Origin of the sequence: Azohydromonas australica DSM 1124, assembly GCF_000430725.1 — a bacterium.
Classification (GTDB): domain Bacteria; phylum Pseudomonadota; class Gammaproteobacteria; order Burkholderiales; family Burkholderiaceae_C; genus Azohydromonas; species Azohydromonas australica.
Window position 1 is genome coordinate 8,884 of sequence record NZ_KE387212.1, and the last position, 48,413, is coordinate 57,296.

Consider the following 48,413-nt stretch of genomic DNA (forward strand, 5'->3'; position numbering starts at 1 on the left):
TCTGGGCTACAGCACCGAATCAGGCCTTGCACGCATCCTGAAGCAGGTCCGTGGAACAGTGATGGAGCGGCTGCACACGCACACCGTGTTCACAGCTCACCTGGCATCCGTGCTCAGGACAATGGCGCTCAGCGGGCGAGGCGTGGCTTGGCTGCCGGCGACACTGATCCGAGAAGACCTGGCCAGTGGCCGATTGGTTGCGGCGGCACCTGACGACTGGCGCATCGCGCTGGACATCCGGCTGTACCGGGATCGCGCTGCCGTTGGCGCTGCGGGCGAGGACTTCTGGACCGCTGTCAAGCAGAAGGACGCAGCACCCTGAGCGCCTGCAGCCAGCTTCGTGTGAACGCCGCTGAAGCTGCGCAAGCCGTCGTGGAGTTCATCGCTGATCAAATAATTCTTCTTATCGGATCAGCAGCGTCACAGGCCTAAACTGACTGGCATGGAATTGCGCCCGTCCACTGCCGAGTCCGCCAGCGTGCAGTCGTTGCCCGATGCCGCGGCGCTCTCGGCTCTACGGGCCTGGCACGAAGGCCTGTCCTCACGAGAGGCCGTGGCGCGCTTCATTCCCGAACGGCGGCTGCTTGGCGGCTCGTCGCGCGCCATGATCGGCGACATCCGCCGGCAGCTCGCCGCCTTCGCGGCCAGCCGCCAGCGCGAGGACCTGGCGCGGCTCATCACGGGCACGGCGCGCAAGGGCGCTGCGGCCGCACGTGCCGTCGCGCAGGCGGTCGAGGCGCTACGCCATGCGCCCATCCCGCAGCCGCTCATCGGCGACGACGTGGGCCGCTGGCTGCCCCCGCGCGTGGCGGCCGTGCTGCACAAGGCTGGCATCAGGACCCTGGCCGAGCTCACGCTGCGCGTGCCGCGCCGGCGGCGCTGGTGGATTGGCATTGCCGGGCTCGGGCAGGCCATGGCAGCCCAGGTGGAGGACTTCTTCGCAGCACACCCCGACCTCACCGAGCGGGCACGGGCGCTAGTGACCGTGCCCTCGATCGGTGACGTGCGTCCGTGGGAGCACATCGTCGTGCCCAGCGAGGTCGACGGCACCCAGGGCACCTTTCGGGCGCCACGCGAGTCGTGCTCGCTGCGGGCCAACAACGACTTCGAGGCCGTGCAGATCTGGCTGTCGATGCACGAGGCTCCGGCCACCCAGCGTGCTTACCGCAAGGAGGCCGAGCGCTTGATGCTCTGGGCCATCTTCGAACGCGGCCTGGCGCTGTCCTCGCTCACTACCGAGGACGCGGCGGCGTACCGCGCGTTCCTGCGCCATCCGGCACCGCGCTCGCGCTGGGTCGGGCCTGCCACGGCGCGGTCCTCGCCGCTGTGGCGTCCCTTCACCGGCGGTCCCTCGCCGCGCTCCATTGCCTACGCGCTCTCGGTGCTGGGCGCGCTGTTCCGCTGGCTCATCGCCAAGCGATACGTGCTAGCCAACCCGTTTGCCGGCATCCGCGTGCGCGGCGCACGCTCGGCCGGCCTGGACACGACGCGGGGATTCTCTGGCGGCGAGTGGCAGCTTCTGCGCACGGTCGCCGACGCCTTGGAATGGTCGTACGGGTGGACGCCGGCCGCGGCGCGGCGCATGCGCTTCGTGCTTGACTTCGGGTTCGGCACGGGGCTGCGCGCCAGTGAACTGGTGAACGCCGTGCTGGGCAACGTCGAGATCGACGCTGGCGGCGAGGTCTGGCTGCGCGTGGTCGGCAAGGGCAGTAAGCCCCGCAAGGTCGTGCTGCCCCTCATTGCGCGCAGCGCGCTGGAAACCTACCTGGTGCAGCGGCAGTTGCCCGTGAGCCCAGCGAAGTGGGATCCGGGCACACCGCTGTTGGGCAGCCTAGACGATGGGACCGCCATCATCGCCAGGCGGCTGTGGGCGGCGCTCAAGCGCTTCTTCGCGACGGCGGCTACGGTGCTCACCGACGTCAACCCGGCGCTGGCCGAGAAGCTGGGCCGGGCTTCACCGCACTGGCTGCGCCACAGCCATGCCTCGTATGCGCTGGAGGCCGGCGTCGACCTCACCACGGTACGCGACAACCTGCGCCACGCGTCGGTGTCCACCACCTCGCTGTACCTGCACGCCGACGATGAGCGCCGCGCCAAGCAGATCGGGGCAGCGTTTTCTGGCCACGGAAAACGGTGATATTCCCACGGCAAAACGCACCGATTTACACGGCCAAACTGCGGTCGCCGTAATTCAAAATTCCGTAAGCCGTTGTCCCACAAAAGTTTTTAGACTCAAAGCGCACCTTTTTGCACGCAGAGTCCGTCCACCCCTGTTCGGGCTGTTTCGCGAGCATGTCACGCGCCAGTTCGCCGCCACGCTGACGGCCGAGCTCGACCAGGTCACGGCCCGCTTCGAGCCCGATGCCGCTGGGACTCCCCGGCTGGATCCGGCAAGCCTGAGCGACCCGCGCTGGGTCCGTCCCCATTCGGGGCTGTACTGGCAGGTGGACCGCAGCGACGGCGTGACGCTGCAGCGCGGCGTGCTGCGCTCGCGCTCGCTGTGGGATGCCGAGCTGCAGGCGCCGGCCGATCAGCCGGCCGACGGGCAAGTGCATGTACACGAGGTGGTTGGCCCGGGCGGCGCGGCGCTGCTGCTGGTCGAGCGCACGGTGCGCATCGCCGCAGCCGGCGGTCCCGGTGCATGGCGGCTGCTGGTCGCGGCGGACCGCCATGAAACCACGCAGGCCGTCGAACGCTTCAACGGCGTGCTGGCCTGGTCGCTGGCGGCGCTGCTGGGGCTGCTGCTGCTGGCCGCGGCCGCCCAGGTGTCCGTCGGGCTGGCGCCGCTCAAGGCGCTGCAGCAAGCGCTGATAGACGTGCGCGAAGGCCGCCGGCAGCGCCTGCAGGGCCGCTTCCCGCTGGAAGTGCAGCCGCTGGTGGACGACTTCAACGGCGTGCTGGAGCGCAATGCCGAGGTCGTGGCCCGCGCCCGCACGCAGGCAGGCAACCTGGCGCATGCCCTCAAGACGCCGCTGGCCGCGATGGCACAGGCCGCGGGATCCGTGCAGCGGCATCCGGCGGAACTCGCGGCGCTGCCCGGCCTGGTGGCGGAGCAGGTCGAAATCGCCCGGCGCCACGTCCACTGGCATCTCGCCCGGTCGCGCGCCGCCGCAGCGCAGGGCGTACCGGGCATGCGCGCCGAGGTGGCCCCTGTCGTGCACGGGTTGGTGCGCGTGATGTCGCGCGTGCATGGCGAGCGCGGGCTGCGCATGGAAGCCGATGCCGTACCGCCCGGGCTGGCCTTTGCCGACGAGGTCCAGGATTTGCAGGAGATGCTGGGCAATCTGCTGGACAACGCCTGCAAGTGGGCACACAGCTCGATTCGCCTGTCAGCTGCGCCGCTGACGGGAGCAGGAACGCCGCGGCTGCGACTGGTCGTCGAAGACGACGGACCCGGCATCGCCGCGAAGCGGCACGAGCTGGCTCTGGCGCGCGGCTGTCGCCTGGATGAGGCTACACCCGGTAGCGGCCTGGGGCTGGCCATCGTGCGCGAGCTGGCCGATCTCTACGGAGGCCAGATGTCGCTGGCCTGCGCGGAACTGGGCGGGCTCAAGGTGGAGTTGTTGCTGCCCAGGGCGTCAATATCGAGAGCACGTTGAGCGGCTGCGGCGGGCAGCAACCGGGGCATTGTTCAGTCCCTCTCATTTGCGATTCTGTATTCCGACCCGCGTCACGTTGTTCAGACCGAGGTGATCAGGAAAATATGAGAGCCCATTTTCAGGGCGGGCTGCGGCGCTCGGCACGCAGCCCGCGAATGCGCTCTCAAGCCTCAGTCCGGAGAACACGCCGGTGCAGGCGCCGGCTTCCGGCAGGCGTGCAAGAAACCGTTCACACGTAGCGGTACGGGCGCTCGTACTTCCAAAGCGTGCCGTTATAGCCCACGGCCCACACGTTGTCGTCCAGTCCGACGGCAATGCTCTCGAAGCCGCTGCCCGGGACCTTGACGAAACGGCGGCCAGTGTCCGAGTAATAGATAGAGCCGTCGTCCTTGCGCGTTACCCAGATCGTGCCGCACGGCGAGACCGCCACGTCCACGAGGCGGGACGGGGCACGCCAGATCCGGGTCCACGAGCCGTTGTAGTAGCGCCATAACGTGCCGTTGAAGCCAACGGCGAACACCGTACCGTCCAGGGCCACCGCGACCCGGGCAAAACCGCTGGCCGCGACCTGAGTGAAGTTGCCGTTGCGGTAGTACCAGATCGTGCCGTTGCGCCCGGCGAGCCAGACCGTGCCGTCAGGGCCGACCGCCACGTCGCCCATGCCGCTGGCACCGGTATCGGTCCACTTGCCGTTGCGGTACACCCACAAGGTGCCATTGAACCCGACAGCCCACAGCGCGCCATCGGGTCCGGCGGCCACCCGCTCGAAGCCGGAGGCGTCGACCTGCGTGAAGCTCACGCCGTTATCCGTGTACCAGATCGTGCCGTTGCGACCCGCCACCCAAACCCTGCCTTCATAGCCGACTGTGACATCGCCTATGCCCGAGGCGGGCGTCTGCACCCATTTCCTGAGTGAGGGCCGCTCGTGCTCAGGCACCTGCGCAGCAGCGATTTCGGGCAGCAAGCCAGCACCTGCTGCAGGCAGCGCTGCCGCCAGCGCCATGAAAGACCGCCTATGTTGTTGAGCCATTGCAATCTCCTCGCAAATGGAAAACTCCCTGGGTTGATACGGGAATCAAACATGCAACGGGCAGCCCAAGTTAGGCCGCAACCAGCACTCCTGTTTTCAGGAATCTGCAAAATGGCAATAAACCCCACTCGAGCAACCAATGGCCGAGCCAAGTATCTGGTCAGCCGCATGGTTGGATCGAGCGTTGACATGAAAAAGCATCGACCCCAACCGGGAATACATTCCGTTGGCTTACATGCTTTACATCGGTTTCTGGGGGACCGTTTACGCTGAACTGTGGGCGCTCTATTAAGGCAATTCAAGTCCCACCGATGAAGTTTTTTCTTTAGGCCAAAGAAAATGGATTGGCGTCTTCAATGACACCGTTCTCTCACATCAAGGGAATGCGACCCAATACAGTTGACGGCAAATTTTTGATGTTCATCAAAAGACGAACCTGCAATAGGTATACGCGGTCCCTACAACTTCGTTGCATAAGTCCGGCGCAGGAAGAGATTCCGCCATCTGGCCACAAAGTTATGCCGCGGCCACCGTTTCATGCCGGCCGAGATGGGTGGCACATCTGGTGCTGTCCATAAGCGACTGCGGTGCGGCGCCGGCGCAGTGCCCGATCTCCGGCAGAGCGTGCTGAACGTTGGTATCGGCTGCACCAGCCCGCCGCGCTGGCGGCGCTTCATCGGGCGGCTGCCCACCCCGCTGTTGCTGGTCCTGCTGGTCGCAGCCATCACGGGCGATGCACTGAGCTTCGGCATCGTGGCGGCCGTGATCACCGCCAGCGTGGACCCGGACCTGGTGCAGGCACAGCGCGCGGGCCGCACCACCGAGTTCCTGCAGCAGGCCGTGGCGCTTCGCGTGCGCGTGCGGCGCGACGGCCAAGCCGTGGAGCGCCCGGTGCGCGAGCTGGTACCCGGCGATGTCGTGGAGCTGGCCGCCGGCAGCTTGGTGCCTGCGGCGGCACGGTACTGCAGGCCACCGACTTTTTCGTCAACCAGGCGCTGCTCACCGGCGAGGCTGTCCCGGTAGAAAAACACGCCGCACACGTCAGCACCCAGGCTCAGCGTGATGGGGATGAAGCGGCGACGGCGCTGCAGTCGCCGCACGTGCTCTACGTGGACAGCTCGGTGGTGTCCGAGTCGGCGCCCATGCGCGTGGATGCCACCGGGGCGCGCACCGAGCTCGGCCGCATGGCCGGGAGCCTGCAGAGCCCCGCACCGCCGACCGAGTGCGAGCGCGGCACACGCCTCTTCGGGATGATGCTCATGGCGCTGGCGCTGCCCTAGCTGCCGCTGGGCCGAGCCTTCGGTTTCGTGCACTGCCCGCTGCGGTACTGGCCCTGGTAGGCGGGCTCACCGCCGCCTACCTGGTGCCGGACGAGGGCCTCAAGCGCTGTTTCTTCCAGCCCCACCGCGGCGCGGCAGCCCAGATCCTTGTTGCCGTGGTGATGCGGCGCGCGGGCCAGGTGTGTCAGCGTGCCGCTTGCCGCGCCCGCGTATCGAGATAGCGGTAGAGCTGCGCGATGCCCGAGCGCACGGCCGGGTTGTCTTGCCAGGCCGGCATGGCATGGCCATCGGCGCGCGGCTGCACGACGCTGTCCAGCAATGCCTGGCGCGCGGCTTGCGGGTCCGCGGCCTCGGTGGCCGCGATGGTCCACGCATAGCGGCGCAACACGGCTTCGGTGAACCTGGCCTCGCTCATGCCCCCCACCCGCTGCAGCAGGCTGGGCGCGCGCCCCGTCCCCTTCGCGTCCTCGCCGTGGCATCGCGCACAGTGCGTCTGGAACAGCTGCTGCCCCAGGCTGGCGTCCGCCGGCGTCGCCGAGGCCGGCTCGGCCGGCGCCGCTGGCGCGCTCAACACAGGCACGGCGGCACAGAGCGCGACGGCGGCCAGCAGCCGCGCATGTCTTGCAGGGATGGTGGCCATGGGAGCTTTCCCTTTGGTTGCGCGCCATGCCTCGTAGGCGGCGCGGCAGCGGCGTCAGTGCGCCATCAGCACGGGCAGCGTCATGGACGCGAGCACCGTTCGCGTGGCGCCGCCCAGCAGCAGCTCGCGTGCACGGGTATGGCCATAGCAGCCCATCACCAGCAGGTCCGCATTCAGGTCTGCCGTGCGCGAGAGCAAATCTTCACCCACCTGGCCTTCAGCCGCTGCTTCACGGGAACAGGTCACGTCAACGCCATGGCGCAGCAGGAGCGGGCGGATCTCCTCAGGATCACCGTCCCAGCTCGACACGTGGACGGCAGCGCCCGGCTGCAACAGGGGCAGCACCGCGGACAGCGCACGAGCCGCCTCGCGCGTGGGCTTCCAGGCGATCAGCACGCGGTGGCCCACGTCGCCAAAGTTGCCTGCCCAAGGCACGACCAGCACGGGCTTGCCGCTGTCCACGACGACCGAGGGCACGAAGTCCGGCGGCACACCGGCGCCTGCGGGATCGCTGCCGTCGTACTGGCCCAGCACCACCAGGTCGTGATGGAAGCTCTCGCGCACGAAGCCGGGATACAGGGCGCGCAGCGGGCTCAGCTCGGCCCAGCGCACGTGCACCTCATCGCTTTGCACGGCTTCGACCAGCGCGCGCGCCATGTCCCGGCGCTGGCAGTCGACCTCCAGCATGTCAGGCATGAAAGCGCCGGCGTCCGGAAACGGCAGTGTCACCTCCAGCACGGCCGGCGTGACGGCATACAGCGCTTGCACCGTTGCGTCCAGGCGCCGCGCCAGCGTTCGGGCCAGCTCCAGCCGCATGCGGCTGCGCGGCAGTGCATCGACGTGCACCAGGATGGAAGCCATGAGACTCATCCACTTCTCCTTGGCCCGCACTTCGCGTGACGGCGCATTGTCCGGCTCCTCAGGCCGCGCGGCGCGGCATGCCTCTGTCCACTCCGCTCACTCGATGGCGATGCGGCGGCGGCGTGCGCCTTCGCGCTTGGGCAGCGTGAGCTTGAGCACGCCGTCTTCCAGCTTGGCCGCGACACCCGCTTCATCGATCTCGCTGGGCAGCGTGAAGCTGCGCGAGACGCTGCCACGATAGGTCTCGCGCATGAGCACGCGGGCCTTGTCCTTCGGGTCCTTCTCCTCTGCATCCCTGCGGATCTCGGCATGGATGCCGACGCGGTTGCCGTCCACTTCGACCCGAATGTCCTCCTTCTTCACACCGGGCAGCTCGGCGCACACGGCATAGCTTTTGTCCTTCTCCTCGACGTCCAGGCGAATGTCGCCCATGCCCATGATCTCGGAGCCTTGGGCCAACGAGGGCAGCAGGCGGCGGAATTCGGAGAACAGGTCGTCGAAGCGCGACAGCGGAGTCAAGGCAGTCATCGATATCTCCTTTCCATAAGGCTCTTTCCAGGATGCATTTGCAACCATGTCCTGAAGATTGCCGGACGCCACCATGAGTGCTGCCGGTACAGGACAAATCCAATCTAGGCCGACCGGTGTGGCATGGCTTGCGGCAGATCAATTCCGAGCGCGAAGGCTTTTCACTGCAGCCATGGGCATGCATGGCGCGTGCATGCTCGACACCGCTGCTGCCGGGCGGCAATGCGCAGCGTGTCCTTGATGCAGCAGGTGAAACAGCACGAGCTTGGCGTTGGAAACCGCTGCCGCATGCGAGATCTGCCGTATTTGCGAAATCTCAATGACCACGCTGCCCGAAGCATGACCATGGCGCGACCGGCCGCCCACCGCGGCCGAGTTGGAGGAATGCGATGTACTCCAGAAGCCTCGTTCCCTTCGACGGCAGCGACCCTTCTGTCCAGGGCCTGCGCGAAGCCATCACCCTGGCGCGGGAATTGAAGTCCACTCTCGTGCTGCTGCACGTGGTCAACGAGTACCCGCTGCTGGTGGACATGGCCGCCGTGACCGGTACCGACGAGATCCGTCGCGATCTGCTCGATCTGGGGAAGGAACTGCTCGCACAGGGCTGCCGCGAAGCCGAGCAGGCCGGTGTGCAGGTACGGCCCGTGATGCACGAGATCACGTCCGGCCGTGTCGGCAACGTGATCTCCGAGCAGGCCAAGACCCAGGACTGCCAGCTCATCGTCATGGGCACGCATGGACGGCGCGGCATCAGCCGCCTGACGATGGGCAGCGATGCCGAGATCACGGCGCGCTGCGCGCCGGTGCCCGTCATGCTGGTGCGGCACCAGGGCTCGCAGCCCTGATACCACGAACGCGGTCACGTTCGTCGTGCGGGCGACACTGCGTCGGCGTTGCGTGCACATGGGTGACACCGCGGGGCCGGCCAGCAGCTCGTTTCATCGGAGGTCCAAGCATGGCTGCCAAGCAACTGCTCTTCCGCGAAGAGGCACGCGACAAGATCCGTCGTGGCGTCGAAATCCTGGCCGATGCGGTGAAGGTGACCCTCGGCCCGCGTGGGCGCACCGTCATCCTGGACCGCGAATTCGGGGCGCCGCAGATCGTCAATTCCGGCGTGGTGGTGGCCAGGGCCATCGAGCTGCAGGACCGTTTCGAGAACATGGGAGCGCAGCTGCTGCGCGAGGTGGCCGCGCGCACCAGCGAGATGGCCGGCGACGGCACCACGACGGCCACGGTGCTGGCGCACGGCATGATCCAGGAAGGCCTGAAGTACCTGGCTGCCGGCATGAACCCGATGGCCCTCAAGCGCGGCATCGACCAGGCTGTCGAGCGCGTGGTGCAGGAGCTGCAGCGCATCGCCCAGCCCTGCACCGGGTCGCAGGAGATCGCGCACGTGGCGAGCATCTCCGCCAACAACGACCGCTCCATCGGCGAGCTCGTGGCGCGCGCCATGGACAAGGTGGGCCGCGAGGGTGCGATCTCGATCGAGGACGGCTCCGGCATGGTCAGCGAGCTGGAGGTGGTCGAGGGCCTGCAGTTCGATCGCGGCTACCTCTCGCCCTACTTCATCAACAACGCCGAGCGCCAGGCCGCGGTGCTGGAGGACGCGGCCATCGTGCTTTGCGACCAGCGCCTGTCCTCGGTGAAGGATCTGGTGCCGGTGCTGGAGGCGGCTGCCAAGGCGAGTACGCCGCTGCTGGTCATCGCCGAGGATGTGGACGCCGAAGCGCTGGCCACGCTGGTGGTCAACACCATGCGCGGCGTGCTCAAGACCTGTGCCGTCAAGGCGCCAGGCTTCGGCGACCGGCGCAAGGCCACGCTGCAGGACATCGCCGTCGTCACCGGGGGACAGGTGATTTCCGAGGAACTGGGGCTCACGCTGGCGAAGGCCGGCATGGAGCATCTGGGGCATGCGCGGCGGGTCGAGGTGGACAAGGACCACACCACGCTCATCGGCGGCGCGGGAGACGCCACGGCCATTCGCGACCGGCTGGCCTCGCTGAGGAAGCAGCGCGATGCGATCACCAGCGACTACGAGCGCGGCCAGCTCGACGAGCGCATCGCCAAGCTCTCCGGCGGCGTGGCGCTGATCAAGGTGGGCGCCGCCACCGAAACCGAGCTCAAGGAGCGCAAGCTGCGCGTGGAGGATGCCCTGCACGCCACGCGCGCGGCGGTCGATGAAGGCATCGTGCCCGGTGGCGGCGTGGCCCTGCTGCGCGCACGCAAGGCCCTGGCCGACCTGAAACTGCCGACGTTGGACCAGGCATCGGGCCTGAACATCGTGGCGCGCGCCCTGGAGGAGCCGCTGCGGCGCATCGTCAGCAACGCAGCCGACGAACCCTCCATCGTGCTGCACCGGGTGGACCAATCCGATGCACGCGGCTTTGGCTACAACGCCGCCACGCGCGAGTACGGCGACCTGCTGGAGATGGGCGTGATCGACCCGGCCAAGGTCACGCGGCTGGCGCTGCAGAACGCCGCCTCCATTGCCAGCCTGGTGCTCACCACCGACTGCCTGGTCGCCGACGCCCCGGTCAAGCCGCAGGCCTCCGCTGGCGATGCGGGTGGACCGGGCGAGATCTATTGACGATCACACGGGGAATGCCGTGAGCGCGGTGCCGCTGCCGTGGCACACGGTGGCGCAACGGCAGCGGCCGGCGCAGAGGCGCCCGCACATTGCCACTCAAGGAGACCGACATGAAGACGGATGCCGAGCTGAAGAAGGACGTGGAGGACGAACTGGACTGGGATCCCGCGGTGAATGCCACGGCGCTGGGCGTGGCGGTCAAGGACGGCGTGGTCACGATCTCGGGGCACCTGCAGACCTATCCCGAGAAGTGGGCCATCCAGAAGGCGATGCGACGCGTGGCCGGGGTCAAGGCCGTGGCGCTGGAGCTCGACGTGCGCCTGTCGCCGGACCACAGGCGCAGCGACACCGACATCGCCCAGGCCGCCGAGGCCGCGCTGGAGCAGTTGTCCTCCATTCCCGGCAATGCCGTGCGGGTGATGGTGGACAAGGGCTGGGTGACGTTGCAGGGCGAGCTGGAATGGGACTACCAGCGCCGGCTGGTGGAGAAGTCCGTCAGCCACCTCAGGGGCGTGGTCGGCGTCTCCGACGACATCACGCTGAAGCATCGCCCCCAGCCGCCCGACCTGGCCGAGCGCATCCGCAAGGCACTGGTACGGCGGGCGGAACGCGAGGCGCGCCACATCGATATCCAGACCAGCGGCAACGGCAGCGTGACGCTCAGCGGCAGCGTGCACTCCTGGGCCGAGCGCAGCGCGGCCGAAGGCACCGTGCGCTCCGCGCCGGGCGTGCACTGGGTCACCAACCAGCTCAAGGTCGGATGACAGCGGGCTTGAGCTGTGCGAGGCCCGCACAGGCGGGAGCGCCGCAAGAGGTACGGCTTGGCATTGCAGGGGATGACAGGGCCGCACCGCGCATCGTGGCGTTCGTTCTGGCCGGGGGCGAAGGCACCCGGCTTCGCCCGTTCACGCGGGAGCTTCCCAAGCCGGCCCTGCCGATGGCCGGCGGTTGGCGAATCATCGACTTCGTGCTGAGCAACCTGTACAACTCGAGGATCCGCCAGATCTTCGTGCTGCTTCAGTACAAGCCGGACATCCTCGTCAACCACCTGAAGCGGCAATGGAACATCTCCATCCTGCACGCCGGCGACTTCGTCGAGCCGGTGGTTTCGGGAAGCAGCACGGCGGGTCGCGTGTTCAAGGGCACGGCACACGCGGTGTACGAATGCCTCGAACGGCTCGACGCGCTCGATCCGCAGCTGGTGGCCGTGTTTGCCGCGGACCATCTCTACCGCATGGACGTGCGGCAAATGGCGGCCTTCCACATGGCCATGCGAGCGGACGCCACTGTCGCCACCCTGCCCGTGGCGCTGGAGAGCGGCAGTGAGTTCGGCGTGGTCTGCACCGACCGCAACGCGCGAATCCTGGAGTTCCAGGAGAAGCCGGCCAGGCCCGTGCCGATGCCGCACGATCCCCGCCGCGCGTTGATTTCCATGGGCAACTACCTGTTCAAGCCTGAGATCCTGTACGCGGCGCTGCAAGCCGCGGTGGCCCGCGGCGAGTATGACTTCGGCCGGCATGTGCTGCCACAGATGATCAAGAGCCATCGCGTGTGCGCATACGATTTCACGCACAACGCGGTACCGGGCGTCCTGACCCAAGAGCAGCCGTGCTATTGGCGTGACGTCGGCACCGTCGAGGCCTACCTGGCGGCACAGCGAGACCTGTCAGGACCTTCACCCCGCTTCAGCATCGACAACCCGGCATGGCCCATAGACTGGCATCGCACGCAGCAAGAGCCTGCGGACTCAAGGCCGAAACACCTGGCCCGCCCGGTCGCATGACGCCGTTGTCGCGGCAGGACTCAGGGGCGTGCGACCGTCAATGCCAGGACACGGCTTGGACGATCGGCGTGGCGACGTCGCGCCCCACGACGGAACGCGCAAAGAAGTAGTTGTTGCGGGCGCGCTCGCTCAAGGCATCAAGATCCACGTGCCCCTCCTTGTCGCATGGGAAGGCGTAGGCACGGCCCTCGTCGAAAAGGAACTGGAAGCGCAGCTCGTAGCGGGCAAGACCGGCATTCGTGGCGCTCATGGCGAACCTCCATCGATGCACTCAAGTCTGAACTTAGCCTCCGCTCATCAACCTGCGATGAATGAACGCAAACGCATGGAAATGCGCGGTGAATGGCGTGTGACAAAACGCGCCGTTGCGGCAACGCAATTTTGCAGTGTGGGCGCACCTGATATTTCTCAAGCGCCGTGGGGAGCCGCGCGGCAGACTGGACGCGATTCGAGGAGGTCCACATGCATGGCCGCGTGATCGCCATTGGCTCGTCTGCGCATGGCATCGAAGCGCTTCAACATTGCGCAATGGGTGGACCAAACCACGCCACCAAGCTGACCCGACGCATGGCAGTTACAGAGGCGTCCCGATGAAAGCCACTGCCGAACCGGATCAACCGAGCGCCGTTCGTCCTTCCAACGCACGAAGGGTTCGCCGCGACGCCGGCAAGCTGCCGGCGGCCTGCCCATGACACCGGAGGACGACATCACGCCCGCTTCGCTCGATGCCGCAGGAGACCGGTCCCAGCCGACCTGCCTCATCACCGGCGGCTCAGGCTTCCTGGGCATCAATCTCGTGCGGTACCTGCTGCAGCACGGCATGAGCCTGCGCACGCTGGACATTGCACCCTTCGATTACCCGGAACAGGTTCGCATCGACGCGTGGCAGGGTGACATTCGGGACGGCGCCGCGGTGGACCAGGCCTTGGAAGGCGTGACGACCGTGGTGCACTGCGCGGCTGCGCTGCCGCTGGCGCCAGCTGCGGAGATCATGTCCACCGGCGTGGACGGCACGCGCACACTGCTGGAAGCTTCGCTGCGACACGGCGTGCGGCGCTTCATCTTCACGTCGTCGACAGCCGTGTACGGCATTCCCGAGCATCACCCGATCCGCGAGGACGACGCGCTGCGGGGCGTGGGGCCCTACGGGAATTCGAAGATCCAGGCCGAGCAGCTTTGTGCCGAGTTCCGCCGCCATGGAGTGTGCGTGCCGGTGCTGCGGCCCAAGACCTTCATCGGCCCGGAGCGGCTGGGTGTGTTCGAGATCCTGTACGAATGGGCGTTCGAGGGGCGGCGCTTTCCCGTCCTGGGCCGGGGAGACAACGCCTATCAACTGCTCGACGTCGCCGACCTGTGCGAAGTGATCCACCGCTGCATGGTGCTCGACGAAGCCGTGGTCAACGACGTCTTCAACGTCGGTGCGCTGGACATCGGCACGATGAAGGAGAACGTGCAGGCTGTGCTCGACCGTGCCGGCCACGGCAGCAAGGCCGTATGCCTGCCCGCGGCGCCGGCCGTCTTGGCTCTGCGTGTCCTGCATGCCCTGAAGCTGTCGCCGCTGTACGAATGGATCTACCGCACGGCCGATCGTGACAGCGTCGTGTCCATTGACCGGCTGCAGTCCCGCCTGGGATATACGCCGACCCGCTCCAACCGCAGCGCGCTGGAGGCCAATTACGACTGGTATGTGCAGCATCGCCACGAGTTCCAGGGCCACGTCGGAATCTCGCACCGAACGCCCTGGAGGAAAGGCGTTCTGGGATGGGCCAAGTGGTGCTTCTAGCCAACGCCCCCGTGCCGCTGGTGGTCGATCTGGACGACACGCTGGTGCGCAGCGGCCTGCAGGCGGAATGCCTGCTCGTGCAGGCCAAGACCCACCCCGCCATGGTGCCGACGTTGCTCCCCGCGCTCCTTGGCGGTCATGCACCGTGGCGCCAGGCGTTCGAGCCCGACACGATGCCGGACGTCAAGACGCTCCCCTACCATGGGCCGCTGCTGGAATACCTGCAGGTCCAGCAGCACCTTGGGCGCCGCATCGTGCTCGCCACGGCCGCGCCTGAAGAAGTGGCGCAGGCGGTGGCCAGGCACCTGCACCTGTGCGAGGTGGTCCTGGCGGCCAAAGGCACCGACGGGGGGCGGTCCGGCCATCACCTGAGGGCGCTTCTCGTGGCTCGCTTCGGCGAGCGGGGCTATGACTATGCCGGTCACCGCCGGACCGACTTGCCGGTCTGGTCCTCGGCCCGCCGGGCTGTGGTGGTGGGCGTCGATGCCGCACTGGCAGCCGACGTGCAACGGCTCACCACGATAGAGCAAGCCTTCACCACCAGCCGACCGTCCCTGCACACCTGGCTCGGCGCCGCGCGCTGGAAGCACTGGCTGAAGAACCTGCTGGTGTTCCTGCCTTGGCTGGCCGACGAACGGCTGCGTGGCACTCACGAACTGCTTGCCGCGTGCGCCGCCTTCGTGGGTTTTTGCCTGACGGCCTCGTCGGTCTACCTGATCAACGACCTCATCGATCTGCCCGGCGATCGCCGCCACCCGCACAAGCGCCAGCGTGCCCTGGCCTGTGGTCGCCTTTCCATCGCGCAAGCTGTCTGGCTGGTAGTAGCGTTGTGGACGGCGGCAGCCGTCGTCGCGTCACGCCTGCCCGGCGGCGTGGGGCTCACGCTCGCGGGCTACGTGGCACTCATGCTCGTCTACACGCTCAGGCTGAAGGACCACAGGGTCGTGGACGCCATGGCGCTCGGCGGGGGCTACGCCCTGCGCGTGGTGGCTGGCGCAGTCGCCTTGCCGCTCGACGCGCCCATGCTGCTGTATGGCTGGAGCGCTTTCACGTTCGGTGGGCTGGCCCTGCTCAAGCGCCGGGCGGAACTGGCCGTATCGATCGAACGCCTGGGCGACAAGGGACACGCACGCACGTACCGCCCCAGCGATGCCCGAATGCTGGAGGGGATGGGGCAAGCCTGCGCCGCCGTCGGAGCGCTGTGGCTGGCCCTGCAGCCGCTCGTCGACCCGCCGCGGGCCGGCGCCGCGCGCTGGGCACTCTGGAGCCTGTGCCTGCTGCTGTGGACCTGGACGCAGCACATGTGGCGCATGGCGCGACAGGCACGCATCCGAACCGATCCGGTCGACTTTGCCCTGCACGATGCAAGCAGCCGGATCGTCGTCGTCCTCATGCTGTTGCTGCTGTGGATCGTGGCGTGAACAACGGCTCCTGTCTTCGTCGCGGCAACGCGTTCCTGACCTTGCTCGGCCTGCTGGGTGCGGGCGCCGCAGCGGCACCACCGCCGACCATCGTCGATCTGCAGCGCTGGCGCGTGGAGAAGGCCGTGCCGCTGCAGGGCAACGCGCGGTATGCCGGCGCCAGGCTGGTGAACCTGAATCCTTCGGCCAACGCCTGGTTCGTGCTCACGCTCACGTCGGCGCCGGCGAAGACCGAGGTCAGCTTCCACCTGGAGAACGCCGATCCCGGGCGTCAGCAGGTCCGGCTCGACGCCGCGGACGGCGGCACCCTGGTGCTGTCGGCAGGCGGACAACACCTGCGCTGTGCGCCCTGGAACGGTGACGGCATCCCGGCGCTGCAACAGGCCCGCAATTCGGCCCTGCCCTTTGCACCGCTTTGCGAGGGACGGTTGTACCTGCGCAACCCGGTTTCCGGTCACCGGACCTCGTTGGAAGCCACCACCGAGTTCCTGCGCGACCATGTCTGGGGCGGAGAACGGATCGTGCAGTTCGCGCGCAGGGAGTTCTTCCCGGACGCGTTCATCGAGCATGGCCGGGCTGCTTCTGCGCCGGCTACGCCCGCCTCGAACGCCGCCATGCCGCAACCGTTGGCACCCGCGGCCACGCGGGCCGGGCTGGCGGACCCGGTGCTCGTGCCCCAGCGCATGGCCCTCGACATCGAAGGCCTGCGCCGCGGCCTGACGCTGGGCAGCTGGTATGCCGTGCGAGGGCTTGCCGGCGTGCATTTCAGCCTTTACCAGGCGGCAGCCCTGCCTGATGACGCTTCGGGCGGCGCCCAAGCCTGGCGTCCCGACGAGGTGGAAGCCGGCGCCATGGCGTATCTGGTGGCCTTCGACCTGTCGCAGTTCGATCTGGGCTTCTCCTTGGGCACCGAGCACCCCCGCCTGGGCTGGTCGCCGCGCGCCCTGCCCGCCGTGCGCGATGCCTCGCTGCCCGGGCCGGACGGCCTCGCCACCGCGGCGCCGCTGGTGCGCACCGGCATGCTCAGCCCCGGCCTCCAGCCGCGCGTGGCCGCCACGTTCACGGGCGGGTTCAAGCGCGAACATGGCGCCTTCCGCTATGGCGCCCTGGCACAGCGCCATCACGGCAGCCACTACGGCTTCATCGAGCAGGGCACGCTGTTCAGCAGCCTGGTGCCCGGCCTGGCCACGCTGTATGTGCTCGACAACGGCGAGGTCGGCATGAAGACCTGGAGCGACGCCGACGGCGTGCTTCTGCCCCGCATCCGGGACGCGCGCCAGAACGGCGTGCCGCTGGTGGAGGCGGAGGCGGCCGAGGAGCCGCCCCGCATCGGCGCCCTGGTGAACCAGTGGGGCCCTGGCAACTGGTCCGGCTCGGCCCAGGAGGAGCTGCGCTCGCTGCGCGCCGGTGCCTGCCTGCTGCAACACGGCGGCCGGCGCCACCTCGCCTATGGCTATTTTTCCGCCGCCACGCCGATGCTGATGGCCCGGGTGTTCCAGGCCTACGGGTGCCGCTACGCCATGCACCTGGACATGAACGCCCTGGAGCACACGTACCTTGCGCTGTACGTGCATGCCGCAGACCAGGTGCTGGTGCAGCACCTGATCGACGGCATGGGGCAGTTCGAGAAGCGTGCCGGCAACGGCTTGCTGACACGCTTCATGGGCTACTCCGACGACCGGGACTTCTTCTACCTGCTGCGCAAGGAGCCAAGCCGATGAGACGCCCCGCCATCTGCCTGCTGCTCGGCCTCCTGCCCGCTGCAGCCGTGGGCCCGTCGCAGGCCGCCTCTCCTCTGGCCGAACAGAACGAGCGCCTCTTCCAGCGCCTGCAGCAGGCGCATGGCCTGTCGGACGCCCAGTTGCAGGCGTTGCGCGGCATCTTTGCGCGCTCGGGCTTCGTCGGGCAGGGCAACCCGGCCGTGTCCGTCCACCCTCACTCGCCGGAGCAATGCCGCAGCCGCGTCGAGGCCGCCGTGCCCGGCGGCTACGACAACGAGCGCTACCGGCGCATCTGCGGCGGCCGCTACATGGCTCCCCTGTACGACCCGAGCCGCGAGCGCGCCGAGGACGCCCACGCATGCATCGACCAGTTCGAGTTCCCCGACATGCCCTGTGAATATCCGGTGGTCTGGGCCAAGGCCCGGGAAGCCGCGCAGATCTGTGCAGCCGTGGGCAAGCGGCTGTGCGATGCCCACGAATGGGAAGGCGCCTGCCAGGGTCGCCTGGAGCCCCCCGACTACCGCTTCGACCTGGCGCGCGGTGTGGCTGCGGACGCAGCCATCCGCAGCATGCGTGCCGCCCACAACCGCGCGCGCGAGGCCACGCGCCGCTGGAGCTACGGACCGGCCTACCGCAGCGGCATCTGCGCCACCGGCAGCCGCAAGACACCGGGCTGCCAGGGTGGTGGCTGGAGTGCCTGCGGATCCAACACCTACCCCAGCGGCGACTTTCCCCAATGCCACAGCCCGCTGGACGTTTACGACCTCAACGGCAATGCCGCGGAGCACATGAACCTGCCGCTCAACCCCTCGCAGATGGCCAGCCTGGGCAGCCGGGAACTGGGCCATACGGAGATGAAGGGCAGCTGGTTCGTGTTCGACAGCATCTACGCCCACGAGGACTGGTGCCGCTGGCGCGCACCCTACTGGCACGGCAGCCGGGTGATGGACGAGCACAGCCACGCCAACTACCACCTCGGCTTTCGCTGCTGCAAGACGCTGGACCGGCGCTGACCCGAGCGCCGGCTGCTCGCCCGTGCCGGGACCGGCGGCCATGCCCCTGCACACGGGCCATGCGTGTTGAAGACGCATCCGTGCCAAGGTCGCCGCCCTGGAGACTGTAAGTGACCGTCGAAGGGACCGGCCCACGGTTTGACGAACTTCAAGTTTTCGCGGTGCCATGGGAGGAACATCAGTCCGATTGCCTTGACACCAGGGCCGTGACGCAGGCCGTGCTTGGCCCTGAAGGCGGCCGTTTCCGCAATGGCGGATGCCGGCCATCGTGCCCCGCGTCCCTGGAGGAGCTGTCATGAAGCACCCGAACACCTGGTGGCCGGCCCTGTGCCTGGCGACGTGCGCAGGCCTGCCGGCGCATGCCGCGCCTGCGGCACCCTCGCACGCCAACCTGTACGCCGCGGCGCCCAGCGTGGACATCGAGCAGCCGGTACCCGGCGACTTGCTGGCCGCGGCCGGGCGCATCCGCGTGGCGCAGGCAGTGGCCGAGGACGCCGCGTTGGCCGCGGGCGACATCGCGGTGCAAGCCCCCGTGGGGCAGGACCTGCGTGCCGCAGCGGGACGGCTGTCGCTCGCTACGCGCGTTGGTGGGGATGCCCACCTGGCCGGCGGCAACGTGCGCCTGGAGCCGGGAAGCGAGATCGCGGGCGGAGCCTGGATCGCCGGGGGCGACGTGCAGCTGCACGGCCGCATCGGCCAGCGCGCCAAGCTCTACGCCGGCCACCTGGTGCTGGGCGGTGAGGTGGCCGGCGACCTGCAGGCCGCGGCCGACAGCATCGAACTGCTGCCCAGCGCCCGCATCCAGGGCCGCCTGCGCTACGCCAGCGCACACGAGGCCCGGATTGCAGACGGTGCCGTCATCGCCGGTGGCGTCGAGCGCGAGACCGCGCCCGAGCGCCCTCAGCCGCAGGCCGCGAACCCGGCAGCGGCACTGGCGTTCTGGCTGCTGGGGCTGTTCGCCGTCGGCGCTGTCTGGAGCCTGCTCTTCCCGGGCCTGGCGCAGCGGGCCCAAGCGCAGTTGCAGTCGGCACCGGGACCCAGCCTGGCTTTCGGTGCGCTCACGCTGCTGGGCGTGCCCGCCGCAGCCCTGCTGCTGATGCTCACCATCATTGGCGCCCCCCTGGCCTTGGCGCTCATCGCCGCGTACGCGCTGGCACTGCTGGCCGGCTTCCTCGTCGTCGCCGGCACCCTGGCCGAGCGTCTGCTGCAGGTGCGCGGCCGCGAGGCTTCCCCACGCATGCGCCTGGGCGCCATGGCGCTGGCACTGCTGCTGCTCATCCTGGCCGGTTTCCTGCCCGTGGTGGGCTGGCTCGTAGCCCTCATGGCGCTGATGGCAGGTACCGGCGCGCTCGTGCGGCAGCGGCTGCATCGGACGCCGGCTGCGTGATACAGGCCCCAAGCAGTGTCAGGCCGGGCCCCATGAACTGGCTTGGACGATCTGTCCGAAGGAGCCGGATGGGTTCACGGCGTTCCTTTTTGCGAGGTCCATGGTCGCGGCGCGATCGACGACGGGCCGGGCGATGGCACCTGCCCGGGGCCGAAGCGGGTGAAGATGCCGGCCAGGCTGCCGGCCATCAGCGCCGTGACGTCCACCAGGATCGCCGGCAGCGCCACGCCTCCCGGAGAAGCCAGGTACAGCGGCTCCCACACCGGGTTGAACTTCGCCTTGTAGTGGCGCAGCCCCTCGAAGTTGTAGAAGTGCTCGCCGTGCCGGTAGAGCAGTGTGCCGATGCGGCCCCAGATCGGCGCGTCGCGCCGTGCGTCCAGCCCGGACAGCGGCGCCATGCCGAAATCGAACCACCGGTAGCCCTGGGTGCGGCCCCACAGCATCAGCTCGCTGAACAGGAAATCCATGCTGCCCCGGGGAGCCGTGGGCAGGCGGCGCATCAAGTCGACCGACAACTCCTGCCGCCCCGCGCCGCACCACAGGTTGGCGAAGGCCACGATGCCCTCCTCGCCGCGCACCAGGGCCAACGGAAACTGCTCCAGGTAACGGGCGTCGAAGGACGCATTGGAGAAGCCCTTCTCGTGCGTGGCCTTGGCCCGCAGCCAGGCGTCGGACAGCTCCCGCAGCGCGGGCACCAAGGGCGGCACGGCCTCGCACGGCACGATCTCGAAGCGGTAGCCGCAGCGCAGCAGCCGGTTGCGCGCCTGCCGCAGGCCCGCGTGCGCGGGCAGTGCGAGGTCGAAGCGCGTCAGGTCCACGCGCGCCTGCTCGCCCAGCGGCGTGAGCACCAGGCCCTGCTCCGCGTACTCGGCACGGCGCTGGCCGCGTACCTCGAAGAAGACGCACCAGCCGTCGTAGCGGTCGCACAGGTCATGGAAACGCCACAGCAGCTCGCGCCCGCCGGCAGCGTCGCCCACGGGATCGCCCATCGCAATCCAGCTGCGGCCGCTGCGGCCATACATGAGGAAGGCGTCCCGCGCCTGGCTGAACAGCACGGCCTTGTCCCCGCGCAGCACGAGGTTGGCATAGGTGCAGGGCGAGCGCTCGACGATGCGGCGCGCGTGTTCGATGTCCTCGGCGCAGGCCACGGCGATGGCGGGACGCACCGGGCGCAGCAGCCGGTACAGCCCGAATAGCGCCGCCAGCGCCACGGCGCCCACCGTGGCACGCAGCGAGCGCGCAGCCTCGGCATGCAGCGTGAAGCTCCACCAGGACAGATCCGCGTGCAGCGCATGGCGGTTGGTAAGCAGCACCAGCCAGCCGGAGGCTCCCAGCACCATCACGATGGCCGCGATCCAGGGGGCGCGCAGCGGCTCGCCCAGCAGCGAGGACCTGCGATGGAACTGGCGTCGTGCCGGCAGCAGCGCGACGGCAGCGCAGCCCATCAGGAACGCCTCCTCGTAGTCCCAGCCCTTGGCCAGCGACAGCAGCGACGCTCCCAGGAGCAGCACCAGCGCCAGATGCCATGCGGCATCAAGCCGGCGCTGCAGGGCGTGCGCCAGCAGCAGCAGCGCCGACCCGGCCAGGCTGGCCAGGAAATGCGAGGACTCGATCAGCGGCAGGGCCAGCACGTGGCTCAGCACTTCCAGCCGTCCGGCAGAGGCCGGCAGCGAACCGGAAAACAGCAGCAAGGCGCCGGCCATGAACACCAGGGCGGCCAGGATCTGCGGCACCAGCGCCATGAGGATGCGCGTGCCCGATGCGAGCCGGCTGCGCCAGGCCGGCGGCAGCCCCCTGCCCGCGCGCAAGCCCACCAGCAGGGCCGCGGCGAACAAGGGCGCGATGAAGTAGACGCCGCGAAACAACAGCAGCGCCGCGGCGAGTTCCGCGGCGCCCACGCGCTGCCCCAGCATCAGCACCATCGCCGACTCGAACACGCCCAGGCCACCGGGCACGAGGCTGGCATTGCCGGCAAGCAACGCGATCAGGAATACCGCGACGCCTTGCAGGTAGCTCACGCCGGCCGAAGGCGGCAGCAGCGCGTGGAACACGGCGGACATCAGGCACAGGTCCAGCGAGGCAACCCCGAGCTGACCCAGCGTCAGCGCCGGCGACGGCAGCCGCCACGGCCTGGGGCCCGGCATCGACAGGCGCCCAGCGGCAGACGCCACGCTGAGCAGCAGGTACGCACCCAGCAGCGCGAGAAACGCCCAGCCCAACGCCCGGGTCGTCGCCCCGGCCCAGCGCAGCGCCTGCGGCAACGGCACCGGACCGAGCACGAAGGCCACGCCGCCCACGCCCAGGAAGCCGAGCCAGAAGCCGGCGCTGCAAAACAGCACCACCTTGGACACCTCGGCGGCGGACAGGCCCGCCGCGGTGTAGGTCCAGTAGCGCACCGCGGCGCCCGTGACGAGGGTGTTGCCGAAGTTGTTGCCCAGCGCGTTGGCGATGAAGGCGGTGGACGCAACCGACGCGCCGGGCACGCGGCGGCCGATGAAGCGCATGGCCAGCAGGTCGTAGCCGGTGAGCGTGGCGTAGCCGGCCAGGGTCAGCAGGCCTGCCTGCACCAGCGCGCTGGCCGGCAGCGCCGACACCGCGTCGAGCAACTCGTGATAACGCTGCCCGCGCAGCCAGTCCTGCAGCACCCACAGCGCCAGCGCGAACACGGCTATCCCGGCAAAGGGACCGGCCCTGCGCAGCAGGCGGCGGGCTAAGGCCAGACGCTGATCCAGCGGACGGGGCGGGAGCATCCGTGCATGCTCGTTGGCCGGTTCCGGCAGGACTTGCCGCAACTCGATTCAGTGCGCCATCAGCACCGGCAACGCCATGGCAGCCAGCACCGTGCGCGTCGCACCGCCGAGCAGGATCTCGCGTGAGCGGGTGTGGCCGTAGCAGCCCATGACCACCAGGTCCGCCCCCAGCTTGGCCGCGCGGGACAGCAGGCTCTCGCCGACGTGGCCCCCGTCGGTGTTCTCCTGCACATACTCGGCATCGATGCCGTGGCGCAGCAGCAGTGGCCGCACCACCGTCGGGTCACAGCCCCAGCCGGCGACCTGTACCGCGGCGTCGGGATGCACCAGCGGCAGCGCCGCGGACAGCGCGCGAGCCGCTTCCCGTGAGGGTTTCCAGGCGATGAGCACCCGTCGGCCGACGTCGCCGAAGCGGCCGCTCGACGGCACCACCAGTACCGGCTTGCCGCTGTCGATGACCACCGACTCCACGAAATCCGCCGGCATGCCAGCGGCGGCCTCGCTGCCACCATGCTGGCCCAGCACGACCAGATCGTGCAGCCAGGCCTCGCGCACGAAGCCTCTCGTCACGGCCTGATCCCGCGGTACCTCGGCCCAGTGCAACCGGGGCTCAGCCGGAACGGCATCGACCAGGGCGCGTGCCTGTTCCCTGCAGCGGGCATCGAAGGCCGCGTTGCCGGGCAACAGTACGCTGCCCTCGACGAAGAACTGCGACGGCGTTGGCGCAGGCTGGGGCGCACAGGCGTAAAGCGCCGTCACCGTCGCTTGCAGACGCTGTGCCAGCGCCCGGGCCACTTCCAGCCGCATGCGGCTGTGCACCGAGGCGTCGACGTGAAGCAGGATCGAAGCCACCATGTTCATGGATACCTCCTGAAGCATCGGATCGGCGGGCAACCGCAATTTAGGCCTGTCCAGCAGGCGCCACTTGCGTCATGTCAAGCGCGCAAGCGCGACCGGATCCGTAGTGGCCCACAGTCGTTGCCGTGATACCCCGTCTCAATAGGGCGTGTCTCGCCAACCGTGGCGGCAGGACCAGCGCGCCACCGGTCCCTCCAGCGCAAGGAAGAGCAGCGTGACAGCTGCAATCACGCCGGGAGCCAGGCCCAGGGACTCGCGCAGCACCAGCAGCGGCAGCAGCGCTTCGGGCACCTGGTCCAGTCCCGTGGCCTTTCCGCTGGATGGAATGCCCAGGCGCCGCTTGACGAAGCTCGAAAGCAGGTCGCCGGCCATGGAGAGCAGCCCGACGGCAGCCCCGGTCGGCGCGGGGAATCCCATCAGCGGGGCCATCAACAGGGTGGCCACCGTCGCGGCCACGACCCCCCGCACGGTTTTCGAATGCCCCAGCAAGGGCTTGCCGTCGAAAAACCGCAGACCGCCGTCCAGAGGAGCGTTCCAGCGGTCGCATAAAAGACGCTTCACCGCGATCGGCGCCGTGTTGGCCACCGTCAGCAGCACCAGCAGCTTGGCAGTCAGCACCATCGAGTCGGGCATGGCTTGCGGGCTCCTGAAGGCAAAGCCTGCAGGCTGCGAGCCGGCATCACACGGCCTGGGCCGGACGCCTGGCGGCCTCCTCGTCCCGCAGGGCCCGGCGCAGCACCTTGCCGATGGGACTCTTGGGCAACGCATTGCCGCGCAACTCCAGTTGGCGCGGCACCTTGTAGCCGGTGAGGTGCTTGCGCAGGTGCTCCATCAGCTCCGCCTGCGTCAGCGTGGGGTCCCGCGGCACGGCAATGAGCTTCACCGCCTCGCCCGAATGCGCATCGGGCACGCCGATCGCACCGGCCTCCAGCACTCCCGGGTGCATCGTGGCAACCTCCTCGATCTCATTGGGATAGACCTTGAAGCCCGAGACGATGATGAGATCCTTCTTGCGGTCGATGATCTGCACGCGGCCCTCGGTGTTCACCAGCGCCATGTCGCCCGTGTGCAGCCAGCCGTCCGGTTCCAGCGCGCGTGCCGTCTCCTGCGGATGGTTCCAGTAGCCTTTCATCACCTGCGGGCCGCGCACGCACAGCTCGCCGACGTCGCAGATACCCAGCTCTCTGCCCGTCTCGTCGCGGATGCTGATGTCGGTGGACGGCAAGGGCAGGCCAACGTTGCCGGAGAACTCCTCGACATCGAGCGGGTTCGCGCAGACGATCGGCGAAGCCTCGGTCAGGCCATAGCCTTCGATGATCGGCACGCCCATGACCTCGTGCCAGCGCTGCGCCACCGATCGGTGCACCGCCATCCCGCCGGCCACGGCGATCTTGAGCGCGCTGGCATCGACCTCGTGGATGGATGGGGCGTCGAGCAGCGCATTGAAGAGCGTGTTGACGCCGGTGATCGCGGTGAAGCGCAGGTGCTTGATCTCCTTGATGAACGTCTCCATGTCGCGCGGATTCGTGATGAGGTGGTTGTCCGCGCCCCACAAGAGAAAGAACAGCGCATTGGCCGTGAGCGAGAACACGTGATACAGGGGTAGCGGGGTCACGGCGATCTCGGCGCCTTCGGTGAGAACGCCGCCGATCCACGCCGAGGTCTGCAGCAGATTGGCCACCATGTTGCCGTGCGTGAGCATCGCGCCCTTGGCCACGCCCGTGGTGCCCCCTGTGTATTGCAGGAAGGCCAGGTCGTCACGGCCCAGCGGCTCCTCGTGCAACCGGTGCTGGGCGCCGCGCTCCAGCACGTGGGCCCAGTCGAACGCGCCTTCGATCTTCCACTCCGGCACCATGTGCTTGACATGCTTGACAACGAAGTTGACCAGCAGCGACCTGGGCAGGCTCAGCATGTCGCCCAGGCGGGTGGCGATGACCGTCTTCACCGCCGTGTCGGGCAACACCTCCTGCAGCGTATGTGCGAAGTTCTCCAGCACCACGATCGCTTCCGCGCCCGAGTCGCGAAGCTGGTGGCGCAACTCGCGCGCGGTGTACATCGGGTTGACGTTGACGACCACCATGCCGGCGCGCAAGGTACCGAACAGGGCCACCGGGTACTGCAGCAGGTTGGGCAGCATGATCGCCACGCGCGTGCCCGGGTTCAGATGGGCATGTTGCTGCAGGAACGCACCGAACTGCGCCGTGAGCTGGTCGAGCTCGCCATAGCTGATGCTCGTGCCCATGTTGGTGAACGCAGCAAGATCATGGAAGCGGGTACAGCTGCTTTCGAAGACGTCACGCAGCGACTGGTAACGGCCCAGGTTCGCCTCAGCCGGGACGCCCTTGGGATAGTGCTCGAGCCAGATCCTGTTCATGCGACGGCCTCCTGCAAGCGTCCGATTTCCGCCGTGAAGCGGGCAACGATGCGTTCCGGGTCGCGGACCAGGCCGGCGTCGGTCATCAGGCCGAACTGCACCTGTCCTGCATAGGAAAGGATGCTGATGCCCAAGGCGATGCCGCCGGCCTGCGGCACCCAGAACAACGGCTGCTCGATCTCGACGCCCGCCAATTCCAGTCGCTGTCGCGGTCCCGGGACATTGGTGACCACCGCGGTGGCGTGCGATCCGAGCAAGTGAACGAGCTGGTCCTGGAATGCGCGCGGTGCCTGGCCTGCGAGGCCCTGCAGCCCCAGCAAAAGCAGCGGCTGCGGCGACTCGCGCAGTGCCTGCATGCGTGCGTGCACCGCACGCACGCGCTCGAGCGGATCGGCGGTTCCCAGCGGCAGTGCCAGGAACACCAGGCCGAACTCGTTGCCCAGCGTCTCGGGAGCTCCTGCCGCCCTGAGGTTGACCGGCACCACCACGCGGATGTCGAGGTTCCGTGCCGGGTCGCGATGCGCCATGAGATAGGCGCGCAGCGCACCGGCGGCTGCGGCCAGCAGCACGTCGTTGACCGTGCAGCCGAGCGCCCTGCCCAGCTCCTTCACGGCGTCCAGCGGCAGCGGATCGCACCAGGCAATGCGCTTGGCTGGACCGAGCTGGCCCCTAAATCGCGTGCGCGGCTCTGGTGACATGGCCAGCAGCCTGGCGGCTTCGCCCAGGGCCGCGGTACTGGCCTGGGCGTAATCGAAGGCCTTGCCCGGATGCTGCAGCAGTTCCCAGAACAGCTGCGTGCCTGTACGGGTGAGGTCTCCCAGCCAGGGCAACCATCCGCCCGAGGCCGACGTCGCGCCGTGACTTGGCACGTGCCGCTGCCTGCCATCACGGGTGAGTGCCAGCAGCACGTGCATGAGCGCGGCGCCGTCGGCATAGCAATGGTGAACGCGCACGATGAGCGCGCTGCGGCTGCGCCGATAGCCTTCCACGAGATGCACCTGCCACAGGGGCCGGCTCGCATCGAGCGGCGTACTGGCCAGATCGCTCACCAGGTCCTGCAGCTCGCGCTGGCCGCCCGGCCGCGGCAACGCCACACGGTGCACGTGATGCCCCAGGTCGAACCAGGGATCGTCTTCCCAGTAGAACCCGGCCGCCTCTTCGACGGGCCGCCAGCGGAATCGCTCGAATGCCAGCAGGCGCGTGCGCAACAGCCGCATCAGCCGCGACATGTCGAGCCGGCCCTTGAGGATGATTACCGCAGTGATCACCATGGGACTGGTGGGCCGATCCATGCGCAGCCACGCCGTGTCGGCACCGGACATGCGAATGGTCACGGCCGCTCCACCCAGCGTTCCAGCCGATCCAGCGCACCGCCCAGCCGTTGGAGCACTTCGGAGTTGGCCTGCGCGCGAGGCGCGCTTGCCGCTCGCAGCTTGGAATTCCGAATGGAAATGCCGTGGCGCTCCAGGCAAGGCGCCAGCGCTCGCTTGCGCGTGGACAGGTCGAGCAACGTCGCGCGGTAGGCCTGTTCAAACACCCGGTGGCGTGTCGTGTCGTCGAAGACGTTGGTGAAGAGCAGATGCGGGTTGTCTCGTGGGGGCTCGAACAGCAGCACGTGGGCGCCCTTGTACTCGGAGCGGTATCGCGCCATGCCGACCTGCATGCGCGACTGGATCAGCGTGCGGAAGGCCTGTGACAGCACGGTCGACAGCCCCCCTTCGACAAGCCTGCGGGGCCGATGGTGGCTGTGCCGCAAGGCCAGGCGCGCGTCGAACGGCACGATGGGATTGATGCAGAACAGCAACCGTGCCCCTTCGTGAAGCGCCACCGAGGCGTGCATGGTCTTGCGCAGCGCACCGTCGACATAGTCGTGCCCGTCGATCCGCACCGGTGGATACAGCCCGGGCAGTGCCGTGCTGGCCTGCACGGCCCGCGAGATCGGCACGCGGTCATGGCCGGCCGAGCCGAATGCAACGGTCTCGCTGCTGTCGAGATCGGTCGCCACGAGTCGCAACCTGGGGCCCAGCCGGCGGAAGTCGTTGCTGTGTCCATTGGTACCGAAGGCGTGTTCCAAGAAGCGCGCAAGGGGTTCGTTGTCGAACATCCCGCTGGGAAGCAGCCGACCAAAGCGCGACACCAGCCCGCCGCGTCCGCCCAGGCCACCGTTGAGCCCCTGCCGGAGCGCGTCCAGCGCGAGACCCGGCAGCATCACAGCGCGGCGCACCAGCTCACCGATAGCCGGGGCCAGGAACAGTCCCTGGTCCACCGGGTACTCGGCCGACGCGGCGTCCACGAGGATCTCGCGCAGTTGCGCCACCGAGAAGCCGTTGGCCAGCAAAGCCCCCACGAGGGCGCCCGAGCTCACGCCCACGTAGACATCGAGGTCGGCGAAGTCGATGCCATCCAGCGCATCCTGCAGTGCACAGAGCGCGCCGATCTCGTACACGGCGCCCACTGGCCCGCCACCGGCCAGCGCCAGCCCGATCGGCGCCAACCGCCTACGGCCGGGCCTGGGAGCGGATCTTGCGCTTGACGGGCTTGCGGCCATGGCCTGCACGGTTGCGCCGGGCGAGCGCGGAAACGTGGCGGTCGAGATCGGCAACGCGGCGTGAGAGCTCGCCAACATCGCGCGCGCTGGGCACGTCCGCTGATACCAGCAGCCTGGCAAGTCGCTTTTCGACCAGCCGCTCGATGCTGCCCACACCCGCGCTCAAGCGTGAGCGCACCTGCCGCACGCCGCCCACGGTCAACGCGTCGGCGCACGCCCTGCCCTCGTCCACCAACAGCTCGAAGAGCTTGCTGCCTTCCCTGCGCGCGGTGTAGAGAGCGCCGACCCCGGCCAGCCAGATCTCGTGCCCCGAGCGGGAAACGGCCTGCAGCAGGCCTGTTCCGGACTGCATCTTCGCCATGGCGACCTTGCCTCCTTGGGTACTGCGGGACGGCCCCGGTAGCTGGAACATGCCACGTCCGGAGGTCTCAAATTTGACGCGGCGCAAATCCGCGATCACGCGCCGTACCAGCATCCGCGTCAGCACCATGAGAAACGCAACCTTCGTTACCGGGGCCAGTGGCTTCATCGGCAGGCGACTCGTCACGCAGCTGCTGGCGCGCGGCGAGGGGCCGGTCTACGTCCTCGTTCACCCTCGCAGCGTCCACAAGCTCGAAGCGCTCTACCTGCGCTGGGGCGTGGACCGCACCCGTGTGACGCCGGTGGTGGGAGACCTGACGCTCCCGATGCTGGGCGTCAGCGCCGAGGACGCCGCGATGCTTCGCGGCCGTGTGCGCCACTTCTTCCACCTTGCAGCGGTGTACGACCTCGCGGCCAGCACCGAAGCGCTGGTCAGCGCCAATGTCGAGGGCACGCGGCACGCGGTGGAGCTCGCGCAGGCCATCAGGGCGCAGTGCTTCCACCACATGAGCTCCATTGCCGCGGCCGGCCTGTACGAGGGCACGTTCACCGAGGACATGTTCGAGGAGGCCGAGAAGCTCGACCATCCGTACTTCAGCACCAAGCACGAGGCCGAGCGGATCGTGCGCTCTGAGTGCACGCTGCCTTGGCGCGTCTACCGCCCGGGCATCGTGGTCGGCCAGTCCGACACCGGCGAGATGGACAAGATCGACGGGCCCTATTACTTCTTCAAGGCCATCCAGAAGTTGCGCCGGCTGTTGCCGCCCTGGTTCCCCGCGATCGGCCTGGAGGGCGGACGGTTGAACCTCGTGCCGGTGGACTTCGTCGTGCGTGCGCTGGACGAGCTGGCGCACCGTGAAGGCCTGGACAGGCACTGCTTCCATCTCACCGACCCCGAGCCCAAGCGCGTCGGCGAAATCCTGGACATCTTTGCCCGGGCCGGACATGCGCCCCGCTTCGTGCTGCGCATCAACCCACGCCTGCAGGAGCTCGTGCCTCGCAGCCTGCGCGAAGGCCTGGCGCTGCTCACGCCGGTGCACCGACTGCAGGCGGCGCTGCTGCGCGACCTGGGACTGCCCGCGCAGGCCATGCGTTTCGTTAGCTACCCGACGCGTTTCAGCAACCGAGAGACGCGCAAGCTCCTCGATGCGGCCGGCATTCGTGTGCCGGCGCTGGAGGACTATGCCTGGAAGCTCTGGGACTACTGGGAACGGCACCTGGACCCGGAGCTGCGCCTGGACGAGAGCCTGGCCGGCGCGCTGGGCGGCAAGGTGGTGATGATCACTGGAGCGGCCGACGGTATCGGCAAGGCCACCGCGCGCAAGCTGGCCGCGGCCGGCGCCACGGTGCTGGTCGTGGACCGCGACGCGGCCAAGCTCGAACGCATGCGCACGGAGCTTGAGCCGCAGGGCTGGCGGATGGGGTTCCATTGCGCCGACCTCACCGACCCGTCGCAGGTGGCACACCTGGCGGGCGACGCAGTGGAGACCTTCGGGGTGCCGGACGTGCTGGTGAACAACGCCGGCCACTCGATCCGCCGCGCGATCGAGCATTCCTACGACCGCTTCCACGACTTCGAGCGCGTGATGGCCCTGAACTATTTCGGGGCGCTGCGGCTGACGCTTGCGCTGCTGCCCGCGATGCAGCAGCGTCGCAGCGGTCATGTCGTCAACATCTCCTCGCTGGGCGTGCTCACCAATGCGCCGCGTTTCTCGGCCTACGTGGCGTCCAAGGCGGCCATGGATGCCTTCGCGCGCTGCGCGGCGGCGGAATTCGCCGACAGCGGCGTCGAGTTCAGCACGGTGTACATGCCGCTGGTACGCACGGCCATGACCGCACCGACCGAGGTCTACCGCGCCGTGCCCATGCTCTCGCCTGACGAGGCCGCGCAGTTGGTGGTCCAGGCCTTGATCCACCGCCCGGCTCATGTGGCCACGCCCCTGGGCCTGTTCGCGCAGGTGCTGCACATGGCATCGCCGCACCTGGCCCATGCGGTGATGAATCTGGCCTACCGCATGTTCCCGGAGTCGCGGCGCGCGCTGGGCGAGTCCGGCCCGAGTGCCGAGGCCACGGCCGACCAAGTGGCGTTGGCCAAGCTCATGAAGGGCATGCACCTCTGACCGCCGGACGGTGGCGCCCGCTTCTTCTTATGACGGGCCTCCTGTCGTACGGCCTGAAGTGGCTCCCTGCCGACTGCCGACTTCAGGCCGGTACGCACCGTGCCAGGGCTTGCGCCATATCAACCGTGCAGACGCGCATCCAGCCGCGGCTGCAACCAGAGCTCGATCGACGCCAGGCCGGTTGGGGCGGCAGCGATCGCATCCGCGAAACTTGAGCATTCGCAAGCACGGCGCGGCAGGGACGACCAACATGGCTCTTTCCCGGCGGGTTCAGCCGGGTGACGAAGGAGTCGGCAAATGGACAAGGAGCTTCGACAAAAGATCCTGACCCTGCTGGATCAGCACCGGATCATGACCATCGCCACGCTGCGGCCGGACGGGTGGCCGCAAGCCACGACCGTTGGCTATGCCAACGACGGCCTCACGCTCTACTTCCTGTGCGGCTTGGACAGCCAGAAGGCGGTGAATCTCACGCTGGACGACCGGGTGTCACTGACCGTGGATCACGATACGCCGCAGGTCATGGAGATCAGCGGCCTGTCCATGGCCGCCCGGGCGCGACCTGTCGCCGATGCCGCGCAGGCCCAACGGGCCCTGGATCTGCTCATGCGGCGCTATCCCGAGCAGACGGGATTACCACTCCCGATGCCGTCGCCCAACGACGTGCGGATATTCCACGTAACCCCGGTCGTCATATCCGTGCTCGACTACTCCAAGGGTTTCGGGCATACCGATCTCATCCAGTGCGATTGAGCAGAATGCAACCGGGTCGTCGGCCTGCACCAATGGCGAAGCCTCAAACCCACGGTTTCGTGGCTTACCGATACCGCTCATCCGGGGTCGCTTGGGCCCGACGCTGCGCAGGCCGCGCTCTGGATCCGATCAGGAAGCTGATCAGCCGGTCAGTCCAGGCATCGTAGGGCGGCTTCGTCAGGCGTGCCAGCGCCGCGCCCGCCCACGCGTGCTGCAACAGCACGCCCTTCTTCTTTGAGAACGTCTGGAACCCGTCGAACCCATGGTAGGCGCCCATGCCGCTGGGCCCCACGCCGCCAAAAGGCAGCCCGTGCTGAGGAAGATGGAACATGCAGTCGTTGACGACGGCACCACCTGAGACCGTGTGCTCCAGAACGTGGTCGATGCGGGCGCGGTCCTGGTCGAAGTAGTAGAGCGCCAAGGGCCGCGGCTGCGCGTTGATCATCGCGATGGCCTCGTCCAGTGCGCCATAGCCGACGATGGGGAGGACCGGGCCGAAGATCTCCTCCTGCATCACCCGCATCGACGCCTTCACGTCCAGGACCAGCGTGGGCGGGAACGCGCGGCGACCCGGGATGGGCAACTCGTTGGCCGGATTGATCTGCACGATCGTGGCGCCCTGGGCGCGGGCGTCGTCAACCAGGGACCGCATGCGCTCCAGGCCTGCCTCGTTGACCATGCAGGTGTAGTCGCCTGACGAGAGCGGATGCGCGTAGCGACGGGAGACGACTTCGACGGCGTCTCGCACGAACTCGTCCATCCGGCGTGAAGGCACCAGGACATGGTCCGGCGCAATGCAGGTCTGGCCAGCGTTCCAGAATTTCGCGGAACAGATGCGGTCGGCGGCGACGTGGGTCGGGTAGGACTCGTGCACCAGCGCAGGCGACTTGCCGCCCAGCTCCAGTGTCACCGGCGTGAGGTTCTCTGCGGCCGCCTTCATCACCAGCTTGCCCACCCGCCCCGATCCCGTGAAGAGCAGATGATCGAACGGCAGCGCCGCAAAGGCAGCCGCGGTTTCCGTCCCGCCCGAGACGACGGCCACATGGTCTTCCGCAAAGGCTTCGCACAGCATCCGCTCGATCACGCCCGCGGTCGCAGGCGCCATCTCCGAAGGCTTGACCATCACGCGGTTGCCGGCCGCCAGCGCATTGGCCAGCGGCAGCAGGCTCAGGAGCACGGGGTAGTTCCATGCGCCGATGACCCCCACCACGCCCAGCGGCTGAAAGAGGATCCGCGCCCGGCTGGGCAGGAACTGCCAGTTCACGCGAACCGGACGCGGACGCATCCAGCGCCGCAGGTGGCGCCGGAGGTAGCGGATCTCGTCCACCAGTGGAACGATTTCGAGCAGCCGAGTTTCCTGGCTGGAGCGATGGCCGAAGTCGGCATGCAGCGCCTCTGTCAACGGCTCCTCATGCTCGAGAACACTGTTCAGCAGGGCGTCCAGCGCCTGCATGCGTTGCGCATGGACCATGGGCTCGCGCTGGCGGGACGCGTCGTGCTGACGGGCAAAGACCGCGTGCAGCGCTTCAAGGCTGGGCGTCGTCTTAGGTGCCGTCGTCATGGCCGGATCTCCTCGCCGATGGCATTCCAGGACTGGTGCTCGGCACGGCAGATGTGGCTCATCGCATGCTCGGCCAGGGCCGTGATGGTGAGGCTGGGATTGACGCCCAGGTTGGCGCCGAGCATGGAACCGTCGCAGATGTACATGTTCCGGTAGCCGAAGACGCGGTTCTTGCCGTCGCAGACGCCTTCGGCGCGGCTGGCCGCCATTGCCGCGCCGCCCATGCAATGCGCGGTCATCGGCACGTTGAGCATGATCTCGGTCACCGAGGTCATCGGAACGCCGCCGGCGGCACGGGCTGCCTTGGCGGCGAATGCGTTCGCCTCGGGGATGAAAGTCGGGATCTTGCGCCCGTGCGTGGCCAGACTTTTCGAGAACGGCCAGAACCAGCGCCGGGTCCAGCGCATCGTGAGGTGGTCATCGAGCGTCTGCATGCACAGCAGGATCATGGTTTCCCGTGCGAAGCCGAACGGGCAGAGCACGCGCAGCGTGCGCACCGGCTGCGTCGCCAGCAGCCGGGCCAGGGTGGCGAGCCACCAGAGGATGCGCGCGCAGCCCGGACGGCCCAGCGTCATCACGGTGGACATCAAGCCCATGAAGTCGGAGCCTTCGGGATAGCGCACGGCTTCGATGTGCGTACGGTCGTCGAGGTACACGCCCGACCCGATGGCGACGCCCTTGGACAAGTCCAGCTTCGACCCGGGGAAGCGCATGCCGATCAGCGATTCGGCGTTGGTGCGGACATGGTGGCCCAGTGCGTCCGAGATCCTGGGAAGGGAGCCGCGCTCCTTGAGCCTGAACAGCAGTTCTTGGGTGCCAAGCGACGAGGCGGCAAAGACCACGCCGCGGCAACGAAAGCTTCGCGCCTGGCCCCGTGCGGATGCCGATGACGCCGACGTGGTGACCACGTATCCCCTACGGCCGTCGTCCCAGCCTTCGAGCGGCCGCACATCCACCGCTTTGGTTTGCGCGAACACGGTGGCGCCTTTGCGCTCGGCCAGGTAGAGGTAGTTCCGGTCCAGCGTGTTCTTGGCGCCGTGCCGGCACCCGATGAGGCAGCCGCCGCAGCCGATGCACGCGTTGCGCGCGGGCCCCGCGCCGCCGAAGAACGGGTCCTCGTACCGCGTGCCCGGTGCATCGCCCTCCTTGGCGAACAGGACGCCCACCTCGGTCGGGTAGAAGCTGGCGTGGACGCCGGCAGCGCGGGCCATGTGCTCCAGCCGCTGGTCCGCCGGACCCAGGCACTGGTTCGTCGTCACGCCGAGCATCCGCCTTGCCGTCGCATAATGTGCCGGCATCACCGCGGCCCAGTCGTTCAGGCTCGCCCAGCTGCCCTGGCTCCAGACGTGATCGGGAGCGGCCAGCAAGGTGTTGCCATACGTGATCGAGCCCCCACCGACCGCGTTGCCGTGCAGCACCACCACGTGCTTGAAGAAGCGCATGCTGAAGAAGCCACGCAGGCCGATGCCAGGCTGCCAGATCCAGTTGCGCAGGTTCCAGTTCGATCTGGGCAGTTCATCCGGCGTCCACCGGCGCCCCTGTTCGAGCACCACGACGCGATAGCCCTTCTCCACCAGGCGCAGCGCGCAAACGCTGCCACCAAAACCCGAGCCGATCACGACGAAGTCGCAGTCGTACCGTGGCGGGTTGTCAGCGTCTTCGTCGAGTACGGGGCGGAACACGGCTCACCCTTCGATGGCGGCGTTGCGGGGCTGGGGCGGCTTGCGGGGGGCACGCTGTGGATCAGCATGCGCTTGTGCGCACCGGCTTCGCGCGATGCTGCTCCAGGTGGCTGGTCAGCACTTGAGCAAGCGCAACTCTGGGCGACGCCGGCCTACCCGCCCGTGGCGCGGGCGGTGAGCGCCTGCCGACTCAGTTCCTCGATGCCTTCAATGGGGCCCTCATCGCTGAGCAACGGGGACAGCAGCGGATCCCGCAGCACGTCGAAGAGCGATCGCGGCTGGCCATCGATGAAGACCGTGGTGCCGATCAGCCGCACGCCGTGGCTGTAGTCCGCGTAGCCGGCGCCGTGCACCGTGCTCAGCGGCTGGATCGGCGCACGCACGCCGCGATGCCAGCCATAGATTGCCACTCGGCCCAGCGTCTGCCACAGGCGGTTCGTCAGCACGAGGTCCTTCTTGTGGCCTGCCGTCAATTCCGACGCGGCGGCCGGCACGGCGCTGCGCTGTTGAAGGACCATGGCGTTGTGGCGCAGCACGTACGCCGTGGAGCGCATCTGGTCGTTTGGCGGCAGTGGCTGCGGCTTCAGCCGAAGGTCGGCCTGGGCGTAGATGGCATCGACGATCCGCGTCGTGGGCAGCGTGAATGCGAAGGCCTCCGCGATGGACAGCGCGGCCGCCAGTCCCAACGGCATCAACAGGTAGTCGCTGTCACTGCCAACGGCCAGATAGTCGGGCAGCACGCACAGCGTGATGCGCTTGGCGCGCCTCGGGGCCGCGCCAGTGTCGATTTCCACGGGAACGGCCCGGCGCATGAAGGCGGGCAGGTTTCCGGCGCGCAGTTGCTCCAATGCCTCGCGGTCGCGCTCAAGCCCACTGATTTCACGAACACGCTGTGCGAAGCTGCTGCCCGTGAGGCTTTGCGCCGGTCGCGGCGGTATGTGTTGCGTGGCCTGCTCGCATGCTTGAGAGGCGGTGGCCGCCGCGGCCTGCACAAGCAAGCCCGGCAACGCAACACATGCCAAGCCAATTCGGCACAAATCGGGCAATTTCATCGTCGGACGGCAGCAGCGCGCAAGCGCCGTTATAGCGCACCGCACTGCGCACGGCCTCTCCATGCACGGAGGCGACACGAGGTCCTGACGCACGGCGGGCACCGTGCCGTCCTGCCGTTACGGGAGGGCCGGCCCGTCAATTGCGAATTCGCAATCCGCGCTGCACGGGCCTTGTCACCATGCGCCTCATCCGCCGCTGAACGGCTCCTCCAGGAGAATCGCGATGTACTCCAGGATCCTCGTCCCCCTTGATGGCAGCGACACCGCCGCGCTGGGTTTGAGTGAGGCGCTAGCCCTGGCGCGCGAACTGCGCTCGACGCTGCTGCTGCACGTGGTCAACGAGTTCCCGATGCTGGTTGAAATGGCTGCCGTGAGCAGCGTCACGGAGATTCACGAAGGCCTCATCAAGTTTGGAACCGAGTTGCTGGCCAAGGCCAGCCGCGACGCCACGGCGGCTGGCGTGCCGTGCGAAACCCTGTTGCACGAGATGGTTTCCGGGCGCGTTGGCGACGTGATTGCCGAGCAGGCGCGGGCGCGTGACTGCCGGCTCATCGTGATGGGCACGCACGGCCGCCGTGGCGTCAGCCGCCTGGTCATGGGCAGCGACGCCGAGATCGCGGTGCGCTGCGCGCCGGTGCCCGTGCTGCTGGTGAGGCAGCAGGGCGCGCCGGCCTGAGCCCGGCCGCTGACCAGGCACCGTGCGGTCCGGAAGGAATTGTCCAGGCGCTGGAGCACCACGTGGCTGCAGCGCCCAGCGCAGTGGCCAGAGATCACGATGCGTCTCCCGTTGTCCGTACGCGCGCATTTGTCGAGGAGAAGCTCATGAAAACCGATGCCGAGCTGAAGCAGGACGTGCAGGACGAGCTGGACTGGGATCCGGCCGTGGATGCCACCGCCATCGGCGCAGCGGTGGAATGCGGCGTGGTCACGCTCGCGGGCCACCTGCAGACCTATGCCCAGAAATGGGCCGTGCAGAAGGCCCTGCAGCGCGTGGCCGGGGTCAAGGCTTACGCGCTGGAACTGGACGTGCTTCTCGCGCCCAACCACCGGCGCAGTGACACCGAGCTCGCCCAATGCGCCCAGGCGGCATTGCAGCAGCTGGCCATGCTGTCCAACGTTGGCGTGCGGCCGACCGTGGACAAGGGCTGGATCAAGCTGCAGGGTGAGGTGGACTGGGAGTTTCAGCGACGCCTGGTGGAAAAGACCATCAGCCACCTCAAGGGCGTCGTGGGCGTGTCCAACGACATCACGCTCAAGCATCACTCCACGCCGCCGGACCTGGACGATCGCATTCGGCGTGCACTGGTGCGCCAAGCCGAGCGCGAGGCGCTTCACATCAAGGTGCAAGCCCATCCCAACGGCACCGTGACGCTCAGAGGCACGGTGCATTCCTGGCACGAACGCTGTGCGGCGGAGGGCACGGTACGCGCAGCGCCGGGCGTACGCTGGGTGGTGAACCGGATTCAGATCAAGGAGGGGGTCAGGGAGTGAGGTGAAACCGCCGACGGGCGGTTGCGCAACACGGCACACAGCACCAGCAGCGCCAGGCCGCATCGGCGCGGGATGCGTCGCAGGCATCGGCTCATGCGTGATGTGGCCGCCAGCAGCTGAGTTGTTCGAACAGCCGCTGGCACAATTGACGGCGCACAGATCTTGCGTGTTCACGGCCACTCGGCTTCGGCGATGGCGCCAGAGCACGTCGCCCGTCTTGCCCATGCATCTACCCTTCCACCCGCCGCTGCTCACGCCGGAAGCCGTTCCCACCCCTCACGGCGAAACGCTGCTGCACCTGGCCCGCTCTCTGCGCACCATGATGCATTCCGGCCCCGTGTCGCCGCTGTTGGACAACAAGCACCTGGGCCTTTTGTCTGTCGACGGCCGCAGCTCCTCTCAAGACGCGGTGGCAGATGCTGCGCGTGGACTAGGAGCGCGCGTGGCTTGGATACCGCCCATGGCCGTCCAGGCAGGCGACGGCCCGCAGGCTCACGACGCCGCGCGGCTGCTGGGCCGCTTCTATGACGCCCTGGATTGCGAGGGCTTGCCGGCCGATCTGGTCCACCGCCTGCGCCGCAATTGCGGCGTGCCGGTGTACGAGGGACTGGGCCGCCGCGACCATCCACTGGCCCAACTGCTTCCCCACCTGGATGCGGACCCCATCCAGGCGCCTGGCGCGCCCGCTGGCGATGTGGACGGCCATCGCTTCCTGCTGCAAGCCCTGCTGGTGCACACGCTGCTGTAGCGCAGGAGCGGCAGTTCTTACAAAAGCCCGCCCTTAGCGTCCCTCCTGCAGCGCCTGCATCGCCGCCTGCGCAAGCTGCTCGCGACTGCAGGGCTTGCGCAGCACCCGCCAGGCGTAGCGGTCGGCATCGTTTGCAGACACGGACTGGTTGAAATAGCCCGTCGTCAGCAGCACAGCCAGCCCTGGCCAGCGCACCACCGCACGCCGCGCCAGCTCAGGGCCACGCATGCCTGTGCCCAGCACCACGTCGCTGACCAGCAGCTCGAAGGCGGCTGGCGGCGCCAGCAACAGGGCCTGCTCGGCGCTGGCGCAGGCCGTGACTTCGCAGCCGAAAGACAGCAGGACGTTGCGCACCACCTGGCGCACCTCGGCGTCGTCCTCAACCAGCAGCACGCGCAACCCGGCCGGTAAAGCGGCTGCGGTCTGCACGGGCTCGCTCGCCGCCACCACGGTGGTCGCGAGCGCGCACGGGATGTACAGCGTCACCGTCGTGCCTTCGCCGGGTGCGGAGTCGAGCACCACCGCGCCATGCGACTGGGTCACGAAGCCGTACACCGTGCTCAGCCCCAGGCCCGTGCCGCGGCCCGAGGGCTTGGTGGTGAAGAAGGGCTCGAAGGCGCGCTCACGCACCGATGCCTGCATGCCCGCGCCGCTGTCGCTGACGGCGATGGCGACATAGCCCACCTCGGATGCAGGCAGCCCGCCCTCGCGCGCCGCGCCGGGCGGCAGCGTGTCGCAGGCACGGCAGCTGAAGCACAGCTGTCCGCCCTCGGGCATGGCGTCGCGGGCATTGATGGCGATGTTGAGCAGCGCGGACTCCAGTTGGCCGGGGTCGACCAGCAGGGGCGAGGTCGGGACGATGTCTACCCCGATCTCGATGTTCTGTCCCAGCGTGCGCCGCAGCATGTCCGCCAGCGAGGCCACGAGCTGCGCCGCGTCCACCTCGCGCGGCTGCAGCACTTGGCGGCGCGAAAACGCCAGCAGCTTGGACGTCAGCTCCGCGCCGCGACGGCAACCGCGCAGCGTCGCGTCCAACAACTGCTGGCCATAGGCGTCGGCGGCCAGCGCGGGCAAGTCCTGCAGCACCTGCAGGTTCCCGTGGACCACGGTGAGCAGGTTGTTGAAGTCGTGTGCAATGCCGCCGGTGAGCTGACCCACGCTCTCCAGCCGCTGCGCGTGGCGCAACGCCTCCTCGCCCTGCGCGCGCTGCAGGCTGCTGGCCAGCAGGTTGGACAGCGACTGCAGGTAATGAACCTCGTCGTCGCCGAAGCGCCGCGGCCGGCGTGAGTGCACGCTCAGCAGCCCGATGGCATGGCCGCGGTCCAGCAGCGGGACGATCAGCGCGCTGGACAGCCCGGCAGCCCTGCGCGTCGGTGGCGCTTCGAAGCGCGTCTCCTGGGCATAGTCCTCGACCACCAGCGGTTCAGTCCGGCGCAGCACCTCTCGCGCCTCGGCATCGGGCTCGAAGAGCTGCTCCGCGTCGGCTCCGGGCACGGCGCTGCAGGCGCCCGCCACGCGCAGCAGCCGCTTGTCAGGCTCCAGCAGCAGCACGGCTGCTTCCTCGCACTCCAGCGCCTGCATGGCGGCTGCGGGCACGCGCTCCAGCAGCAGGCGCGGATCGCGCGCATCCACCGCCTCGCGCCCAAGCTGCGCCACCGACTCGCTGTAGCGCGCGCGCTGCAACGCCTGCCGCACGCGCGGGTAGGCGCCCACGTCGCGTATCGCCGCCAGCACATAGGGCAAGCCCTGCGACTGCAGCGGGCTCAGCGCGATCTCCACCGGCACCTGCGTGCCGTCGCGGCACAGCGCCACGAGCTCCATCTGCATGCCCATCGGTCGTGGAACGGGATGCTGCGCGTAGCCAGCGCGGTAGGCAGCATGGCGGGGCCGGGCGGCGTCAGGCACCAGCGCGTCCACGCTCAGCCCGCACAGCTCCTGCACCGTGTAGCCCAGCAGCTGGGCCGCAGCGGGGTTGGCCAGCACGATGCTGCCATCGGTGTCCACCAGCAGCAGTGCGTCCGGCGAGGCGCTGAACATGGAGCGATACACCGTGTCCTCGTCTGGTCCTACGACCAGCAAGTCCGGCGTGCGTGAAAGATGGAATGCCATAGGTGGCAGGGCACCAGGTGCGAAGCGCTCTCAGCGCAACTCGACCTTGGGCAAGAAGAGGTAGCCCGCGGCGCGCACCGACTTGATGATGCGAGGCTCCTCGGCGGCGTCCTCCAGCTTGCGGCGCAGGCGCCCCACCTGCACGTCGATCGTGCGGTCAAACGGCCCGGCCTCGTGCCGGTGTGTGGCCTGCAGCAGGAAGTCGCGCGAGAGGACCTGCCCCGAGTGCTGCACGAACACCGCCAGCAGCTCGAACTCGCCGGTGGTCAACGTGACCTCATGGCCGTTGGACGCAAGCCGCCGGCGCGCGGCGGTGTCCAGCTTCCAGTCCTGGAAGCGGTGCCGAGAGCGCGGCACAGACGGCGCCGCGGCCGCTGCAGAACTTGCCGGTGGGTCGTCGGTGGGCGTCACGCGGCGCAGCACGGCCTTGACACGAGCAAGCAGCTCGCGCAAGTCAAAGGGCTTCGTGACGCAGTTGTCGGCGCCGATTTCCAGACCTACCACCTTGTCCACCGAGTCGCCGCGGCCGGTGACGATGACCAGCCCACGGTGCCAGTGCTCGCGCAGCCGCCGCGCGATGGCGAATCCGTCCTCACCCGGCAGGCCCGGGTCCAGCAGCACGAGCTGCGGCGCGTCCGTGGCCATGAGCGCCACCAGCGCTGCGCCATCGTGCAGCTGGCTCGCTCTGAAGCCCTGCGACTGCAGGTAGTTCGCCAGCAGCAGCGTGATGTCAGGCTCATCGTCCACGACAACCAGAGGCGCCGAGCTCACAGCCCAACTCCATTGGCGCTGCCGGCAGGCGTGGCGGAATGCCGTCCCGAACACGCCACAGCTGCACCGCGCGATACCGGGTGCCGCACTCGATCAACCAACATCCATAACCCCCTCCTTGCGCCGCATGGCGGCTTGCATCCAGTGGCCGCCATCCGAGTGGAGTGCGATCACGCCGTCGGGACTCCGCTCCGCTGCCGCTTACTCGACAACATTCCTTCTCCTTTATCCCGTGCCCCCGGAAATGTCCAAGTGTGCGAAACATATCCACACCCATCCGGCAAAAATTCGTACAAAGTGCTTCCGCCGTAAATACAGTCCAGATGCCTGCAACTGTTGGTTGCCAGTTCTAGTCAATTGCCGGTTTGAAAGCACTTTCAGTGACCTTTTTTCAGCCCCGCACTGCCCTGAAAACCTGCCGGATTGCCACCATGAGAAATGCCAGCGTCGGCTACATCAATAAAGCGGACAGTGCCTTGGCCTTTGGCGGGGTGGCGAGGGGGATGGTCAGGCAGATCTGTAACGACAGCGTGCCCCCCAAGAGACGTCGCAACAACCGAGTCGGGTCGCTGCCATTCCAGGGAGCCAGTGCCGGCGCCGTTGCGTTCGCACACTGACGGATGCCTTGTGCCTGCAGCCGCCTTGCGAATTGTCAGCATCGCTGCGCAACGCCCCTTCATGCTCAAAGACCGCCACTGCACAGCATGGAGGCCTGCGATGCTGATGTTCACCCTGGACCGCGACGCCCAGTTGGCGACGAACCTTGCCGCCAGCCTGGACCTGCAGCTCTCGCCGCACGAGCTGCGGCTCTTCGAGGATGGCGAGCGCAAGCTGCGCCCGCTGTGCGACCCGCGCGGCGACGACGTCTACGTCATCCACAGCCTGCATGGTGACGCGACGGACAGCCCGCACGACAAGCTCTGCTCGCTGCTGATGTTCATCGCCACGCTGTACGACCACGGTGCAGACCGGGTGAGCGCAGTGCTGCCCTACATGGCCTATGGCCGCAAGGACCGGCGCACCAAGCCTTTTGACCCGGTCGGCCAGCGCTACCTCGCGCAATTGTTCGAAGCGGTGGGCACGGCACAGGTGTTCGTGCTGGAGGCTCACAACGCCGCCGCGCTGCAGAACGCGTTCCGCATTCCCGTGCAGCACCTGGAAGCGCACCTAGCCTTCTCGTCCCTGGCCCATCTCCTTCACGACGCGCACTCGGTGGTGGCCTCGCCGGACCCGGGCGGCGTCAAGCGTGCGCAGCTGTGGCGCGAGGAACTGGAGAGCCGCCTGCAGCGGGACGTGGGCTTCGCCATGATCGACAAGCGGCGCAGCGCCGGCGTGGTCAGCGGCAGCGAAGGCGTCAGCGGTGAGGTGCACGGCGCCACGGTGCTGCTGCTCGATGACCTCATCGCCTCCGGCGGTACGCTGCAGCGGGCTGCGCGGGCCCTGCGCGAAGCGGGCGCGCGCAGGGTGCTGGCTTTCGCCGCGCACGGGCTTTTCGTGGGCTCCGCGGCCCAGACGCTGGCCGAGGCCGCGATCGAGTGCGTCGTCGTGAGCGACAGCGTTCCCGCGCAGCGCGTGCCGCGGGACAGCGCGCTGCATCACAAGCTGCAGCTGGCCTCCTGCGTGCCGTTGCTGTCCGAGGCGATCCGTGAAAGTCACCTGGCCTGGAGCCGCTGAAGCGCGCTTCGGGCCTGCGCCAGGTACTGGCGACCCTGCGGCAACCACCGGGCTGGCGTGCGGGGCCGCGCATCGAGCAGGTGTGCCACGGACAGCCGTGCCCGCAGCACCGCCCGCCGCGCGGTGTAGAAGTCGGCCAGCAAGGCAGGCGGCTCGTTCCCGAGCGCGGCAGCAGTGCGGCGCCACAGTCGCTCGCCAACCCAGGCTGCGCCAAGCACCGTGCACTCCAGGCCCAGAAACGCCAGCTCGTCGAAGGGATCCACCTGCCGCATCGCGGCCTGGAACTCCAGCGCGTCGATGACCACCGGCGGGTCCAGCAGGCACACATGCTCGGGCCGAAGGTCGCCATGGCCATCAACGATGCAGCCGGCGTCGGCCCGGTCACGCAGCAGCCCGGCATGGCGCTCGATGGCCGTGTCGTACAGGTCCAGCACGGCGCGCATGTCGACGTCGCTGCAGCGCGCGTCCGACATCACCGCCCGGTTGTCACGCTGCTCTGCACGCGCCCGGTCAAGGTACTCACCCCCGCCCAGCGGCACGGCCTCGGCGGCGCGGTAGAAGGCGGCTAGCGTGCCGGCAAGACGGTCCACGTCGGGCAGGCGCAGCGCGCCCTTCTTCACCAGCTGGTCGAGCATGCGCTGCGCGGGCAGGCGCCGCATCCACACCAGCCAGTCCACCGTGTCCCCGTCCCTGCCGGGCTCCGATGCCGGCCCAAGGCGGAAGCGACCGCCGCACAGGCGCAGCGCCAGCACGCCCAGGTACACGTCGGGCGCGAGCCGCCGGTTGAGCCGCAGTTCCTCCCAAGCATTGCGCCCACGCGCCTGCACCGTGGAGAAGTCGAGGAAGGGGTAGACAACCGGCTTCTTGAGCTTGAATACCTCGTCGCCGTACAGGACGATCCAGGACATATGGGTTTCGATCAGCTTGGCCGGCTCGGCACGGCCGCCATGTGCCTCGGGCGAGCAAAGGAAGCACAGCTTTTCGGCCATGCCTGGGGCGATGTCCGGTCCCGAAGCTGGCATGAGTTCATCTCCCGGTAGCACGACAGCACATGAGCGGCCGACTCGGCCGCACGCCCGGCGACACGAGGGCGGCGCTCAGCGCGGCTCGGTTTCCTCGTGCCGCTGTGCGGCGCCGACAGCGCCCGCCAGCGCCTGGAGCTGGCGGCTCAAGGCCAGGAGCAGATCGTCCACGGCCAGCAGGCCGATCAGCCGGTCCTGCGGGCCGACCACGGGCAGGCGGCGCACGCCCTTGCGCCGCATGGTTGCCAGCGCATCGAACACCGAGTCATGCTCGCGGACCGACACCACGTCGCGGCTCATCAGGTCCGCCACGCGCAGGGCTTGCGCATCGGCCTGCGCGGCAACCACGCCCATGGCGATGTCCCGGTCGGTCAGCATGCCCACCACTTGGCTCTCCTGCGGCGACACCTGCTGCACCACCACGAGACAGCCGAGGTGCCGCTCACGCATCTCCCGTGCGGCGTCCGTGATCGACAAGGACGGGTACGCCACGCTCACGTTGCGGGAACACAGCTCACCCGCCTCCAGATCCTTGCCCAACATGCTGCACTCCTTCCTGCATCCAGTACCCATCCGGCGCCATTCACCACCGGCGCCGGCCACTCTAGAAAGGTCGCGGGCATGCAGCTTGAGACTTCGCAAGTCCCGCACCGTTCCCTCACCTGCCCCGTCATGGCGCCCTCGCCTCCTCCACGGTACGCGGGAAGCGGTAGAAGTTGTCGTTGAGGTAGCGCGCCACGGCCTGCACGTCCGCCTCGTCCCATTGGAGCCCGCTCACGTCCTGCCAGCGCCGCACCTGGAACAGCAGGGAGCCCCAATCGGTGGCGCGCCGTCCCTCGCGCCAGTGCACTTCCGCGTTGTGGCAAGCCAGGCAGTGCGCCTCGTAGAGAAGCTCTCCCCGGTCGCGAGGCTGATGGGCCTGCGGCCACGCCAGCGCGCTGGCCAACGCGAGGGACACGGCACAAGGCAGTCGTTGCAGCGTCTTCATGCGGGCACTCCATGAATGGGCACTCCATGCGCGACTTCCACGTGCATCCGGCATCACGGTTGCACTTGGCACGTGACGGCGGTTCGCGTGGATGGCACCACGGGTGGACCGTAACCATAGGCGCACGCCGCAATCGTCGATTGACGCAGCGCAATCCAGCCCCCGGGACCACTTCCATGATGAAACCCTCGGCTGCAGGCACGCGGCCAAGGAGGATCGACTCATGAACATCGCAGACATCTGCAGCCAGGATGTGGTCAGTATCGACGCACAGGCATCGCTGCGCGAGGCCGCGGCCCTCATGCGCAGCCAGCACGTGGGTGCGCTGGTCGTCTCCGAGGCGGGCCCGCAGGGCGGGGGCCAGCATGTCGTGGGCGTGCTCAGCGACCGAGACCTGGCCATCGAGGTGCTGGCTCGCGGCGGCGAGGCTTCGGAGATCAGGGTGGGCATGGTTGCCAGCCACAAGCTGGTGGGGGTTCCCGCACAGGCCGGCGTGGCCGAAGCCGTGGAGCTGATGCGCGGCGCCGGCGTGCGCCGGCTGCTGGTCGTCAATGCCGACGGCAGCTTGGCGGGCATCGTCTCCAGCGACGACCTGCTGGAGGCCCTGTCCGCGCAGCTCGGGGGCCTGGCCCAGGCACTGCGCTCGGGCCTGGAGCGCGAGCGCCGCGAACGCAGTGCACTGACCCGGCCCTCCGTGCGCCCGATGTTCCTGAACGCCGGCACGCCGGGCCTGCCTTGGACCGGCAGCGTCGTCGCTCCACATGCCCCGCCCGCCGCGTAAGCGAGACCGACGCCTGAGCCGCCGCTCAGGCGTCGCGTAGCGGCTCCCCGCAGCCCGCTGAGATCACCCTGCGGGCCAGATCCCGCAGCCTGATCAGCCCGTCCCATCCCGCGTCAATCGCGCACCCCGGCTCGTGGATGGCGACTTCGATCTCGCCGCGCCTGGGCCACCACGACCCGTCTCGCAGCACCGATCGCGCCCCTTTCAGGCTGACGGGCACGACGCCCAGCCCGGACTGCGCGGCAGCGACGAAGGCGCCCATGTGAAACGGCATCACCCAGACGAGCAAGTGGTCAACAGCAGTGACGGCTTCGTCGGCCTGCTCGCCCAGGGCTATGGACGCCCGCAAGCGACCTCGTGCCGCCCCGGGGCCCAAAGTGACGGAATCAAGCGTGCCATGAAAGAGAGGAAATCAATGAAGTCTTCAAAACCATCCTGGTACCGGCACTTGGTGGCCGCCACGTTGCTGTTCAGCGTTGCCGTACCGGCCCTGGCGCAGCAACACGCCAACATCTTGTTCGTCTTGGTAGACGACATGGACGTGGAGTTGTTCCAGCACATGCCAAAGACCCGCCGGCTGCTGGCTGGACAAGGCGCCACTTTCGAGAACAGTTTCGTGAGCCTGGCGCTGTGCTGCCCCTCACGCACCACCACGCTGCGCGGACAGTTCGCGCACAACACAGGCATCTTCACCTCGCACTGGCCCGACGGCGGCTTCATGAAGTTCAACCGCGACGGGCTGGAGTCTTCCACCGTGGCGACGTGGCTGCAGCGCGCGGGCTACCGCACGGCGCTGCTCGGCAAGTACCTCAACGGCTACCCAAACGACGAGACCGGGCGCCTGTACATCCCGCCGGGCTGGAGCTACTGGTTCAGCCCCAACGGAGGCACGCCTTACGACCAGTTCAACTACCGCATCAACTCCAACGGCCGCACGCTGAGCTTCGGCAGTGCGCCGCAGCAACACCTCAACGACGTGCTGCTGGCGCAAGCCACGAGCTTCCTGCGCGAAACTGCGGCGGGTGCACCGCGGCAACCCTTCTTCCTCTACCTGGCGCCTTATCTGCCGCATGCGCCGGCGACACCACCCCAACGCTACGCGGACTCGCTGCCCAGGATCACGGCGCCGCGCACGCCCTCCTTCAACGAGGCCGACGTGAGCGACAAGACGGGCTGGATGCAGTATGTCAAGTTGCTGACGCCTGCCGATGAAGCCGATATCGACGCTCTTTACCGCCGGCGGCGGCAGTCCGCCCTGGCACTGGACGACATGGTCGAGAGCTTGGTTGCCACGCTGCGCGCCACCGGCGAGCTGGAACGCACGTACTTCTTCTTCACCTCTGACAACGGCTTTCACCAAGGACAGCATCGGCTCAAGGAGGGCAAGAGCAAGCTCTTCGAGGAAGACATCCGCGTGCCGCTGGTGGTGCGCGGGCCTGACATCCCGGCCGGGCGCGTGGTGCACCAAATCGTGGCCAACGTCGATTTGGCGCCGACCTTCGCTGACATCGCGGGCGTCGAGACGCCGGACTTTGTAGACGGCCGCTCGCTGGTGCCGTTGTTCAGCGGTCCAGCGCCGGCGCGCTGGCGCCAGTCGCTGCTGCTGGAAAGTCCTACCAGTGACGAGAGCGTCGGCCGCGCTGGCATCGAGGAAGGCCTGCTAGAGCCGCGCGACGGCGGCGAGGCCGATACCCACCCGGTGTGGAAGAACCACATCTACCGCGGCCTGCGTACCGCGCAGCGCCAAACCTTCGCGCTGTACGAGAACGGCGACGGTGAGTTCTACGACCTGGCGCAGGATCCGTTTCAGCTCACCAACCGCTACAAGTCGATGCGGCCAGCGCTGAAGGATGCCCTGGCGCGGCAGTTGCGCGTGCTGCGCGGCGCCGCCGGGCAAGCACTTCGCAACGAGGAGGAAACAGCAGCTGGGCAGCGGTAGCCCGGCTTGAAAACCAAACCGAAAACTGTCCGTGGAACCAGGGTAAGCCAAATTCAGTCAACCAAACTGGACGGACACGCCCCTTACGCGTGCCTCAACGACATGCTCACGCGACTGCCGAACAGCGAGCCAGCGGGATGACGCGCTGTTGCCGCATCGCTGCAAGCCGGTCATCTGAGATCAACGGCCATGGCACTGCTCTGACTTCCGCGGTCGCTTACGGCGCAGTTGCTGTTCCGCAAGCTACGCCGGCATCTTGTCGACCTTGGAAGGCGCACGCGTCGTGGAAAACCGCAGCGCACTTGTCCGCTTGAAAACTGCCGTGGCTCGCTGCTGCGCTTGCATCGACCGCAACTTCCATGTCTGCACCCAGCCCCATACGCACTTGGCTCTCCACCTGGCAAGCAATTCAATTATTTGATAAGGGCACTTCTCCTTGCGGGATGGCTATTGGCGTGTCGCGACCACTCGCGGAATTGCTGGACCTGGCTATTCGAATTACTGGACTTCAACAGCTGCACGAGACCGACGCGCGGCGCGAGCGGAAGTTGCCCTACGCTGCCATCGCAGCCGCCGCCGGCAGGGTCCCAGCTGACCGCTTCTACCGCCGCGCCGCCTATGCCGGCGGCGCCGTCACAGCCAGGCCGGGAGGCTTCCGCTTCGGCGAGAAGGTGTCGTTGTCAGCGACGGCGCGAACGCCGTCGAAAACCACCGGCTCGAAACTCGACGCCTGGACCTCAAACTTCACTTGAAGTGGTCTCTCCGGTGGCGAACAAGACCAACGACTCTGAGAGACCGGCATGACCAACAACAGGTCGAACAAGACAACTTTCGAGCCACTGGTCTTTGACGATCTTCGGAACGGCGATGACAGTTGTTCGAGGACCGGTATATGCAAATCCAGATCGACACCATCGTGAGGGTCAACCAGCACACCGCGATGATGGAAACCGCAGACGGCCCAGGCTGGCGGGTGCCGTTCCGGCTGCTGCGCCACGTCGTCGATATCTGACTTCGGCGGTCTCTGCCAGTAGGGTGCAGGCGCCACGCCCACCTTGCGGGCTCCGTGACTCTACTGATCCGGCCGATTCGCCAAGTTATTGATTTAGAAGCTCTAACTTTTTGCCCTACGAAGGCAGCAAATGGTTCCAGCAAATGAGCGCGCAACCCAGGGTCAGAAAGGCCTGATGGATGTCGGC

At 68.0% G+C, this 48,413-nt stretch carries 42 protein-coding genes and 1 pseudogene; 22 read left to right on the forward strand and 21 right to left on the reverse strand.

Features of this window, described 5'->3' with window-relative positions:
• From H537_RS0133500 to H537_RS47005, 3 genes are all read left to right on the forward strand, one after another.
• Positions 1-322: LysR substrate-binding domain-containing protein (locus H537_RS0133500; RefSeq protein WP_043461300.1), on the forward strand; the 322-nt coding region annotated here is incomplete at its 5' end.
• A gap of 120 nt (positions 323-442) precedes the next feature.
• Positions 443-2,137 carry a site-specific integrase gene (locus H537_RS0133505; RefSeq protein ID WP_029001378.1) on the forward strand — a complete coding sequence of 565 codons (1,695 nt, stop codon included), beginning with the start codon at positions 443-445 and terminating at the stop codon, positions 2,135-2,137.
• Positions 2,138-2,444: 307 nt separating this feature from the next.
• Complete coding sequence (locus tag H537_RS47005) at positions 2,445-3,599, forward strand: sensor histidine kinase (RefSeq protein ID WP_051244083.1); 1,155 nt, start codon at positions 2,445-2,447, stop codon at positions 3,597-3,599.
• 229 nt (positions 3,600-3,828) lie between these two features.
• On the opposite strand, the gene H537_RS0133515 is transcribed toward H537_RS47005, so the two are convergent.
• On the reverse strand, positions 3,829-4,629 hold the full coding sequence (locus H537_RS0133515) for a tectonin domain-containing protein (RefSeq protein ID WP_156902107.1): 801 nt from the start codon (positions 4,627-4,629) through the stop codon (positions 3,829-3,831).
• Between the two features lie 549 nt (positions 4,630-5,178).
• Here H537_RS0133515 and H537_RS57145 point away from each other — a divergent pair.
• Positions 5,179-5,909, forward strand: a pseudogene (locus H537_RS57145) (P-type ATPase actuator domain-containing protein).
• A gap of 184 nt (positions 5,910-6,093) precedes the next feature.
• Here H537_RS57145 and H537_RS0133530 read toward each other — a convergent pair.
• The 3 genes from H537_RS0133530 to H537_RS0133540 all read right to left on the reverse strand — a co-directional run bounded on the left by H537_RS0133530 (position 6,094) and on the right by H537_RS0133540 (position 7,938).
• A complete protein-coding gene (locus H537_RS0133530) occupies positions 6,094-6,549 on the reverse strand; it encodes a c-type cytochrome (protein WP_029001382.1) in 456 nt (151 codons plus the stop codon).
• A gap of 54 nt (positions 6,550-6,603) precedes the next feature.
• A complete protein-coding gene (locus H537_RS0133535; RefSeq protein WP_029001383.1) occupies positions 6,604-7,419 on the reverse strand; it encodes a universal stress protein in 816 nt (271 codons plus the stop codon).
• Positions 7,420-7,506: 87 nt separating this feature from the next.
• Entirely contained in the window at positions 7,507-7,938 is a 432-nt protein-coding gene (locus tag H537_RS0133540) for an Hsp20/alpha crystallin family protein (protein WP_043461240.1), read from the reverse strand.
• A 389-nt stretch (positions 7,939-8,327) separates the two neighbouring features.
• Between H537_RS0133540 and H537_RS0133545 the strand changes: the two genes are divergently transcribed.
• The 4 genes from H537_RS0133545 (at position 8,328) to H537_RS47010 (ending at position 12,308) form a co-directional block, all read left to right on the forward strand.
• On the forward strand, positions 8,328-8,783 hold the full coding sequence (locus tag H537_RS0133545) for a universal stress protein (RefSeq protein WP_029001385.1): 456 nt from the start codon (positions 8,328-8,330) through the stop codon (positions 8,781-8,783).
• Between the two features lie 110 nt (positions 8,784-8,893).
• On the forward strand, positions 8,894-10,525 hold the full coding sequence (groL, locus tag H537_RS0133550; RefSeq protein ID WP_029001386.1) for a chaperonin GroEL: 1,632 nt from the start codon (positions 8,894-8,896) through the stop codon (positions 10,523-10,525).
• Between the two features lie 110 nt (positions 10,526-10,635).
• Positions 10,636-11,289, forward strand: coding sequence for a BON domain-containing protein (locus H537_RS0133555; RefSeq protein WP_029001387.1), 654 nt, complete (start codon positions 10,636-10,638; stop codon positions 11,287-11,289).
• Between the two features lie 95 nt (positions 11,290-11,384).
• The gene (locus H537_RS47010; RefSeq protein ID WP_051244089.1) at positions 11,385-12,308 is read left to right on the forward strand and encodes a sugar phosphate nucleotidyltransferase; all 924 of its coding nucleotides are present in this window, start codon (positions 11,385-11,387) and stop codon (positions 12,306-12,308) included.
• Between the two features lie 37 nt (positions 12,309-12,345).
• Here the strand turns inward: H537_RS47010 and H537_RS0133565 are convergent, their stop codons facing one another.
• A complete protein-coding gene (locus H537_RS0133565; RefSeq protein ID WP_029001388.1) occupies positions 12,346-12,558 on the reverse strand; it encodes a hypothetical protein in 213 nt (70 codons plus the stop codon).
• Positions 12,559-12,996: 438 nt separating this feature from the next.
• Here H537_RS0133565 and H537_RS0133570 point away from each other — a divergent pair, with 438 nt between their 5' ends.
• The 5 genes from H537_RS0133570 to H537_RS0133590 all read left to right on the forward strand — a co-directional run bounded on the left by H537_RS0133570 (position 12,997) and on the right by H537_RS0133590 (position 19,633).
• Positions 12,997-14,091, forward strand: a complete 1,095-nt coding sequence (locus tag H537_RS0133570; protein ID WP_084151155.1) for an NAD-dependent epimerase/dehydratase family protein — start codon at positions 12,997-12,999, stop codon at positions 14,089-14,091.
• Positions 14,070-15,512 carry a UbiA family prenyltransferase gene (locus H537_RS0133575; RefSeq protein WP_051244092.1) on the forward strand — a complete coding sequence of 481 codons (1,443 nt, stop codon included), beginning with the start codon at positions 14,070-14,072 and terminating at the stop codon, positions 15,510-15,512. The genes H537_RS0133570 and H537_RS0133575 overlap by 22 nt, the downstream gene beginning before the upstream one ends.
• Positions 15,509-17,233: a hypothetical protein gene (locus tag H537_RS47015; protein WP_156902108.1), complete on the forward strand. Its 1,725-nt coding sequence runs from the start codon at positions 15,509-15,511 to the stop codon at positions 17,231-17,233. Before H537_RS0133575 ends, H537_RS47015 begins: the two co-directional genes overlap by 4 nt.
• Positions 17,230-18,246 carry a hypothetical protein gene (locus H537_RS0133585; protein WP_029001391.1) on the forward strand — a complete coding sequence of 339 codons (1,017 nt, stop codon included), beginning with the start codon at positions 17,230-17,232 and terminating at the stop codon, positions 18,244-18,246. Before H537_RS47015 ends, H537_RS0133585 begins: the two co-directional genes overlap by 4 nt.
• 295 nt (positions 18,247-18,541) lie before the next feature.
• Positions 18,542-19,633 (forward strand): DUF8173 domain-containing protein, encoded by a 1,092-nt coding sequence (locus tag H537_RS0133590; RefSeq protein ID WP_029001392.1) that lies wholly within the window; start codon positions 18,542-18,544, stop codon positions 19,631-19,633.
• A 74-nt stretch (positions 19,634-19,707) separates the two neighbouring features.
• On the opposite strand, the gene mprF is transcribed toward H537_RS0133590, so the two are convergent.
• The 7 genes from mprF to H537_RS0133625 form a co-directional block, all read right to left on the reverse strand.
• Positions 19,708-22,383, reverse strand: a complete 2,676-nt coding sequence (mprF, locus tag H537_RS47020) for a bifunctional lysylphosphatidylglycerol flippase/synthetase MprF (RefSeq protein WP_051244101.1) — start codon at positions 22,381-22,383, stop codon at positions 19,708-19,710.
• A 48-nt stretch (positions 22,384-22,431) separates the two neighbouring features.
• Entirely contained in the window at positions 22,432-23,244 is an 813-nt protein-coding gene (locus H537_RS0133600) for a universal stress protein (protein WP_051244104.1), read from the reverse strand.
• A 135-nt stretch (positions 23,245-23,379) separates the two neighbouring features.
• Positions 23,380-23,874: a cytidylyltransferase family protein gene (locus H537_RS0133605; protein WP_211235131.1), complete on the reverse strand. Its 495-nt coding sequence runs from the start codon at positions 23,872-23,874 to the stop codon at positions 23,380-23,382.
• A gap of 46 nt (positions 23,875-23,920) precedes the next feature.
• A complete protein-coding gene (locus tag H537_RS0133610) occupies positions 23,921-25,615 on the reverse strand; it encodes an AMP-binding protein (protein WP_029001395.1) in 1,695 nt (564 codons plus the stop codon).
• A complete protein-coding gene (locus tag H537_RS0133615) occupies positions 25,612-26,937 on the reverse strand; it encodes a wax ester/triacylglycerol synthase family O-acyltransferase (protein ID WP_051244107.1) in 1,326 nt (441 codons plus the stop codon). Before H537_RS0133615 ends, H537_RS0133610 begins: the two co-directional genes overlap by 4 nt.
• Before the next feature lie 8 nt (positions 26,938-26,945).
• The gene (locus tag H537_RS47025) at positions 26,946-28,163 is read right to left on the reverse strand and encodes a patatin-like phospholipase family protein (RefSeq protein WP_064736094.1); all 1,218 of its coding nucleotides are present in this window, start codon (positions 28,161-28,163) and stop codon (positions 26,946-26,948) included.
• Complete coding sequence (locus H537_RS0133625; RefSeq protein ID WP_169517141.1) at positions 28,114-28,653, reverse strand: phasin family protein; 540 nt, start codon at positions 28,651-28,653, stop codon at positions 28,114-28,116. Before H537_RS0133625 ends, H537_RS47025 begins: the two co-directional genes overlap by 50 nt.
• On the opposite strand from H537_RS0133625, the gene H537_RS0133630 reads away from it, so the two are divergent.
• Positions 28,652-30,643, forward strand: coding sequence for an SDR family oxidoreductase (locus tag H537_RS0133630; protein ID WP_043461318.1), 1,992 nt, complete (start codon positions 28,652-28,654; stop codon positions 30,641-30,643). The two genes, H537_RS0133625 and H537_RS0133630, sit on opposite strands and share 2 nt — an antisense overlap.
• Before the next feature lie 297 nt (positions 30,644-30,940).
• Positions 30,941-31,396: a pyridoxamine 5'-phosphate oxidase family protein gene (locus H537_RS0133635; protein WP_029001399.1), complete on the forward strand. Its 456-nt coding sequence runs from the start codon at positions 30,941-30,943 to the stop codon at positions 31,394-31,396.
• A 64-nt stretch (positions 31,397-31,460) separates the two neighbouring features.
• On the opposite strand, the gene H537_RS47030 is transcribed toward H537_RS0133635, so the two are convergent.
• The 3 genes from H537_RS47030 to H537_RS47035 form a co-directional block, all read right to left on the reverse strand.
• The gene (locus H537_RS47030; protein WP_064736095.1) at positions 31,461-32,957 is read right to left on the reverse strand and encodes a coniferyl aldehyde dehydrogenase; all 1,497 of its coding nucleotides are present in this window, start codon (positions 32,955-32,957) and stop codon (positions 31,461-31,463) included.
• A complete protein-coding gene (gene choxAB, locus H537_RS0133645; RefSeq protein ID WP_051244111.1) occupies positions 32,954-34,639 on the reverse strand; it encodes a cholesterol oxidase in 1,686 nt (561 codons plus the stop codon). The genes H537_RS47030 and choxAB overlap by 4 nt, the downstream gene beginning before the upstream one ends.
• Positions 34,640-34,791: 152 nt before the next feature.
• Positions 34,792-35,637 carry a hypothetical protein gene (locus tag H537_RS47035; protein ID WP_211235132.1) on the reverse strand — a complete coding sequence of 282 codons (846 nt, stop codon included), beginning with the start codon at positions 35,635-35,637 and terminating at the stop codon, positions 34,792-34,794.
• Between the two features lie 277 nt (positions 35,638-35,914).
• Between H537_RS47035 and H537_RS0133655 the strand changes: the two genes are divergently transcribed.
• From H537_RS0133655 to H537_RS54685, 3 genes are all read left to right on the forward strand, one after another.
• Positions 35,915-36,367: a universal stress protein gene (locus H537_RS0133655; RefSeq protein WP_043461246.1), complete on the forward strand. Its 453-nt coding sequence runs from the start codon at positions 35,915-35,917 to the stop codon at positions 36,365-36,367.
• 146 nt (positions 36,368-36,513) lie between these two features.
• Complete coding sequence (locus H537_RS0133660; RefSeq protein WP_029001402.1) at positions 36,514-37,182, forward strand: BON domain-containing protein; 669 nt, start codon at positions 36,514-36,516, stop codon at positions 37,180-37,182.
• A 460-nt stretch (positions 37,183-37,642) separates the two neighbouring features.
• Entirely contained in the window at positions 37,643-37,930 is a 288-nt protein-coding gene (locus H537_RS54685; RefSeq protein WP_051244118.1) for a hypothetical protein, read from the forward strand.
• 33 nt (positions 37,931-37,963) lie between these two features.
• Here H537_RS54685 and H537_RS0133670 read toward each other — a convergent pair whose 3' ends face one another.
• Together H537_RS0133670 and H537_RS0133675 are read right to left on the reverse strand one after the other, a co-directional pair.
• Positions 37,964-40,039 carry a PAS domain S-box protein gene (locus tag H537_RS0133670; protein WP_029001404.1) on the reverse strand — a complete coding sequence of 692 codons (2,076 nt, stop codon included), beginning with the start codon at positions 40,037-40,039 and terminating at the stop codon, positions 37,964-37,966.
• Between the two features lie 30 nt (positions 40,040-40,069).
• Complete coding sequence (locus tag H537_RS0133675; protein ID WP_029001405.1) at positions 40,070-40,810, reverse strand: response regulator; 741 nt, start codon at positions 40,808-40,810, stop codon at positions 40,070-40,072.
• 717 nt (positions 40,811-41,527) lie between these two features.
• On the opposite strand from H537_RS0133675, the gene H537_RS0133680 reads away from it, so the two are divergent.
• A complete protein-coding gene (locus H537_RS0133680) occupies positions 41,528-42,484 on the forward strand; it encodes a ribose-phosphate diphosphokinase (RefSeq protein WP_029001406.1) in 957 nt (318 codons plus the stop codon).
• On the opposite strand, the gene H537_RS0133685 is transcribed toward H537_RS0133680, so the two are convergent.
• The 3 genes from H537_RS0133685 to H537_RS47040 all read right to left on the reverse strand — a co-directional run bounded on the left by H537_RS0133685 (position 42,463) and on the right by H537_RS47040 (position 44,494).
• The gene (locus H537_RS0133685) at positions 42,463-43,506 is read right to left on the reverse strand and encodes a hypothetical protein (RefSeq protein WP_029001407.1); all 1,044 of its coding nucleotides are present in this window, start codon (positions 43,504-43,506) and stop codon (positions 42,463-42,465) included. The genes H537_RS0133680 and H537_RS0133685 overlap by 22 nt on opposite strands.
• Before the next feature lie 75 nt (positions 43,507-43,581).
• Positions 43,582-44,049 (reverse strand): CBS domain-containing protein, encoded by a 468-nt coding sequence (locus H537_RS0133690; RefSeq protein WP_043461252.1) that lies wholly within the window; start codon positions 44,047-44,049, stop codon positions 43,582-43,584.
• A gap of 127 nt (positions 44,050-44,176) precedes the next feature.
• Positions 44,177-44,494: a cytochrome c gene (locus tag H537_RS47040; RefSeq protein ID WP_043461254.1), complete on the reverse strand. Its 318-nt coding sequence runs from the start codon at positions 44,492-44,494 to the stop codon at positions 44,177-44,179.
• Between the two features lie 223 nt (positions 44,495-44,717).
• Between H537_RS47040 and H537_RS47045 the strand changes: the two genes are divergently transcribed.
• Positions 44,718-45,275 carry a CBS domain-containing protein gene (locus H537_RS47045; protein ID WP_051244125.1) on the forward strand — a complete coding sequence of 186 codons (558 nt, stop codon included), beginning with the start codon at positions 44,718-44,720 and terminating at the stop codon, positions 45,273-45,275.
• A gap of 25 nt (positions 45,276-45,300) precedes the next feature.
• On the opposite strand, the gene H537_RS0133705 is transcribed toward H537_RS47045, so the two are convergent.
• Entirely contained in the window at positions 45,301-45,624 is a 324-nt protein-coding gene (locus H537_RS0133705) for a lysophospholipid acyltransferase family protein (RefSeq protein ID WP_029001409.1), read from the reverse strand.
• 66 nt (positions 45,625-45,690) lie between these two features.
• Here H537_RS0133705 and H537_RS47050 point away from each other — a divergent pair, with 66 nt between their 5' ends.
• Both H537_RS47050 and H537_RS0133715 read left to right on the forward strand, forming a co-directional pair.
• Positions 45,691-47,214: a sulfatase family protein gene (locus H537_RS47050; protein ID WP_169517142.1), complete on the forward strand. Its 1,524-nt coding sequence runs from the start codon at positions 45,691-45,693 to the stop codon at positions 47,212-47,214.
• A 359-nt stretch (positions 47,215-47,573) separates the two neighbouring features.
• Positions 47,574-47,966: a hypothetical protein gene (locus H537_RS0133715; protein WP_156902112.1), complete on the forward strand. Its 393-nt coding sequence runs from the start codon at positions 47,574-47,576 to the stop codon at positions 47,964-47,966.
• Positions 47,967-48,413: the final 447 nt, after the last annotated feature.

What these genes read in the sequence shown, in the direction of transcription:
- H537_RS0133545 (WP_029001385.1), top strand. Translation starts at nt 8,328, where the DNA reads ATGTACTCCAGAAGCCTCGTTCCCTTCGACGGCAGCGACCCTTCTGTC.
- H537_RS0133655 (WP_043461246.1), top strand. Translation starts at nt 35,915, where the DNA reads ATGTACTCCAGGATCCTCGTCCCCCTTGATGGCAGCGACACCGCCGCG.
- H537_RS0133605 (WP_211235131.1), bottom strand. Translation starts at nt 23,874, where the DNA reads ATGCCCGACTCGATGGTGCTGACTGCCAAGCTGCTGGTGCTGCTGACG.
- H537_RS0133715 (WP_156902112.1), top strand. Translation starts at nt 47,574, where the DNA reads ATGTCTGCACCCAGCCCCATACGCACTTGGCTCTCCACCTGGCAAGCA.
- H537_RS0133600 (WP_051244104.1), bottom strand. Translation starts at nt 23,244, where the DNA reads ATGAACATGGTGGCTTCGATCCTGCTTCACGTCGACGCCTCGGTGCAC.
- H537_RS0133685 (WP_029001407.1), bottom strand. Translation starts at nt 43,506, where the DNA reads ATGCCAGCTTCGGGACCGGACATCGCCCCAGGCATGGCCGAAAAGCTG.
- H537_RS0133690 (WP_043461252.1), bottom strand. Translation starts at nt 44,049, where the DNA reads ATGTTGGGCAAGGATCTGGAGGCGGGTGAGCTGTGTTCCCGCAACGTG.
- H537_RS47025 (WP_064736094.1), bottom strand. Translation starts at nt 28,163, where the DNA reads ATGGCCGCAAGCCCGTCAAGCGCAAGATCCGCTCCCAGGCCCGGCCGT.
- H537_RS0133590 (WP_029001392.1), top strand. Translation starts at nt 18,542, where the DNA reads ATGAAGCACCCGAACACCTGGTGGCCGGCCCTGTGCCTGGCGACGTGC.
- H537_RS0133625 (WP_169517141.1), bottom strand. Translation starts at nt 28,653, where the DNA reads ATGGTGCTGACGCGGATGCTGGTACGGCGCGTGATCGCGGATTTGCGC.
- H537_RS0133630 (WP_043461318.1), top strand. Translation starts at nt 28,652, where the DNA reads ATGAGAAACGCAACCTTCGTTACCGGGGCCAGTGGCTTCATCGGCAGG.
- H537_RS47050 (WP_169517142.1), top strand. Translation starts at nt 45,691, where the DNA reads ATGAAGTCTTCAAAACCATCCTGGTACCGGCACTTGGTGGCCGCCACG.
- groL (WP_029001386.1), top strand. Translation starts at nt 8,894, where the DNA reads ATGGCTGCCAAGCAACTGCTCTTCCGCGAAGAGGCACGCGACAAGATC.
- H537_RS0133670 (WP_029001404.1), bottom strand. Translation starts at nt 40,039, where the DNA reads ATGGCATTCCATCTTTCACGCACGCCGGACTTGCTGGTCGTAGGACCA.
- H537_RS0133540 (WP_043461240.1), bottom strand. Translation starts at nt 7,938, where the DNA reads ATGACTGCCTTGACTCCGCTGTCGCGCTTCGACGACCTGTTCTCCGAA.
- H537_RS0133555 (WP_029001387.1), top strand. Translation starts at nt 10,636, where the DNA reads ATGAAGACGGATGCCGAGCTGAAGAAGGACGTGGAGGACGAACTGGAC.
- H537_RS0133505 (WP_029001378.1), top strand. Translation starts at nt 443, where the DNA reads ATGGAATTGCGCCCGTCCACTGCCGAGTCCGCCAGCGTGCAGTCGTTG.
- H537_RS0133575 (WP_051244092.1), top strand. Translation starts at nt 14,070, where the DNA reads ATGGGCCAAGTGGTGCTTCTAGCCAACGCCCCCGTGCCGCTGGTGGTC.
- H537_RS0133635 (WP_029001399.1), top strand. Translation starts at nt 30,941, where the DNA reads ATGGACAAGGAGCTTCGACAAAAGATCCTGACCCTGCTGGATCAGCAC.
- H537_RS0133660 (WP_029001402.1), top strand. Translation starts at nt 36,514, where the DNA reads ATGAAAACCGATGCCGAGCTGAAGCAGGACGTGCAGGACGAGCTGGAC.
- H537_RS0133680 (WP_029001406.1), top strand. Translation starts at nt 41,528, where the DNA reads ATGCTGATGTTCACCCTGGACCGCGACGCCCAGTTGGCGACGAACCTT.
- H537_RS0133565 (WP_029001388.1), bottom strand. Translation starts at nt 12,558, where the DNA reads ATGAGCGCCACGAATGCCGGTCTTGCCCGCTACGAGCTGCGCTTCCAG.
- H537_RS47040 (WP_043461254.1), bottom strand. Translation starts at nt 44,494, where the DNA reads ATGAAGACGCTGCAACGACTGCCTTGTGCCGTGTCCCTCGCGTTGGCC.
- H537_RS47045 (WP_051244125.1), top strand. Translation starts at nt 44,718, where the DNA reads ATGAACATCGCAGACATCTGCAGCCAGGATGTGGTCAGTATCGACGCA.
- mprF (WP_051244101.1), bottom strand. Translation starts at nt 22,383, where the DNA reads ATGCTCCCGCCCCGTCCGCTGGATCAGCGTCTGGCCTTAGCCCGCCGC.
- H537_RS47030 (WP_064736095.1), bottom strand. Translation starts at nt 32,957, where the DNA reads ATGACGACGGCACCTAAGACGACGCCCAGCCTTGAAGCGCTGCACGCG.
- H537_RS0133615 (WP_051244107.1), bottom strand. Translation starts at nt 26,937, where the DNA reads ATGTCCGGTGCCGACACGGCGTGGCTGCGCATGGATCGGCCCACCAGT.
- H537_RS0133515 (WP_156902107.1), bottom strand. Translation starts at nt 4,629, where the DNA reads ATGGCTCAACAACATAGGCGGTCTTTCATGGCGCTGGCGGCAGCGCTG.
- H537_RS0133535 (WP_029001383.1), bottom strand. Translation starts at nt 7,419, where the DNA reads ATGAGTCTCATGGCTTCCATCCTGGTGCACGTCGATGCACTGCCGCGC.
- H537_RS0133585 (WP_029001391.1), top strand. Translation starts at nt 17,230, where the DNA reads ATGAGACGCCCCGCCATCTGCCTGCTGCTCGGCCTCCTGCCCGCTGCA.
- H537_RS0133530 (WP_029001382.1), bottom strand. Translation starts at nt 6,549, where the DNA reads ATGGCCACCATCCCTGCAAGACATGCGCGGCTGCTGGCCGCCGTCGCG.
- H537_RS0133610 (WP_029001395.1), bottom strand. Translation starts at nt 25,615, where the DNA reads ATGAACAGGATCTGGCTCGAGCACTATCCCAAGGGCGTCCCGGCTGAG.
- H537_RS54685 (WP_051244118.1), top strand. Translation starts at nt 37,643, where the DNA reads ATGGCCGTCCAGGCAGGCGACGGCCCGCAGGCTCACGACGCCGCGCGG.
- H537_RS0133570 (WP_084151155.1), top strand. Translation starts at nt 12,997, where the DNA reads ATGACACCGGAGGACGACATCACGCCCGCTTCGCTCGATGCCGCAGGA.